Origin of the sequence: Microtetraspora fusca, assembly GCF_001570365.1 — a bacterium.
GTDB lineage: Bacteria > Actinomycetota > Actinomycetes > Streptosporangiales > Streptosporangiaceae > Microtetraspora > Microtetraspora fusca.
Genome location: NZ_BBYK01000050.1, coordinates 149724 through 204789 on the forward strand (window position 1 = coordinate 149724; position 55066 = coordinate 204789).

The following is a 55066-nucleotide window of genomic DNA, read 5'->3' on the forward strand; positions in this document are numbered from 1 at the left end:
CCAGCGCCCCGCACTCCGCAGACACTTCGTCCAGCGGGCATACGTCGAACACCCGCGGATGCGACGCGCATACGTCGAGCGCGTGACGTACGTCCAGCGGCCGGTGCTCCGCAGACACTTCGTAGAGCGTGCATACGTGTCGTGCCGGTAGTTCGCGGTTCACAACGGCTGGCACCGCCTACGTTCTGATCGCCCTGCGTTGCGGACGGGGACCGGTCATGTCGGTCTACTCCCTGGGCTCCGTGAGCTACCTTGCCCCTCTCCGTAGCTGTAGGAGTTTCGGGCCGAGGAGGGACCGAAGCCCGTCCTCTTCGCGGCAATAGCACCTCTGACCGTAGGCACGGGTTCGAGTCCCGCCGGAAGTGCGGACGCCCGCTCACCCTCGCAGGAGGGTGAGCGGGCGTTTCCGCGTTCATTCAGTACGGCAGCGACTGCGGGGCAGCCGCAGGTCCTCGTGGCCGATCCGGACCCGCAGCTCGCTCGCGACCCGCCTCGCTTCCCAGCGCACAGATCCTGGAACCGAGCGACCACGGGGATACGTGGCTCCGAATGGGACAAGCTCCAGACGGTTGACCATTGGCGGCGGTAACTCGCGAAGCCGGGCTCCTGCCCGCGGTACGTCCTCGGCCAGGACTCGGACAAGGATGGAGTGCGACGTGAACAGCGTCCGAATCGACATCTACGACGACCGCAACAAGCACCTCGGCGTCGAGGACAAGAAGACCGCGCATGAGCGTGGACTCTGGCACCGGACATTCTCCTGCCTGGCCATCAACCCCGTCACCGGCACGGTGCTGCTACAGAAGAAGGCGCCCGGCCGGTATGTCTTCACTCGGCCGGACTACGCCGACTTCACTGTCGGCGGCCACTACGAAGCCGGAGAGCGGATCCCGGACGGCGTCCGGGAGATCCGGGAGGAGCTCGGCCTCGACATCACCTACGGGGAACTACAGCCGCTTGGGATCCGCCAGACTGCGGTTACGCCGGCCCCTGCCTGGGTTGAGCGGGAGTTCCAGTACTGGCACCTCCTCCCCCTGGATGTCGAACTTGAGGAGATCCCGCTCGACGACGCCGAGGTGTGCGGAATCGTCCAGGTCGGCCTGGACGACGCGATCGGCCTCGCCGCCGGCGACCATACCGAGGTTGCCGCCCGCTACTTCATCGACACCGGAGACGGTCGCGAGTATCTGAACGGGACATTGAGCCGCGACGAACTCGTACCGGGCTACCTCGACACAGATAGCGACCAGCTGTACCTGCGCCTGTTCGTCGCTGCTCGCCGTTATCTACGGGGCGAGCGAAAATACCTGTTCTGGTGACCCCGGTATCGATCGCACTTGAAAGTGACTTCGTGAAGTGGTCCGACACCAAGGCCAAAATCCGTGAGATCGACCCCGCATGGGACTCCCCCCAACGGATCGCTGCCCGGGAAGCCCTCCGTGAACATCTGCGGGCAGAGCTGCGCGGCGCCCAACTTGCCGAGATGCGCAAGCCTTCTGGCAGAAGGATGGCGTATTTACCCAGCTCAGCGGCCTGCTACGGCGATCAGTCCGCACACCGAAGGCCGCGATCTCGAGCCGACGGCCTGCGTGATCGACTCCCAGAGCGTCAAGACCTCGGCCAACGCCCCCGCCACCAGGGGATTCACCCCGCTACCCCACCGCTGGACCGTGGAACGCACCCTCGGCCAGCTGATGTTCCACCGCCGTCTGGCCCGCGACTACGAAGCCCTGCCCGCCCGTTCCGGGGCTATGATCCACCTCGCCATGATCGATCTCATGGCCCGCCGACTCACCGGCGAATCCATCCCCACCTGGCGAGGCGCATAATCCGAAGCAAACGGAACCTATGGAATCAAACACCTCTCAGAACGCGATTTGAAGCGTCAGGGCCAACGCTCACACCATTCAACGACACTTACTCCGGAGCAAAGATTATGGTATATGAACAAGCGCAGGATTATCCTGACGTGTTCGAGCATTTCGCCATCGCGAAAGGCGACCGACCAAATGAGTCGTGTTATCTCTACGCTCCGGTCTTTCCCATTCGAACAGGCGGGATGAAGGCCGTTGTCAAACGGACGACAGGCCCCGCGACCGCTGCCGCCGCGATCTCCCGCTGGCTCCACGCCCTTGTCGCGCAGGACGTGCAAGCGGTGACCCCACTTTCGCTCTCCATGGAGAATCCGGCGGAGATCGGCGACCGGGTGTGGGTGGCCTATCCGTGGGTCGAAGGCCGGCCCTACGAGGGATCAACGGCCGAGATCACTGCGGCCGGCGACCTCCTCGGCCGTATTCACGCAGCTCAGGTGCCCGACGAGGACATGCCGCGATTTCGCTGGCCTGACCACGACGCGGCCTCGGTCGAGGAGGACGTGACCGGCCTGCAGCGCGTGCTGGGCAAGTACGCGCCCGAACTCCTCGAGGTGGTGTTGTCCAGGATGTCCCCGTGGCTTGCGTCCTTCATGACCGAGACGCTGCCGCTGGTGCGCGACGCGGACCTTCCCAGAGCCGTGGTCTCCAAGGACTTCAAGGCGAACAATCTCGTGTATGCCGAGGACAGGCCCGTTCTGATCGACCCCGACAATGCCGAATATGCGCCGAGATTGCTGGATCTGGCGCTGTCCGCGCTGCTGTTCCACTATGAGTCGGCCGGCTCTCCGCCTCGGCTGTTCACCAGCAGTGAATGGGCGGTGTTCCTGGCGGCATACCGTCGCCATGTCGAGCTCACCGATGACGAGATCGCATTGTGGCCTACGGCGCTTCGCTACATGCTCCTCGAATGGGGTACGTGGACTATCATTGACGCCGCCGAGTGGGACGATTGGGACGATCCGCACAAGCAGGCGTTCCTCATCGACCTCGCCACGGTTGACCTGGCCAGGTTTCCTCTCGAATAGACAATTAACCGATAGTTCAATGGTGGCCGAATGACACGTGGCATGGTCGTCTTTTGGAACGACGTCGAAGGCTGGGGAGTCTTGCGATCACCAGACATCCCTTCCGACGTCTTCGCCCACTTTTCCATGATCTCCCAACCGGGAGGAGGATACCGCGCGCTATCGCCGGGCGAATCTGTACTTTTCACTTGGGAAGCCCGCCGTCAGGACGACTACAGCTTCTGCGCTATCGAAATCTTCCGGGAAGGAGCCGTCACGATATCCGGCCCGGAGCGATCGGATGTCTCACAGCCCGATTCCCGTTCGGCCTACTCATCCGAAATCCAGATCGAGCGCGACAGCGATCACTGATCAGCCTGGTTTGGTGCCGCCTCACGACTCCAGGAGTTGATCAAAAGCCCCAGCGCGATCACGATGGCGCCCCTGCCGACCCGCCGGCCCACCCATCCCCGAATCCGGGACCGACCTTGCGGTCACCGGTGGTGGGCAGTGGCGCGGTGAGCAGCCGTGCAACCCGGCCGCGCGCCCCGCCGACCGCGGACTCACTTGGGCATGTTTTGAAGATCGCCCGGGTGAGGCGACGGGCGAGCCGTACAGGCTGGATCCGGAGGCCAACGGCCCCCTTCGGCGTTCCCGCACTTTGCGTCAGAAGTAGGGCCGGGCGCTCTCACGAGCCGATGGGCCCAGCGGTGAGCCGAGAATGTCGGCCCCTGCCCATACCGTTGACCGCAGCGGGAGGCCCGGCCTTCCCGTCCTCGTCCGCCCGGGACGGCCACGCCGCCCTGGGCCGACAAGGACGAGAGGTGTTCCGCACCCAGACGATCAACCAGCCGTCTCCACGAATTGAGGCAAGATCTTGAGCACAGTCACCTCGCAGGATGGCACGGTCATCGACTATGACCTCTACGGTGACGGGCCTGCCATCATCTTCATCGGCGGGGCAACGCAGCACCGCGCCATCGACAAGAACACCGGGCAGGTCGCGCAGCGGCTCGCGGCCGAGGGCTTCACGGCGATCGACTACGACCGGCGTGGACGCGGACGATCCGGCGACACCGCACCGTGGGCACTGGAGCGAGAAGTGGAGGACCTCGCTTCGCTGGTCAAGGCGGCCGGAGGGGCCGCGACCCTCTACAGCAGCTCGTCAGGAGCGACCGTGGCTCTGGCAGCCGCAGACGCCGGCATCGGTGTCACCGCGCTGGCGCTCTATGAGCCACCCCTGTTCGCCGGTGTCGACCATGCCGAGCACCTGGCCGCGCTGCGCTCCTTGTTGGCCGCCGGCAAGAACGACGAGGCGATGCGCTACAACCTGACGGCGGTGATCGGGATGCCGTCCGATGCCGTCGATGGCGTGGCTCACGCACCCGGATGGGCCGAATTGGTGGCAGTCGCCCCAACGCTCGTCTACGATCTCGCAGCCGTCCACGAGATCAACATCGATCCCGACTGGGCCGGCCGTTGGCCCTCGATCACCGTGCCCACGATCGTGTACTCGGGAGACCAGACGTTCCCCGGCATGCCCGAGGCCGCCGACGCGGTGGCGGCAGCCCTTCCCAACGCGACCCGTCGCACCCTGGCCGGCCAGGGCCACGGGCCCACGCCCGACGCCATAGTGCCGGTGCTCCTGGAGTTCCTCCGTTGAGCCGACTGCCGTGGTGACCCGCCGAGCGGGATCTTCAGGAAGCCGTCGTTTCTTGAAGATCCCGCTTTCGCCCCTCTCCGGCGTCGGCGAGGGTCTGGCCGTCGCACGCCGGCGACGGTGTCAGTGGTCCTCGATGAACTCCCACTCTTCGTCTGTCAGTTGGACTCGCGTCACCCAGGACGGCCTATCGGATGAGGCTTCGCCACACGGGCGAATCCTGCAGGTTGATCACAATCCGATACGCGCCCTAGTGGGATACCTCCGCCCTGCCGATCAGGTCGGAGACGTCGACGGAGTCCAGTGGGATCGGTGAGAACATCGGCGGCTCCTCCTCCGGCGTCAGTGCCGTGGGGCCATAGATCCACTCGGTGAAGGAGTAGTCGTAGGTGTCGCGGGCCCGCAGGAGCGTGTTGCGCTGGAGGCGGGCGACGCCGTCCAGGTGCCACAGCTCGCCCCAGGCGCGGGCCGTGGTCAGGACGCGTCGGCAGTGCTCAGGGCGGACGGCTTCGTAGGCTGCGAGGGCGCCCTGCCAGTCGATCGCGCCGTCCTCGGCGCGGCGTGCGGCGACGTGTTTGGCGAGCACCCAGCCGTCCTCGATGGCCATGATCGCGCCCTGCGCCATGTACTGCAGCGGCGGGTGCGCGGCGTCGCCGAGCAGCGCGATATTGCCCTCGACCCAGGTCATGATCGGGTCGCGGTCGAACATCCGCCACCAGCGGTCGCGCCACATCAGCGGGATGCCGGCCCGAACCTCGGGGCAGGTCGCGGCGAAGGCGACGTCCAGTTCGTCGGGCGTGCCCCAGTCCTCCTCACCCGCGAGGGCCTTGGGGGACTCGAAGACCGCGACCTGGTTGAGCATCTCGCCGCCGCGCAGCCCGTAGTGGACGAAGTGGCAGCGCGGGCCGACGTGGACCGAGACCTCGCTGAGGTCGACGTCCCGGCCGACCTGCTCGATGGGCACCGCGGCACGATAGGCGACGTAGGAGGAGTTGATCGGCTCGTCCTCGACCAGAAGCCGGCGCGCGACCGAGTGCAGGCCGTCGGCGGCGATGACGATCCGGGCCTCGTCGGCGCGGCCGTCCGCCAGCAGCACCCGGGCGCCGGGCGCGGTGTTCTCATAGCCGCTGACGCGGGCGTCCGTGACCAGGTCGACTCCTACGCGCCGGCAGGCATGAAGGAAGATGCGGTGCAGGTCGCTGCGGTGGATGACCATGTACGGGAAACCGTACGCGCGTTCCAGGTCGACCAGGTCCAGGCGGGTCAGCTCGCTGCCGTCGACGGCGTCGCGCATCACCATGCTCTTCGGCAGCACGCCGAGGCTCTTGGCCTCCTCCAGCAGGCCGTAGTCGTGCAGGATCCGGGTGCAGTTGGGCGCGATCTGGAGGCCGGCGCCGACCTCGCCGAACTCGGGGGCCTGCTCCAGCACGCGCACCCGCAGGCCCTCGCGCGCCAGGGCGAACGCCGCGCTCAGGCCGCCGATGCCGCCCCCGACGATCAGGACCTCGACGGGGTTCGCGGATGTGGCGGACGTCGTCACGCTGTTCTCCTCGAAGGCCGGGACGTTCACAGCCACGCCGGCAGGGTCGGTGCGAGGAAGCCGTCGCGGGTGGTCAGGGCGTGCGGGCGCCCGGCGAGGTACGCCGCGACGTCGGCGAGCGGGCCCTTGACGGTGGCGGCCTCCCCCTCGCCGGGCAGCTCCCAGCGGTCGCCGGTATCGGTGGCGGCCAGGACGATCGCGGGACCTGCGGCGCCGCCGCGCTTGGCGACGATGTCGTCGGCGAGGGCGATCAGGAATCCGGCGGGCAGGTCGGTGAAGGCGATGCCGGAGGCCAGGTCGACGGCGTGGACGCAGACCTCGCGGGAGCGCAGCCACGGGATCTCGGTCGCGGGGACGGTACGGCCCTGGGCGGTGACGACCTCGGCCTTCCACTGGTCGTCGTTGAGTCCGGCGATGCCCGCGGCGAGCCGTCCGGCGGACGAGCTCAGCCAGGCGGCCAGCTCGGCGGCCGGCTTGCGGGAGCCGGCCTCGATGTCGGCGTTGCGCTGCTGCGGCGAGGAGTACATCGGGGTCTTCTCGCCGGTGGCGGCCCAGCGCACCAGGTTGCTCAGTGCGTCGGCGTTCGCCGCCACGTGGGCCACCAGGTGCTTGCGGGTCCAACCGGGGAGTCCGGAGGGGGCGAGGTACTGCTCCTCGCCCCACCCGGCGGCGGTGTCGAGGAGCAGCCTGGTGCCCGTCCCGCTCCAGCTCAGGGTGTCGTCGAAGGTGCGGCGCATCAGGCCTCCCCGTCCTTGGCCACGGTGTTCTCGAGCCGGCCGATGCCCTGGATCTCGGTGACGACGCGCTCGCCGCCGGTCAGGTAGCGCTTGGGGGTGCGCGCGTGGCCGACGCCGCCGGGGGTGCCGGTGGCGATGATGTCGCCGGGGTTGAGGCGCACGATGGTCGAGACGTACTCGACCAGTGCGACCGGGTCGAAGAGCAGGTCGCCGGTGTTGTCGTGTTGCATGACCTCGCCGTCGACGCTGAGGGTGACCTCGAGCTCGGGGCGTACGCCGCCGGGCAGTTCGTCGGGGGTGACGAGGTAGGGGCCGACGGGGGTGGAGGAGTCCCACATCTTGCCCTGCAGCCACTCCCGGGTGCGGAACTGCCAGTCGCGGCAGGTGATGTCGTTGAGGACGGTGAACCCGGCGATCGCGGCCTCGGCCTCGGCGCCCTTGGCCCGGCGGACCGGCTTTCCGATCACGACGGCGAGCTCGACCTCCCAGTCGAACTCCGCGGTCTCCTCGGGACGGGCGATGTCGTCGGCCGCGCCGAGGAGACAGTCGGCGAACTTGGCGAACAGGGTGGGGTACTGCGGCAGGTCGCGGCCCATCTCCTGGATGTGGTTCTTGTAGTTCAGGCCCACGCACACGACCTTCGAAGGCCGCGGGACGACCGGGGCGAAGTCGGCGCTCTCGACGGGGTAGGTCGTGGCCGCGCCCGCGTCGACGGCGGCGGCGTCGGCGGCCCAGTCGTCCTGGGAGAGGAGCTCGCCGAGGTCGGGGGCGCCGAGGTCGATCAGCCGGTCGCCGTCGAGCCGTACGGCGCGGGTCGAGCCGTTGACGCGGAGGGTGGCGAGCTTCATCGGGTGGTCCCTTCGATACGGGCGTCATGCCGGGTGCGGTCGAGCTGGAGAGCCTCGAAGATGGGGGAATCGCTGAACCGGAACAGGTCCAGCGCGCCGGAGTCTGAGTCGGTGGAGCCGGCCTCCGACCGGGCCGAGAAGGGCTGCCAGGACGGGACGGCGAACAGGTCGCCGCGGGTGACCGTCCACGTCTTGTCTCCCACGGTCACGGTGCCGGAGCCGTCGAAGACCTGGTAGACCGACGAGCCGGTCTCGCGGACCGGGGCGGTCTCCGTGCCGCGCGCGATGCGGTGCATCTCGGCCCGGAGCGTGGGGAGCACGTCGGCGCCGGTGGCGGGGTTGGTGTAGCGGACGGCGGCGTGGCCGGGCTCGACTGTGCCGCCGAAGCCCTCGGCCTCCAGGGCGAGCTGGTCGGCCAGGGCGCGGTCGGTGAACTCCCACTTGTAGGACAGCAGCGGGGTGCCCGGGGTGAGCTCGCCGACCGACAGCGGGCGCAGGCCGGGATGGCCCCACAGCCGCTCCGAGCGGGACCGCTCGGGGGTGATCCGCTCGGCGTCGCTGATCTTGTCGCGGCCGAGTTCGAAGAACTGCGTCTCGGTGACGTACTGGAAGGGGATGTCCAGGCCGTCGATCCAGGCCATCGGCTCGCCGGCCGCGTTGTGGTGGGCGTGCCAGTTCCAGCCGGCCTGCGGGAGGAAGTCACCGCGGCGCATCGGGACCGCGTCGCCGCCGACGACCGTCCACACGCCCTCGCCCTCGACGACGAAGCGGAAGGCGTGCTGGGTGTGGCGGTGCTCGGGAGCGTCCTCCCCCGGCATCAGGTACTGGATCGCGGCCCACAGCGTGGGCGTCGCGAAGGGCCGCCCGCCCAGCGCGGGATTGGCCAGCGCGATCGCCCGCCGCTCTCCGCCGCGGCCGACCGGGACCAGGTCGCCGGCCTGCTCGGCGAGCCGCCGCAGGTTCTCCCAGCGCCACAGGTGCGGCACCGCGCGCGAACGGGGATGCGCCGGCATCAGATCGCCGATCTCCGTCCACAGCGGCACGAGCAGCTCCCGCTCAAATCCGCGGTAGAGGTCTTCGAGTGCGGGGCTGACGTCGGGCTGGTCCGGCGCGTCGATCGCACGGAGCCGCACCGGGGACTCTGGCGTGCTCACAGGAGTGCTCATACGGCTAATGTTGCTGCCGTAACACTATGAAGAAAGACTAATTCTGCTCTGCAGAATCGAGGGGCCGTGGGCAAGCCGCTGAAGAATCCGCCGACCTACATGATCAACAGTGTGGACCACGCGCTGCGGATCGCCGCGATGCTCCAACTGGAGGGCGAGCTGACCGTCTCGGAGGTCGCGGACCGGCTGGGCGTGGCCCGCTCAACCGCGCACCGGCTGCTCGCGATGCTGGTTTACCGGGACTTCGCGGTCCAGGACGAGCGGCGCCTCTACCGGGCCGGCCCGGTCCTGGAGCTCGCGGCCCACTCGCCCTCGGCCGCGTCTCGTCTGCGGGCGGCGGCCCTGCCGCACCTGCACCGGCTGGTCGGCGCGCTCGACGAGTCCGCCAACCTGGCGGTGCGCACCGGGGACACGGTCCGGTTCATCGCCAGCGTCGAGTGCTTCCAGAGTCTGCGGGTGGGCTCCCGCGAGGGCATGGTGTTTCCCGCCCACCACACCACGGCGGGGCTGCTGCTGCTGGCAGAGCTGACCGACGAGGAACTCGAGGCGGTCTATCCGGCCGAGCGGTACGCCGACCGGCCCGCTGAGCGGCCCGACCTGGACCGGATGCGGACCGAGCTGGCCCGGGTGCGGCGCAACGGTTTCGCGCTCAACCAGGGCCGCTCGGAGCGCGGCGTGGTCGCGCTCGGTGTGCCGGTCCGGGCCCCGGACGGGAGCGCCCTCGCCGGCCTGTCGGTGTCGATGCCGAGCGGACGCTACGACCGGCACCGGCTGCCGTCACTGGTCGACACCCTTTCCCGTACCGCAGGCGCCGTCGAGGCCGATCTCGCCCGCTCCGCCTGACGCCGGCCGGTTCCGGGTTCACGCGCTCGTAGCGGTCCACGGCACCGAACGGCCGGTCAGCCATTCCGCGACGCCCAGGCGCGGCACTTGAGTCCTGCCTGTTCAGCGGAGGACACCATGGCGCCCTTCCCCAGGATTCGAGAAGATCCCGCATCTTCACGATGCGATACCGCTTCCGTACGTGGACGGCGAGCTGTACTACAGCTTGATTTCGTGATGGTGGAGCCGGCGTTTCCAGTGGTGGCCACCTCGGGCGAGGGCTTGGTGATGTCGTCGGCGTTGGGACCAGGCGAGGGCGTTGCTGAGCGGGCGGCTGATCGCACACCTGAAGGTCGCCCACGATCAGCTCATCCGAAATGATCCAGAACTGCCGGCCGTAAACTAGGAATTCAGCTTCACTCAGGCAGGCCGCTGACGCACCTCCTGAAAGGAAATCGCCGTGAAGCTCAACAAAATCCTTCCCGGACGCATCGGATACGGTGCGGCGCCGCTGGGGAACATGTTCCGTGCCGTTCCGGACGACGAGGCGACCGCTACGCTGAACGCCGCCTGGGATCAGGGCATCCGCTACTACGACACGGCCCCGCTTTACGGTGCCGGCCTCTCCGAGATCCGGCTCGGTGGACTGCTGTCCCGGAAGCCGCGGGACACGTTCGTGCTCTCCACCAAGGTTGGCCGCGTCATCCTGGACGAGGTCGAAAGCGAGTCCCGCGATCTCGGAGAGAAGGGCAGCCTGTTCGAGCACGGACGCCCCAACAAGATCGTCCACGAGTGGACGGCCGAAGCCACAGAACGCTCCATCGAGGGCAGTCTCGAGCGGCTGGGGGTCGACCGTTTGGACATTCTGTGGGTGCATGACATCGCCCAGGACTTTCACGGCGATGCCTGGCTGCAGAAGTTCGAGGAGGCCCGCACGGGCGCCTTCCGGGTGCTGTCCAGGCTGCGTGACGAAGGGGTCATCAAGGCCTGGGGGCTGGGCGTCAATCGAACCGAGCCGATCGAGCTCACACTCGCGCTGGACGAGCCGCAGCCCGACGGGTTCCTGCTGGCCGGCCGATACTCGTTGCTCGACCACGAGCACGCCCTGCAGCGGCTGCTGCCCATGGCCGAAGAGCAGGACGTCGGCATGGTCGTCGGCGGTCCCTACAGCTCCGGGATCCTCGCCGGCGGTACCCACTTCGAGTACCAGGACGCGCCGCCGGAGATCGTGGAGAAGGTCCGACGTCTCAAGCAGCTCACCGACGAGTACGGCGTGAGCATCAAGGCCGCGGCTCTCCAGTTCTCGCTCGCCCACCCCGTCTCCAAGGCGGTCGTCGCGGGCGCCACCAAGCCCAGCCGCATCGCCGAAGACCTCGCCGCTCTCCACGAGGAGATCCCAGCCGACTTCTGGACCGCCCTGCGCGCCTGCGGCCTGGTCAGCCCACTGGCGCCTCTGCCAGGCGGAGCGTAAGCCCCGCCGCCCGTGAACCACAGCCCGACGACGAGTCCCGGAGGACCGTCATGGCATCGACATCGGTGAGCCGGGTGGTTCCGGCCTCGCCCGCACGCGTGTGGCAGCTGATCGGCGGGTTCGGATCGCTGCCCGACTGGCTGCCGTACATCACTGAAAGCACGCTCTCCGAAGGCGGCCGGGTACGGCACCTGAAAAACCTCGGCGGCGACACCATTGTGGAGCGCCTGATGGAGTTCAACGAAGAACAGCGCTTCTACAGCTACCGGATCCTGCAAGCGCCCTTCCCGATCGTCGACTACCTGTCGACCCTGCGAGTGCATGAGGTCAGCGGCAACGACAATGTCGCCGAGGTCCAGTGGTCGGGCCGTTTCGTGCCCCAGGGAGCCGGCGACGACGAGGTCGTCGCCCTGTTCACCGGCATCTACCGCGACGGCCTCGAGGCGCTGCACACGTCTCTCGGTTAGGGAGAAGCATGCGGCCGGCCTGTGATCCGGCTCGATCATCGGCTGCATCGATCGCGCCCACGCCTCACCCTCCGGTCGGCGCCTCGTCGTAGGGAACTGTTTTCCGCAGGTCAGCGGCCCATCGGCGCCTGACAAGACGGCATCCGGCTCCGCGATCGAGGCACTCCAGCCCGGTCCGGTCTGTTGCCCCAGATGAAGCGGATCCCGTGGCCCTCACAACACCCTCCACCTCCATGCCGACCAGCGCATTTGACCTCAACCGTGGTTGAGCTGATGGGCTGTTCGCCAGAACCTGAGGGCCCAGAGAAAGCGAGCAGAATGGACACCACTACAGATACGTCCCAGCCCCCGCCCACAGTGGATCAGCCGTCTCCGCTGACGCTCCCGGTGGTCCTGGTCGGCGTCGTCCTCGTAGCGATGTCCATCTCCGGGACCGCGGTCGCGCTGCCGAACATCGGCCGCGATCTCGATACCTCTGGGGCCCCGCTGAACTGGGTCGTCGCCGGATACAACCTGGCCTTCGCGGCCATGACGCTCATCGCGGGATCGGCCGCCGACCGGATCGGCCGGCGGCGGGTGTTCATCGTCGCGGCGCTGGTCTTCGCGGCCGGATTTCTCGCGACGGCGCTGAGCCCGTCGATCATCGTCATGGACATCGCCCGCATCGTCTCCGGCGCCGGCGGTGCTGGGATCATGGCCGCGGGTGGCGCCATTCTCGCCTCCAGCTACGACGGCGCGGCCCGCAACCGGGCCTTCGCCCTGATGGGCACCATGGCCGGAATCGGCATCGCCATCGGCCCCACCCTGTCGGGGCTGCTGATCGACACCACGGGATGGCGGGGCGGTTTCACGGTCTTCACCGTCGTCAGCCTGCTGGTCGCCCTGGGCGCCACCCGTGCCCGCGAGTCCCGGGCGAACGTCAGCGGCCCGGTCGACTGGGCGGGCAGCGCCTTGTTCGTCGCCGCGCTGTCCCTGCTCATGTTCGCGCTCCTGGAGGCGCCCGCGCTCGGCTGGCTCCACCCGGGCGCCCTGATCACCGGGATCACCGGCCTGGCCGCCCTGGTCCTCTTCGGCGTCGTCCAGCGGCGCAGCCCCGCTCCGGTGCTGGCCCCGGCCTTGGTCGCCAACCGGGGCTTCATGGGCTGGAGCCTCGCGACCCTGACCACCTCGATCGGATTCCTCGGCGTTCTGGTCTTCCTGCCCACCTACCTGCAAGCGGCGGCGGGACTGTCCCCCTCGGCGGCAGGGGTGGCGATGCTGCTGCTGACCGCGCCTGTACTGGTCGTACCCATGGTCGCCGTGACCCTGGTGAACAAGGGCGTGTCGGCCCGCCTGCTGATCACGATCGCTCTGGTCCTCGTCGTGGCCGGGAACCTGTGGCTGATGGCGCTGAACGCCGACCACGCGGTCACGGCCGTCGCGGCTCCGCTGATGATGATCGGCATCGGCATGGGAGCCTCCTTCGGCATCACCGACGGCCAGGCCATGGCCCTGGTTCCGGCCGATGCCGTAGGCATGGCGGCCGGATTCCTCAACACCCTGCGGGGCGCGGCCGAGGCTCTCGTGATCGCCGCGTTCAGCGCCTCACTCGTCGGCCTCCTCGCCGCGAAGCTCGGCGACACGAGCCGCGCCGCCGCGGTCGGCGCCGGACGCCTCACCAGCGGGGCCGAGGCTGAGGAACTCAACGCGTTCACCTGGTCCTGGCACCTGACGCAGCTCGGTGTCGGGCTACTCTGCCTCGTACTGTCGGTCGTCGTGGTCACCCTGATCCGTGGCCGCGCCGAGACGTCCCGAAGCACCGCCTGACCACCACCGCTGTCTCGATCACGACAAAGGAGAGATGCCGTGCGTGCCAGTCCGGACGACCATCTCACGATCGGTGAGATCATCCGCCGGACCGGCGTGCCCGCCTCCGCTCTGCACTTCTACGAGCGTAAGGGCCTGATCTTCAGTGAGCGCGGCAGCGGCAACCAGCGGATCTTCTCCCGGCACATGCTCCGCCGGATCTCCTTGATCATCGTGGCCAAGCGCCTCAACATCCCGCTGTCGGACGTCGCCGAGGTCTTCACCACCCTGCCCACCGATCAGGCCCCCACCCACAAGGACTGGCAGAGGGTCTCCCGCATCTGGAAGAAGCAGCTTGAGGAACGCCGCCGAGCCATCGAGAACCTCGAACAGGAGCTCACCGGCTGCATCGGCTGCGGCTGTCTGTCGATGAAGGCCTGCCTGCTCCTCAACCCCGACGACGCCCTCGGGGGCCGGGGCCCCGGTCCGGTACGGCTCCAGGAGCCCACCGCCCCCCTTCCGGACGGACCGTCCACACGACGTACCACCTGATCAGAGGCGGGTTCGCGATAACAGACCTCAACACCCTTCTCACCGCGCTTCCGGCCGATCGCGAAAGCAGCGCGCCTGCCCGTGATCAAACTGCATGAGACGCGGCACACGGCGGCGACGCCGGGACTTGAAGCGGGGCTGAATATGAAGATCGTCTCCGCACAGTTCGCCCACTCGACAACCACCACTACGCGGACCGACGAGCCCGGCGTGACCTTACGGGTCGGCACGCCCGGCCCCTGAATTCACGCTTCGCCATCGGTGACGACTGTGGCTTCGGCGGTGATTTTGGTCCGGAAACGAAGCGGTTTCCGGTTGGTCGCGAGGCGACCGATGCACCATTCAGATGGACGCACAGCCGGAAATCGATGGACGATACAGACGTGAATGCCCCACGTCGAAACCGGCGCACCAAACGGCGCATCAAAGTGGACAAAGTCACCGCCGCTATTGTGACTATTGTGACGGCTCTCATCGGTGGAATCGCGACCGTGGTCGCGGCGATCGTCGCTCGCGACGACGACCCCGCGCCTGAGCCGAGCCCCGCGAATACCCCTGTCGCCAGCGGCTATCCACTCCTCGGCGACAGCTCGGACATCCTCCGTGACGTGACCTATCCGGACGGGGCCCAGGTGCCGCGCGGGCAGCAGCTGGACAAGAAGTGGGAGCTCAGGAATTCGGGAAACGTGGCCTGGTCGGGACGATTTCTCGCCCCGGCCAACAGTGCGCTGGACGAGGGACCGTGCTATCCCAGGAACAAGCGCTACGAGATTCCGTACACGGCGCCGCAGCAGAAGGTCGTCATCAGCGCCGAGGCGGTGACCGAGCCCCGGCCCGGACATTGCCATCTCACCTGGAAAATGATCGACGAGGCGGGACACTTTTTCTTTCCGAACGGCAAGGGCGTGGAACTCGACGTGACCGTCAACTGACCCTTCACAATCACCCGCCGCGCCGTCTACTCTCCCCGGCTGATGGCTTTGTGCGGATAGTGCAGGTCGAAGGCGGGCCTTTCGGAGCGGATGCGCGGAATGCTGACGAAGTTGTGTCGCGGCGGTGGGCAGGACGTGGTCCATTCCAGGGAGTTGCTGAAGCCCCAGGGGTCGTCCACGGTGACCCGTGTGGCGTGGCGTGCGGTGTGCCAGACGTTGTACAGGAACGGCAGGGTGGACAGGCCGAGCAGGAAGGCACCGGCCGACGAGACCAGGTTGAGGTCGGTGAAGCCGTCCACCGGCGAGTAGTCGGCGTAGCGCCTCGGGAAGCCGATCACGCCGAGCCAGTGCTGGACCAGGAAGGTGGTGTGGAAGCCGATGAAGAGCATCCAGAAGTGGACCAGGCCGAGGGTCTTGTTGAGCATCCTGCCGGTCATCTTGGGCCACCAGAAGTAGAACCCGGCGAACATGGCGAACACGACGGTGCCGAACACCACATAGTGGAAGTGGGCCACCACGAAGTAAGTGTCAGTGATGTGGAAGTCGAGCGGCGGCGAGGCCAGGATGACGCCGGTCAGCCCGCCGAGCAGGAACGTCACCAGGAACCCGATGGCGAACAGCATCGGCGCTTCGAAGCTCAGGTGGCCCCGCCACATGGTGCCGACCCAGTTGAAGAACTTCACGCCGGTCGGAACCGCGATGAGGAACGTCATGAACGAGAAGAACGGCAGGAGCACCTGTCCGGTGGCGAACATGTGGTGGGCCCACACGGTCATCGACAGGCCGGCGATGGCGATGGTGGCGCCGACCAGGCCGATGTAGCCGAAGACCGGCTTGCGACTGAACACCGGGATGACCTCGGTGATGATGCCGAAGAACGGCAGCGCGATGATGTAGACCTCGGGATGGCCGAAGAACCAGAACAGGTGCTGCCACAGCATCGGGCCACCGGTCGCCGGGTCGTAGATGTGGGCGCCGAGCTTGCGGTCGGCCGCCAGCGCCAGCAGCGCGGCGGCGAGCACGGGGAAGGCCAGCAGGACGAGCAGGCTGGTGAGCAGGACGTTCCAGGTGAAGATCGACATCCGGAACATCGTCATGCCGGGCGCCCGCATGCAGATGATGGTGGTGATGAAGTTGACGGCGCCGAGGATCGTGCCGAGGCCGGACATCGTCAGCCCCATGATCCACAGGTCGCCCCCCATGAAGGGCGTGAAGTGCTGCGATGACAGCGGCGTGTAGGCAAACCAGCCGAAGTCGGGTGTGCTCCCACTGAAAAAGCTACTCACGGTGATCAGTCCGCCGAACAGGAACAGCCAGAAGCTCGCCGCGTTCAGCCGGGGGAAGGCGACGTCGGGCGCGCCGATCTGCAACGGCATGACGACGTTGGCGAATCCGGCGAACAGCGGAGTCGCGAATAACAGCATCATGATGGTGCCGTGCATGGTGAAGAGCTCGTTGTACACGCGGTTGCCGACGATTTGAAGGCCGGGCTGGGCCAGTTCGGCACGGATGACCAGCGCCAGAATCCCGGCGAAGACGAAGAAGGCGAACGAGGCGATCAGATACATGTAGCCGATCACCTTGTGGTCGGTGGATGAGAGCCAGTTCGCGATCACGGCCCCCTTGCGGAAGGCGCGCGCGGGGGCCAGCGGTGATGCCAGCGGCTCCTCGCCGCGGTCGAAGGTGGTCACGTGCCCTCCGCCTCCCCTTGGAACAGGACCTGAGCGCACCGCGCCGGTCCGACTGCTGGATCGCTACCAGACCGACGTACGCCCGACGGGCCGCCGCCGGAAAGGCCGAGCCGCCCGGCGACCCGGCGCCTCCGGTCTCGTGCCGTCACTCGGCGACAGGGTCCTCTGATCGGGGGCCGATCCGGAGCGGCACGATGCTCTGCGGCAGGTAGATGCGCTGATCGGGTACGGACGCGCAGGAACCGGTGAGGCGTAGGAACTGGAGAAGCCACGCCTCAACGCCGATCGGATCCGGTGCCGTGAAGGCGACGTCGGCCATGTGATTCCCCCGACTGCTTTGTTGCGGAGATCCCCGCCGTAGGAGCGGGTCCGCATGATGTGTCCCGGAGTGGATGTCTGTTTGAGCGCGACGACATCGGAGAGACTGCGGACAGTAATTGCCCGTCCGAGGAGTGGCGAAACGAATGATCAGGGCGGTTGTCGTCATCATGGCGATCGGCGCGGTCGCCGCGCTACTCGCCTTCGGTTTCACGTCGGGCGCGCGCAGGGCATCGCTGGAGGGGAGACGCACGCCGGCCGGTCTCGGCGCTGTCGGTCAGCCTTCGCCTGCTTGAGACGGAGACGGGCGCCCCGGCATCGACCGGATCGCGGGAGCGGCGCCTCAGACGTCATCACGATCTCCTTGCCCGACCGCCGTTCGCTCCAATTGGGGCATTCAACGACCGCGATCATGCGGGACCTCTCCCAGCATGTGCGCCAGGCGGTTCTGGACGATGCAGCGGAGCGTGTTGGTGCGCTCGCTCCCGAACCGGGATGACGCAGCACGAACAAGATCGTGACGCGATGTTCCCCATCCACGGCTGGGAAGGCCGACACCGCCGGATCCAAGAGATCCCGCACTGGTCATACTCGGGACGCCGCCGTCAAGCCATCGCCGGCCGATGCCACTACCAGCGCAGATCACAGCCATGATCTCAATGTGTCACTGGAGTACTAGGCTCGAAATCAGTCGCGCACGCACCCCCACACCACGCCCCCATCCGCTGCGCGCACCGACGAAGACCGAACACCGCAGGGGACAACCGTGAACCTCGAGGCACAACGCGCTCACATCCTCACCGGGCAGATGTACAACGACCTGACGGACGAACTGGTCGCCGCTCGCCAGCGCGCCGTGCTGCTCACCAGCGCCTACAACGACAGCTTCGGCGCTCCCCAGGCCCACCGTGAGGCACTCCTGCGCGACCTGCTCGACCACGTCGGCCCCGGCGCCCACTTCGAGCCCACCTTCCGGTGCGAATTCGGCTACAACATCAGCGTCGGCGCCAACTTCTACGCGAACTTCGACGCCGTCATGCTCGACGGCGCACGAATCACGATCGGCGACAACGTCCTGCTCGGACCGCGCGTGGGCATCTACACCTCCAACCACGCCATCGATCCTGACGAACGCGTCGCCGGGGCCTGCTACGCCAAGCCCGTGACCATCGGCGACAGCGTGTGGATCGGGGGCGGGGTCATCATCAACCCCGGCGTGACCATCGGGGACGGCGCGATCATCGGCTCCGGGTCCGTTGTCACCCGAGACGTCCCCGCACGCGTCATCGCCGCAGGCAACCCCGCCCGGGTTCTCCGCGAGATCACCGCGCAGGACGCCACCGGCTGGCACCCCGACGCCCTGTAGGCACGCCCCACATCCCCATGGGCACGTCGACGTGGCGACGCTCCCCGAGGGGCACGTCGGGGTCCGCGACAGCAAAGACCAGGGCGGCCCCGTCCTGGTCTTCACGCCACGCGAGTGGGGCGCCTTCATCGGCGGCGTCAAGGACGGCGAGTTCGACCTCTAACCCGCCATGGCGAAGGCAAGACGGCACATCTCTCCTGGCTCGGGCCACCAGCACGCCGTCGCGCGGCCAGCGTCAGCTGAGTCGATCTTTGCGCGCCGGTGCTCGCGGGCGACGGACCGAGCTGTCCGCTCGGGGTGTACGCCACGGCCACTGACCTGACCTGACCTGACCTGACCTGACCTGACCAGCAGTAATGCCCCTGTTTGACATTAGGCAGGCAGTTACCTGCATAATGCAAGGGTGAGCCTGGAAGCCAGAACTATGGACGTAGCCTTCAAAGCGCTGGCCGACCCCACCCGGCGCCTGCTGCTCGACCGGCTGCGTGAGCGCAACGGCCAGACGCTGGGCGAGCTGTGCGAACGCCTGGAGATGGCGCGCCAGTCGGTGACGCAGCATCTCGACGTCCTTGTCGACGCCAACCTCGTGACCGTGGTGCGGCGCGGACGGCAACGGCTGCACTACCTCAACCCGGCACCGATCCACGAGATCGAACAGCGCTGGATCGCGGAGTTCGACAGGCCACGACTGCAGATGCTCAGCGCCATCCGGAGCCAAGCCGAGGAGTACGCCATGACCGAGACATCCGTCGCCGTGCCGACCTACGTCTACGTCACCTACATCCGTGCGAGCACCGAGCAGGTGTGGCGTGCTCTGACGGACGCCGACCTGACCTCGCGCTACTGGGGGCACGCCAACGTCTCCGACTGGCAGCCGGGTTCCTCCTGGGAGCACCGGCGGGCCGATGGATCAGAGACCGTTGACGTCGTCGGCCGGGTACTCGCCGCGGAGCCTCCGACCCGTCTTGTGATCACCTTCGAGGACAAGCCCGACGCCGCATCGCTGCGGGACCCGTCGGTGGTCACGTTCCTCATCGAGCCGCACGAAGACATCGTCCGCCTGACCGTGACCCACGAGAACCTCGCCAACCAGGAGATGCTCAACGGGATCTCGCACGGCTGGCCCGCCGTCCTGGCCAACCTCAAGTCCCTGCTCGAGACCGGCGAGGTCCTCCCCCAGGCACCCTGGGACATGCCCCGTCCGCACGCCTGAACCGGCCCTCGCCCCCCACGCAGTGTCCTGGACGCGGTCTTCGGCCCGGCGGGACCGGCCGTGGCGAGACCGCCTATGCGGAGCAAAGCGACCCGGGGGGCGCCTGAAGCCCGGTCGAGGCCGGGCGGAGCTACGGTGTCCCGCCCGGCCTTGGGGTTGATTTGTTCAGGTGGGTTGGGTTATGGGCAGTTGCCGATATCGCTTTCGGAGGAGGCCAGGACGACGTTGGTCTTGGCCAGGCCGATGGCGTCGACGGTGATATGGACGGCGTTTACGGTCAGGCCCTTGTCGGGGGTGGTGAACGGGGTCTGCTCGTTGAGGACGAGCTTGACGACGCCGACGTTGACGGTGGTGTTGGGTTGGACATTGGTGGGTTCTGCGATGACCACCGTGTTGCCGACCTTGAGGAAGGCGATCGTGGTGGTTCCGGTGGATCCGGCGCAGGTGGTGGTGGAGCTGGAGTTGATGGTCTTGACGGTGATCACTGGGATGCCGGTGATCCCGATGGTGGTGTCGTCGATGGAGGCGGTGGCCACGGACTTGCCGGGGAATTCGGTGGTGGCGACCTTGGCGCACAGGGTGTGCGCGATGATCAGCCCGCTGAGGGTGGCGGTGCAGGGCACCGAGGTGGCACTGGTCGAGGTGGTGGAGATGTGGCCGGTGTCGGGGAGGGGTGCGATGTTGACCAGTTGGATGCCGGCCAGGGAGGCGTCGGCGGTCAGGCCGTAGGCCCGGCCGGTCAGCCGCTGCGGCGTGACGGTGACTTGTTCGGCGCTGCACGGTGAGGTGACGGAGTTGTTGTGGGCGTCGCCGCTGTACGTGGCGGCCCACCGGTAGGTGCCGGCCGCGCCGATGGTCACGTTGCCGGATGCGGCGGTGCCGCTGCCGGACACCGTCCCGGTACGAGTCGCGATGGGCGTCGCACAGCTGGTGTCACCAGGCCCGAACAGCTGGAACGTGACGGTGCCCGTCGGGTGGTACCCGCCGGACAGGGTCGCTGTGTCAGAGACGTTCCCGCCCGCGGGCACCGGGCCCGATGGCGTCGTGGCGATCGACGGGGTCGCCTTTGGGACGTGTTCGGTGATCGTTTCAGTGAAGCCTGGTGACAGGACGCCGTTGAGCAGGAAGTCCACCTTGCAGGTAAGGGTGCTTCCCGGTACGGCTCCGGCGCCGACGGAGACGGTCTCAGTGAAGGTGGCATCGTCGCCATTGGTCACCGTCCGACTGCCCGGGGCCAAGGACACCGACAGGTTCGGGTCGCAGTCGCGCAGTTGGTGGGTGACCGTGACCGGCAGGTTGTGCAGGGCCGCCAGGATGGTGTCGCTGACCTCCGAGGAGTTGATGCCGGAGAACAGCCGTCCACCCGTGGCGTTGGTGATCGCGGTCGCTTGCCCGGTCGAATCCAGGCCGTACGGGTCGGACAGGTCGAACGCGAGCACGGTGATGTCGGCTGCCTGCAGGGCGCTGATCGCATCGGCCAGCGTATGGCCGTTGCTGGGGTCATGGCTGGGGGCGTCCCCGATCAGCAACACGATCCGAGAGCTGTTCGGCCGAAAGTGGACCGCCCCGGACGCGACCTGGAACAGACCGTTGATGCCGTCCTCGGGGAAGTCGCCGCCACCCGTCGCGACCAGCGAGTTGAGACCGTTGGTGACGTCGGTCTGGTTGGCGGTGAGGTTCTGCGCCACCCGGAACGACGTCGCGTCCCACGACACGTCCCTGTACTCGGCAACCGCGAACTGCGCGTCCGGCTGCGCCGAAGCGACGTTGGACAAGATGGTGTTCGCATTGGCCTGCACGTTCGAGATGACTTCGCCCATGCTCCCTGTTGTGTCGATAAGGAACGTGATATCCGGCTTGGGCGGGATCGCCGGAGTGGACACGGTCTTGGCGATCGTCGTCGATCCGCCCGGGTCCAGGTTCAGCGTCACGTCCGCCGGGGTGACCCCAGGCGCGGCGGACGCCGTCCCTACCCCGGCCACCAGCATTGCACCGGCCACCACCACGCACACGGCGGCCCGTAATCTTCGCGTCATTCTCACGGTGTCATTCCTTCTGATGTGGCGCCATGCCACAACGGATTTGGATCGCTGGCCGTGCAGAATTTCTATGATTGCGCTACCCGGGACATCCTCTCCTCACGTGTTGGGCGCGAGCGGATACCAAATCGCATTGCTCGACAACCTCGGCGACCTTTTCAGCGTCAGCCGCTGATCAACGAGGCGGGGTGTGGCCACGGCCATATGGTGACCGGTCGGTGAATAGATGTAAATAGGCCACTTACGGCAAGTTCCCGACTGGCCACAGTCGGCCACTCCGCGCCGATGAGAGGCGCCCGCGAGAAGCGATCTTTGCCGAGATCTATTTCAGGTAGGCCCGATGAAATCAGTGATCCGCAGTTTGCCACTTGAAAAAGAGCGGCCGTTTCCAGTCCTCCGGACGGCCTGAATTGCGGTTGTGAGCATCGCCGCAGAGTCGACCGACGGCCTCACACGCCCATTCGGTATCGGTCAGATCCGACGGATACGACGGCTTCCGGTCATGACTCCGGCACCCCGGCGAGGCACAACCGCTCGCGTCCAAAGCAGCGGGCGTGTAAACAGACACCACGGGCTCCTGGCTGCCGAGTTGCGTAGACAACACCTCAGCTCCCAGGAGCCCGCTCCCGTCCGTGGGTGATCACTCAAAGACGACCTCAACCAGAGCATCCCCGGCCCCGGATCCAGTGCCCAAACGCCTTATCAGCAGGCTCTAGGTACGAGACCGCGCTCAGCAAGATCGTGCAGTGACCCGAGGAACGCCGAAGCGGCCCCTGATCACGGGGCCGCTCCTGCTATAGATCAGCTGGCCGGCAGCCCGGCCGCACGTCGGTCCGATCCGCAGGTGACGATCACTAGGGTGGGCGAGTTAACACGACGGGAACGACGCATAGTGTGCCCCCTGCTCGTCCCCCATCAGGTGACACGCCCAGCGCTACACCCATCCGGGAGACACGATGACCAACCCGAAGGCCACCATCGACGTAGTGGTCCTCACCATGAACGACCGCCCCGAGCCGTTCAAACGGGCGATGGAGTCGCTCCTCTCCCAGCAGGACGTCGAGCTTCGTGTGGTCATCGTCGGCAACGGCGTCGAACCCGACTACGTTCCGGACGGGGTCCGTACCGTGGTCTTGCCCGTGAACGAGGGCATCCCCGCCGGCCGAAACGCCGGCGCCGATGCCCTCGCCGAGCCGGACGCCGCCGAGTTCGTCTTCTTCCTCGACAACGACGCCGTCCTGCCCACCCCCGACACCCTCGCCCAGCTCGTGGCCGTCGCGCGCTGCCATCCCCAAGCGGCCTACATTCAACCGCGCATCGCCGACCCCGACACCGGCGTGACCATGCGCCGCTGGGTTCCACGCTTGCGCACCACCGATGCCACCCGTCCAGGCACGGTCACCGTCATGGCCGAGGGAGTGGTCCTCATACGCCGCGCCGACTACGAACAGGCGGGCGGCTGGCCCGGCCACTTCTTCCTTTTCCACGAAGGCATCGACCTGAGCTGGCGACTGTGGGACCTCGGACGTACCGGCTACTACGCACCGGAGATCGTCATCCACCACCCCGCCACCACCCCCTCCCGGCACGCGGACTTCTATCGTCTGGTCGCCCGCAACCGGGTGTGGCTGGCCTATCGCCGACTGCCTGCCGCCTTGGTCCCCGTCTACCTGATGACCTGGACGGTGCTCAGCATCGCCCGGATCCGGTCCCGCACGAGTCTCGCTGTCTGGTTCGCTGGGCTGATGGAGGGACTCAAGGGCGGGCACGGGCAGCGGCGACCGATGACCTGGGGCACGGTCCTGCGGCTGGCCCGTGCTGGCCGTCCTCCGATTGTTTGAGCCCTCACGCGTTCGCGCTGGCAATCACAACGCCATGCGGCCCGCATCCGGCCGACCACGCTGAGGCCGACAACATCCGGGCGGCTGGCGATCGTGTTCACCGGCGCCACCCGCAACTCCCTGGTCGTGCTGCCGCTGGCGCCGGCGCTGCCCGACGCGCTGGCCATCGCCGCAGCGGTCGTGGTCACCCAGACCCTGGTGGGGGTGGTGGGCATGGTCATCTACGTCCGTGTGCTGCCGCCCAGGCTGCTGCCCCTCCGTTAGCTGCTCAGCGAGCGGCTGTGGTCGGAAGCGTCGATGCCAGTAACCAGCAGGACTCTGCTCCATGGCCCATTTCTGCCGTATTCTCGGCCGCCCCTTCGGGGCGCTCCGGTAAGGAGACCGGGAGTAGACGGCGAGCCTGGGGGATGATGCTCGTGTGCTGATCCGTATCGAGGCATCCGACCTGCCAGGGCGGGAATGCGGCCAGACGCCCGGTTTCCCGGGCTATCGCAACATCCATGTCGGCGTGCAGCGGCGGGACTGCCGTAACGAGCTTCTCGACCTGCACCCGGGAGATGCCCCCTCTGCGGTCTGGGAGCTGGAGGTGACCGCGACCTGTGGGGAGACCGGCTGGGATCTCCGGGGCCCGTTTGTGCAGGGCAGGCCGGGCGGCCGGTTTGTGTACCTGTCGTGGGGCGCGGTCGATGACGCCGGGATGTTTGCGATGTTCCGGCGGGCGAAGCTGTGGTTCGACTGCATCCCTGTGGCCGTGCTGGACGCTGCGGTGAACAATGGCCTACTGGTAGCCCATCTAGGGCTGACGGATTCGCGCGGTCAACCGTTGTGCGCGGCGGTCCGTCCGCCGCTGGTGAAGTGGTCCGCTCCCACAGTCTGATGCCCGCTGGAGGACGTCAAGCGCCGGCCGCCGGTTCGGCGAGGATGCTGCACACCTCGCCGCTCGCGCATTGCGCGGGATTGGTGGCGGCTGCGCGGCGTTGCAGGCGCCGCAGGACGTCTCGGGCCTGCGCGAGCTCGGTCAGGCGCTGCTCGATCTGGGCCAGGTGCTGGTCGATCAGGTCGGTGACGTGTCGGCAGGGGGCCTGGCCACCATCGCGGATCGCCAGGACGCCGCGGATCTCGGCGAGGGTGAGGCCCGCGGCCTGGGCAGCGCGGATGAACCCCAATCGGGCAACGGCCTCGTCAGAGCCTACGCTTGACCTTCCAGCGCACTGGAAGGTCTACGGTCCATGGTGAGCGACCACACATCTGCCCAGGACCAGGAGGCCGCCATGCTGGAGCTGGCAGTGCTGACAGTGCCGGACTGCCCGAACGAGGCTGTCGTGCGCGAGCGGCTCGCCCAGGCCCTCACCGGACACCCGGACGTGTCGATCACCCACCAAGTGATCGACAACGAGGCGGACGCGGCCCGGCTGGGGATGCACGGCTCTCCAACCCTGCTGATCAACGGGGTCGACGTCTTCACCGCGCCGAATACCCCGGCCAGCCTCTCCTGCCGCCTCTACCACGACGAGAGCGGCCCGACCGGCGGCGCCCCATCGGTGGCAGCACTGCGCGAGGCGCTCCGGTACGACGCCGGATGACATTGCCGACAACGAAACAAAGGACGAGCCAACCATTCACCGGATCGGACGGGGCGTTGTAGGACAGGACGCGGCGCCCGGCCACGGCCTGGAGGAGCTCGGGGACGACGTCCTGCCACGGCGGTGCGTCCTTGAGTTCGGCGGTATCAGCCGAACCAGCCGGGGACGTCGAGACGGAACACGTCCTGCGGGGTGACCGCGCGCAGGTCGGCCTCCAGCGCGCGGAGCCGCTCCTCCCCCAGTTTCGCGGCCCAGCCCGCCCGCAGTTCCTCGAAGATCCGCGCCGACCTGGTCAGCGCGTCCAGGCCGCGCGGCGTCAGCCGTACGATCTTACGTCGCGTGTCGTACGGGTCGCGGACGCGCTCGACGTAGCCGAGGCGTTCCAGCGTGTCGACGGTCTTTCCGGCGGCCTGCTTGGAGACCCCGAGCGTCCGGCCCAGCTCGACCGCGGTCGTGCCGCGCATGCCGATCGCCTGCATGACGAACCCGTGCATCGGCCGCATCTCCGGATGCCCCTGCCGGGCGAGCTCGGCGTGCAGCGCGTCGATGAGGGTGCGAAATCCCAGGAAGAGCCGCAGGGGCAGCTCGAAGCCGGGAGGGTCGTTTGACACGATAGACAACCTGGTTCACTATTTAGACAACGTAGTTGCCTAGTTTAGGAGACGCAGACCATGCCTGTCATCCGCGCCGACCAAGCCCGCCGGTCCGAGACCCCCGGCGGCGTCATGACCACCTTCGCCTCGCCCACCCAGGGCGGTACGGCGGCAGCACTGTGGCGCGTGGACGCGAACCCCGACACGGCGGGCCCGCCGCACGACTTCGACACCGAGCAGGTGTGGGCCTTCACGGCCGGCGCCGCGACGGTCGAGCTGGGCGGCGAGACCTTCGAGGTCGCCCCGGGCGACACGGTCGTCATGCCCCCTTCGACCCCGCGTCGGGTCACCGCCGGCCCCGAGGGCTACTCCGCCGTGGTGACCGCCGCCGCCGGAGCGACGGCCCTGCTCGCCGACGGCACCGTGCACGGCGTGCCGCCGTGGATCGCCTGACCCGCACACCCCCGTCACCACATCGAGAACCGGTTTGCCCCGACCACTGAGGAGATCCCGAATGCCCGTCATCCGTTCCGGCGACGCCCGCAGGACCACCACGCCCAACGGCGTCATGACCACGCTCGCCTCGCCCACCCAGGGCGGCGCGGAGCGGGCCGTGTGGCGCGTGGACATGCCGGCCGGCACCGCAGGCCCGCTGCACGCCTTCGACACCGAACAGATCTGGACCCTGCTCACGGGTGGTTGCACCGTCGAGATCGACGGCGAGCGGCTCCGTGTCGCTCCCGGTGACACCATGGTGCTGCCCGCCGACGTGACCCGCCAGATCTTCGCCGACCCTCACGACGGCTTCGCCGCCGTCGTGACCGCGCCGGCGGGCGCCCGGGTCTACAACCCCGGCGGCGTCTCGGCCGCCGACGCGTGCGACCTCGCCCCCAAGGGCACCGACCGGATCGTGCCGCCCTGGGTCGCCTGACGTACGGCGGCGCCGTCGCTCGGCGGGCGCGGGCTCCGGCGATGCGAGCGTGCCTCCGCTGAGATCACGGCCGCTCGTACGCCGCCGGACGGGACTGGGCCTCACGCAGCCGGGCCACGTCGAGCTTGCGGGAGCGGTCGAACCGGTAGACGCCGTTCTGCTCCTGGAAGGTGTCGGTGAGCTGCGTGTAGCAGTAGCCGAACATCTCGGGGTTGTCGAGCAGCGCACCCACGAGCCCGGCGAAGCGGGACTGCAGTTCTTCCTCGTTCGCCGGGCGTGCGCCGTATCCCCAGGACACGGCGTTGTCGTCGCCTCCGGCCGAGGCCGCCGCGTCCGGGTCCCACCAGATCCCGCCGAACTCGCTGCAGAAGTACGGCTGCCCGCGATATGGCAGGGACATGGCGACGTCGGCGCCGAACACGTTGGTGTACGGCCGGCCGTCCGCCAGCCCGGACAGTTGCTCGGCGAACAACTTCGGGTCCTGCTCGTACAGATGGGAGTCGTAGACGTCGCTCTCGGTCACACGGTGGGAGTAGCCGGACGCGTCGAGGACCGGCCGCGTGGTGTCGGCCGCCTTGGTGGCGAGGAACATCGCCCGCGTCACGTCGTCGAGCGTGGTGACGCGGTCGTGGATGACCTGGTGGGTCTCGTTGAGGGGACACCAGCCGACGATCGAGGGGTGGCTGTAGTCGCGCTCCACCGCCTCCAGCCACTGGGTGACGAACGAGGCGGTCGGCTGCTGGTTGTCCTCCCAGCCCGCGCCGGCCGAGGCGCCCCAGTCGCCGAACTCGCCCCACACCAGGTAGCCGAGCCGGTCGGCGTGGTAGAGGAAACGCTCCTCGAACACCTTCTGGTGCAGCCGGGCGCCGTTGAACCCCGCCTCGCGGGCGAGTTTGATGTCGGCCACCAGCGCCGCGTCGCTCGGCGCCGTCATCAGGCCGTCGGGCCAGTACCCCTGGTCGAGGACGAGCCGCTGGAACACCGGCCGGCCGTTGAGGCGCAGCGCCCGCCCGTCGATCGACACCGAACGCAGGCCCGCGTAGCTGTCCACGCCGTCGACGACGCCGCCTTCGGCGTCGAGCAGTTCCAGGCGCAGGCCGTACAGGTGCGGATCGCCGGGACACCACAGGCGTACCCGGTCGGTGGGCACCCGCAGGACCACCCGGGGCGCGAGATCCAGATCGGCGCGTACCTCCGCGCGCGCGACCTCTCCCGCGATCTCGCCCGCCGCCTGTCCGGTCGTCTCCCCCGCGACACCCTCCGCGGGCGTACCCGCGTCCTCACCCGGGTCGCCGCAGCGTGGGGCGTCGGTGAGTACGGCGCGGACCGTCCATCCGGGCCTGTTCGCGGTGAGCGGCACCTCGAGGTGGAACGCCGATCCCGCCACGTCGGGGGTGATCCGGGGGCGCCGCAGCCGGACCTCCGGCACCGCCTCCAGCCAGACGGTCTGCCAGATGCCCGTGGTCCTGGTGTAGTGCACGCCGCTGTTGGCGTAGGTCGTGGACTGCTTCCCCCGAGCCTGTACGGCATGGCGCGGGTCGCGGGCCCGGACGACGACGGTCATCTCCTCACCGGGCTCGACCACCCCGCCCAGGTCGGCGGTGAACGGCGTGAAGCCGCCGCGGTGCCGGGCCACCTCGACGCCGTTCACCCAGACGGTCGTGTCGTGATCGACGGCCTGGAAGTGCAGCAGGACCCGCCGCCCCACCCACCCGGCGGGGAGGGTGACCGTCCTGCGGTACCACACGGCCTCCAGGAAGTCAGTGATCCCGATCCCCGACAGGGTCGACTCAGGAGCGAACGGCACGATGATGCGGCCGTTCAGGGCGCGGTCGCGCAACCCGCGTTCGAGACCGGAGTCGGCCTGGTCGATCTCGAACTCCCACTCGCCGTTGAGTGACATCCACTCCTCGCGGACGAACTGCGGGCGTGGGTGCTCCGGGCGCGGCGTCTCCATCGGTACGGCCAGGGCGTGGGGCGACGGCATGTGATGCTCCCGGGGGGAAGGAGGTCGTGACCTGCGAGCGAAGCGTATTACAACGTGGGAATCTGGCAACAGAAACCTACTGCGCCTGCCTTGAACCGCTTCAGGGAGAATGCTGGCCCTCTTGGTCCCGGGGCGGACCATGGAGAGCGCGAAGACCGGTGTCGAGGTCGGCGCCGGTGAAGGTGTAGCGGTCGAGGAAGCCGATGTGGTCGCAGCAGATGGGCGAGAGGCGGGCTTGCACGGCAGGGTCGGTGACGGGGAAGCCGTCGGCGCGAAGCTTCTTCACGGCGACCTGACCGGCGAGGACGGGGAACACGCCGTGACCTCGACCTGGAGAGACCTCTCGCCGGGGATCACGAGAGGCGCTCGATCGTCACGGGAATCAGCCCCTGGTAGCGCGTGATCGTCATCAACTCCCGCAGCAGAGCCCCGACGGCGTCACCCGCCCGGCGGAGCGCCCAGACAGGCGGTCAGGTCGATGCTCGAGGCCACGCCCGGGCCGATCCGGCGAAGATCCCAGGTGAACACGTCTCCGGCCACGCGCCGACGAGCTGTGCCGAGCACGCGAGCCTGCGGGCCGGCGACGTCGTCGGCGAGCGTCATCCCCCAGACCTGCCGCAGGTGGGCCACCTGGTCCTCGCGCGGCGCGTCGGCGAACAGGATCCGGTAGACGCGCTTCTCGTGGAATCCCTCGGGGACCTCGGGAGGAGCGAACCGCAGCGGGGGCGAGCCGGGCAAGGCCGCGTGGTCGTGGAAGCGGGTCCGCAACGTCGTCTCATCAGGCAGCGCACCTGCCCCCAGCCGTCGGTAGACCGTCTCGGCGTCACCCCTTCGGACCGGGACGATCCGGACGCGGAGCCTCGGATCCGCGCGGATCGCGCGACTGAAGGCCGCCGAACCCCACCAGTCACCGTCCGCTGCCGTCCACACGGCGTTGGCCAGGCCGGTCGCCGTGTGATCGTCCGCGAGCATGAACTCCTCGACGGCGACTCCGTCCGGCTGTGCCGACGGGTCGCCGTCCCACGCCTCGGGGAAGATCAAGTAGTAGTCCAACGCCGGGTGTGCCGTGCGTCCGGCGACCGGCGTCGCCTCCTCGACTCGGCGCATCTCTCCGTTCAAATGCGGCGTCCTCTCATTCCGTGCCGTGTCGCGGCCAGGTGCTTTCACGGACGACGAGCCGGTGCGGGACGACATACGTGACGGGCGGCGAGGTGTCGCCGTCGATCCGCCGCAGCAGCGCCTCGAGGGCCAAGCGCGCCAGCTCCTTCTTGTCCGGGGCGACGGTTGTCAGTGCGGGATGGGAGAAGGCGCCCTCCGGGGTGTCGTCCCAGCCGAGGACGGCGACGTCCTCGGGGACGCGGATCCCCGCGCGGCGCAGCGCGCGCATGGCGCCGATCGCGAGCAGGTCGTTGGCACAGACCAGCGCGTCGAGCCCGAGCGCATGCCGAGCAGGCGCGTCCCGAGGAGGAATGTCGAGCACGGGTGCGTCCTGGCCGGATACGTGCTGATCTGGCGTGTCCCGGCCGGGGAGCCGCGCCAGGAACTCGGCCACCCGGGCGTCGCCCTCCTCTCGGGAGTACGCGGCCGCCGGGAGGACCAGCGCGCGATCCAGTGGGAGCCCGGCCGCGGCAAGCGCCTGCTCGTACCCTTGGAGCCGCAGGTCGCCGGTGCCGCGCGGCCGCCAGGCCTGGTGCCCGAGGAAGCCGATCCGCTCGCGTCCGGTCTCCAGCAGGTGCCGCGTCGCCTCCGCGGCCGAGGCGACGTTGTCGATCGCCACGTGGTCCAGGCCGGACTCCTCGGAAGTGACGTGCTCCCCGATCAGGACGATGGGCGTGCGGTCCCTGCGGGCGGCGAGTTGCGGGCCGGTCATCTCCAGCGGGCTGAAGATGATGCCGTCGATGACCCTGACCCGGAAGCCTTCGGCGACCACACCCTCACGACCGGCCTCACCGTGCGTCTCGTCGATGAGCACCGTGTACCCCGACTGCGCCGCGCCTTCGATCATGACGTGCGCCAGCTCGCTGAAGTACGGGTTGCCGATCGCGGGCACGGCCAGGGCGAGCAGGTTGGCGCGGCCCATGCGCAGCTGCCTGCCCGCGACGCTGGGCCGGTAGTCGAGCTCCTCGATCGCGGCGAGCACCCGTGCCCTGGTCTCCGGGCGGACGTTGGCCCGCTCGTGCAGCACGTTGGACACCGTCTTCCACGAGACGCCCGCGCGCTGCGCGACGTCCTGAATCCGGGCGGGCCTCATCCTCGCGCCTCCCCAACCGGGTGCTCCGGGGCGACAGCCTAGTGCCGCCCCCGCGCCGCGCGACGCCCCGCAGGACGACCGATCGGGTGGCGGATCACGCACACGCCGACCTGGAGGACCGCCGCAGGCGGACAAGATCGTTCTTATCCCTTGGCGTGGCCCGCTTCGCGAACATGAGCAGGCCGGCGGAACGTGGCGCGGTAGTCCCGCGGCCGCTGGCCCGTGTGCCGGGCGAAGATGGCGCTGAAGGTGCTCGTGTCCGCGTACCCGAGGTCGGCGGCGATGCGCGCGACTGTCCGGTCGGTCGTCTCCAGCAGATGACGAGCCCGGCGGACCCGAGCGGATTGCAGGTACGCCAGCGGGGTCTGACCGGCCTCCTCACCGAAGCGGCGGAGCATGGTTCGCGTGCTCACGTGAAACGCTTCGGCGAGGACGGACAGGTCGTAGCGCGCCCCGAGATTCTGGTCGAGCCACCGCTTCACCGCGAGTGAGAACTCACGGCCGACGGCGGGCATCAGCGCCAGGTCGACGTAGGGAGCCTGGGTGGCGCGTGCATCGTCGACGAGCGCGATGCGTGCGGTGCTGCGGGCGACGCGGGGGCCGTCGTGCTCACGGATCAGCTGGAGCGCGAAGTCGTACATGGCACTGAAGGCGGCGGTCGTCGTCACACCGCGATCGGTGACCACGAGGTGCTCGGGGCGCACCTTCACGTCGGCGTATCGACGGGCGAGCTGGTCCGCGAACAGCCAGGACGTCGTCGCCTCGCGGCCGTCGAGCAGGCCGGCCTCGGCGACGAGGAAGGCGCCGACACAGATCGACACGACGGCGATGCCGGAGGCGGCCTGCGACCGGATCGACGCCACTTCTGGCCTCAGGTTCGCGAGCGTCGCGTCGAGATCGAGCCTGGGCGAAAGCTCGAAACCCGGCACGATCAGGACGTCGACGGGGCGCAGGGCCGTGGCCTCGATGGTCCGGCCGCCGGACGCGACCACCCGCCGCCGGGGCGAGACGACGGACACCTCGTGCGGCGGTCGATCCGACCCTTGCGCCGCCGCGATGTGATCGGCCATGGACAGCAGGTCGGGGATCCCGAACACCTCCGAGGCGAAGCAGCCGGGATACGCCAGCACGCCCAGGCGCAGCGGTTTCATGGTTCCTCCAGCCCCCACGGGGTGGCGATATTGCCGCTCTATATGGCGATATCGCCACTTCTCGTGGGGACAGTGTCCCAGCACACTCTCGATCATGACAACCATGCGAACGCGGCGTGACGACCCCTTGGATGACTTCTCCCGGAGAGTCGTCAGCGTCGATGACGTCAGCAAGATCGTGTACACCGCCGGGACAGGACCCGGCGTCATCCTGATGCCCGAGATGCCGGGCATCAGCCCCGACGTCGCACGGTTGGCACGCTGGGTACGCGATGCCGGCTTCTCCGTGTACCTGCCCTCTCTCTTCGGCGTCGACGGCGCCTACCCGACCACCGAGGCAGGCGAGGCGGTCGTCCGGCGCGCATGCGTCAGCGCCGAGTTCCGCGCGTTCGCCGGGGGCGGCACCAGCCCCGTCGCGGCGTGGCTGCGCGGCCTCGCGCGCATCGCGCATGCGGAGTGCGGTGGGCCGGGTGTCGGCGCGGTCGGACTGTGTTTCACGGGTAACTTCGCGCTGACCATGGCGCTCGAACCGGCCGTCATCGCCCCGGTCGTCAACCATCCCTCGCTGCCGCTCGACGACCCCGGGGGGCTGGAGATCGGAGACGAAGACGCGGCCGCCCTGGCCGAACGTGTCGAACGAGACGGGTTGAAGGTGCTGGCCTACCGCTTCGACAACGACAGGTGGTGCACGGGCCGGCGGTTCGCGGCCTACCGAAAGCTACTCGGAGAAGCGTTCGACGGCCGTGTGCTTCCCGCCGACGTGGCGAACACGAACCCTCCCCCCTTCTTCCGCGACGTCGTCGGGTGCGCCCACAGCGTCACTACGGCACATCTCGTGGACGAGCAGGGTCACCCGACGGTGCGCGCCCGTGATGAGATCATCGCCTTCCTCAAGGAGCGGCTCAGAGGGTGACGCGCGTCCGGCCTCCAACTGGTCCAGGCCGGCCAGTTCGGCTGCGCATCGAGTTGATCACAGGGCGCACCCACGGCCGGCTCCGCTGGTCTCAACGATCAGGAGCGGGTAAGGAAGTCGGCCAGCCTGCCGCGGCTGCGTTGGAGGCCGTCGATGCGCTCGTCCATGGCCGCGAGTTCTCCGTTCAGGATGTCCCACAGTTCCGCGCACCATTCGAAGTCCGGGCGCTCGCCCCGCGCACAGGGCAGCACCGAACGGATCACCTCGGTCGACAGGCCCGCTTTCAGCAGCCCACGCACCTGCCGCACGGTGACGACTGCGTCCTCCTCGTAGTAGCGGTAGCCGTTCGAACCGCGCTTGGTATCAAGCAGGCCCTGCGCCTCGTAATAACGCAGCAGCCGCCGGCTGACCCCGGTACGCCGGGACAACTCCCCGATCAGCATGTGACTCACTCCGTCTGAGGTTGACCCTGCCACCGATGTCACCCCCTAACGTCACCTCGTCAGCGGGCATTCCGTCCGCGCAATGACCAGGGATCTGTACCGCTGGAGCGAGACATGCAGTCTTTTGTCGTACAACGAAACGGCCAGGCAGCGAGCGCTGCGGAGTTGGCGCCGCTCGCCTTCGCGGGCTACGCCCACTTCACCGCGATGCAGGTGCGCGGTAGCCGGATCCGGGGACTGGACCTCCATCTGGACCGGCTGCGCTCGGCCTCCATGGAGCTGTTCGGGCGCGCGTTGCCCGACGACCGAGTTCGGACCTTCCTACGGAAAGCTCTGCAGGTCGGCCCCGCCGACCTCTCGCTGACGGCCACGGTGTACCCGTCGGAAGGCGAGTTCACCGCAGCGGGGGCTGACGTGGAACCCGAGCTGCTGGTGCGCACTGGACCGGCTGCAGACGGTCCCCAAGGCCCGCTCGCGCTGGCGGTGGTCGAGCACGAACGGGTGCTCCCGGCGGTGAAGCACGTCGGAGAGGTGGCCAAGACCTATTTCCTTCGTCAGGCCGTCGGCCAGGGCTTTGATGACGCCGCTTTCGTCGACCGCCGGGGCCGGTTCAGCGAAGGGACGATCTGGAATCTGGCCTTTTGGGACGGCACGGCGGTGGTGTGGCCGGAGGCCGAGATACTGATCGGGACCACAATGGCCGTCGTTCGCCGCCAACTGGATCGCCTCGGCGTACCCCAGCGTGTCCAGGAGGTAAGGCCTCCCGACCTGCCGAGGCTGGCCGGGGCCGTGGTGATGAACTCATGGACGCCGGGTGTGCCGGTACACCGGATCGGCTCCGTGCCCATGCCCGCAGCACCGTCGTTCCACGAAGTGCTGCACCGGGCCTGGCACGCCGAACCACGCACCGCGCCCTGAGGCTCCAATCCGTTTCGCGTCGGTTTCCAGGATGGTGCGGCGATCACGACGCCCTGTGAGGGCCAGGACTGGGTAGGCGGATTCCAGCCACCAGCTACGGCAGTTGGCGCGTCCGGGAGCCCCTCCAACCTTGACGTGGGCAAGCGAGGTCGCTTAGGACATCCACCATGTGCCGCCGGTCGTCAGGAAATCCGCTCGACAGGGCCGGAAGCGGCGTGAGGAGGAAGACCGGTGACCATCGGACAGCAACGATCGGTCCTCGACCGTGCCCTGCGGATCCTCGAGGCGTTCCAGCACGGTCCCGACAGGATGACGCTCTCCGAGATCAGCCGCCACACCGAGATCCCGCTCACCACGACACACCGCATCGTCAACGAGCTCGCCGAGTGGGGCGCGCTGGAGCGCGAGCCGTCGGGGAAGTACCGGGTCGGCCTCCGGCTGTGGGAGGTCGCCGCGCACGCGCCGCGCTCGGTCGGCCTGCAGCGGATCGCCATGCCGTTCATGCAGGGCCTCTACGAGAACACCCACCGCAGTGTCCACCTGGCCGTGCGCGAGAAGGACGAGGTGGTCTTCGTCGAGCGGCTCACCAGCCCCGACCGGCCGCGCGAGCGGCCACGCGTCGGCGGCAGGTACGCCATGCATGCGACGGCGGTCGGGCTCGTCCTGCTCGCCTACGCGCCGGACGACGTGCAGGAGGAGGTCATCTCGGGGCCGCTGCGCGCCTTCACCTCCAGGACCTACTCGAACGAGCGCGAGCTACGGCAGGTCCTCGCGGACATCCGGCGGAACGGGTACGCGGTGAGCGACCGCCAGATCGACCCGGAGTACATGTCGGTCGCCGCCCCCATCCACGGCGCCGACAACACCGTCGTCGCCGCTCTGTCGCTGATCGTGCCACCGACGGACGCGCACGGCGTACGGCTGGCGCGTCTGGTGCAGGCGACGGCTCGCGGCATCTCCCGGGCACTCGGCGCGTCGGTCGGACCTGCCGCCGTCCGGCCAGGGAAACCCTGAGAGAGATGCGGTCGCGGCACCGGCCCACATGATCCCGTTCCGGTACCCCTGAGCACTTTCGCCCTATAAGTCTTCCGATATCCGGAAATATCAATTGTCGACACACGCGCCGTGAGGCGACCCTCATGTGCGTCGCGGCCACCTTTCATCGGCCCGCGACGTGGAAAAGGAGACTCACGGTGCGTCCAATCACCCCCAGGCCGTCAGTTGCCACCCCGAGCCTCGATCGCCGTTCCTTCCTCCGGAGGTCCGCCTTCGCCGTCGCGGCGGCGGCCGCCGGCCCCACGCTGCTGTCGGCGTGCGGATCCGACTCCGCCGCCGGAGCGGGCTCGGGGTCCGGCTCGGGATCACGCGGCATCACGTTTCTGAGCTACCTCCCGCTCGAGACGCTGTCACTGGCGCCGGAGCTCCTCGCCGTAGCCGGCGGACATTTCACGAAGCACGGCCTCGACGTGAAGCTGCAGCCCGTCAAGGGCTCGCCGCAGGCGATGCAGACCCTGTTGGCCGGCTCCGGGCTGGTCACCCGGGTCGGGCAGATCGACCTCGTGACCGCCGTCGGCAAGACCGAGCAGCCGATGGTCAACGTCGGCAGCCTCACGCGGGCCTCCACCGTACGCATCCTGTACAGCAAGAAGAACCCGCTGAACCGGCCGGAGGACCTCGCCGGGAAGACGATGGGCGTCCCGTCGGAGGGCGGCACGAGCGACAAGCTCGTCAGCCTGGTCATGAGCAACAGCGGGCTCGACGCCGCGAGCGTCAAGCGGCAGGTCGTCGGCCTGACGCCCGGGACCTTCAACCTCGTGCAGCAGGGCCGGATCGCCGGCTACGTCGTCAGCCTGGACACCGCCAACATCGTGGTCTCGCAGAACAGCGACGCGGCGATCTTCGACCCCGGCGAGTACGTGAACGCGGACACCCAGGTGTACGTGTCGACGAGGGACAACGTGAAGAACAAGGCCGCCGACCTCAAGGCGTTCCTGGCCGGGATCAACGACGCAGTCGCCGCGATGGTCGCGGACGAGTCGCTCGACGAGACCCTGAAGGTCCTGCGCGGCGCGTACTCCTTCGCGACCCTGAACGACGACGACATCGCCAAGGCGAGCCTCCGGCAGAGCCGCGACGCCTGGACCGGCGGCAGGCCCGGCGACCCGTTCCTCGTCACCGACGAGAAGGGGTGGTCGACCGGCTACGACGAGCTGGTCAAGGCCGGGATGGTCCCGTCCGGCCTCGACCCGAAGGTCTGGCTCGACAACAGCCTCCTGTCCGCCTAGCCGAGAGCCGTCAAGGAGAAGCCGTGGCGAAGGACGCCAAGACGATGACCGCGCCCGTGGCGGGGCGGCCGACGGAGCCGACGGAGCCGACGGCGCCCTCGGCGCCGAAGCTCCAGCTGGTCGGGATCACCAAGGAGTTCCACACCAAGCGGGGCACCACGCGGGCGCTGTCCGACATCAACCTGACCATCAACGACAAGGAGTTCGTCTCCCTGATCGGCCGTTCCGGCTGCGGCAAGACGACGTTGCTGCGTACGCTCGCCGGGCTGGTGAACCCGACCGCCGGCGAGGTCCTCATCGAGGGCAGGTCGCTGTGGCAGGGATCGCACGTCGACCCCACCGTGGTCGACCAGCTCGGGGTGGTCTTCCAAGAAGCCAACCTCTTCCCCTGGTACTCGGTCGTCGACAACATCGCGCTTCCCCTGCGGCTACGCGGCGTGAAGCGGAAGGAGCGGCTCGAGCGGGCGTGCGAGCTCGCCGAGCTGGTCGGGCTGAAGGGGTTCGAGAAGTCCTACCCTCGCGAGCTCTCGGGCGGCATGCGGCAACGGGTCGCGATCGCCAGGGCGCTGAGCATCACGCCCAAGCTGCTCCTCATGGACGAGCCGTTCGGCGCGCTCGACGCCCTCACCCGGGAGCGGATGAACATCGAGCTCCAGCGGATCGCCGCCGCGACGGAGGCCACCGTCGTGTTCGTCACCCACGACATCACCGAAGCGGTCTTTCTCGGTGACCGCATCGTCCATCTGACACCCCGTCCCGGACGGATCCGGCAGGTCAGGTCGGTGGAGTTCACCCGGCCGCGCGGGATCGACGTCCAGACGGAGCCGGAGTTCGGCGCCATCGTGCGCGACCTCCGCCACGCGCTCGACGAGGAGGAATAGGCCATGACCCGTGGAAGATCGATGCGGCTGCTGCCGTGGATCACCACCCCTCTGCTGCTGATCGCCTTCTTCGTCGCCTGGGACGTGTTCGTCCGCGCGTTCGAGGTCAACGAGCTCGTCCTGCCGCGGCCGGGCGCGGTGTTCGAGAGCCTGGGCGAGGTCGTCCGGAACCCCGCCACCTGGGATCATGCGCGTGTCACCGTCCTGGAGACCACGTCCGGCTTCCTGGCCGCGCTGGTGTTCGGCGTCGTCGCGGGCGTCGTGCTCGGGAAGGTGCCGTGGATCGAGCGGAGCCTGCGCCCGATGATCGTGGCGTCGCAGGTGGTGCCGAAGGTCGCGCTCATCCCGCTGTTCGTCATCTGGTTCGGGTTCGGCATCACCTCGAAGGTCATCATGGCCGCGATGCTCGCCTTCTTCCCCATCATGCTGAACGTGCAGCTCGGGGTGCGGTCGGTCGAGGCCGGGCAGCGCGAGGTGATGCGGAGCCTGAATGCCGGCCGCTGGCAGACGTTCGTGCACCTCGAACTCAGGAGCACCATGCCGTACGTCCTGGCCGGCATGGAGGTGGGCATCGTCTTCGCGATCATCGGCACGATCGTCGGCGAGTACCTCGGCGGCAGCGAGGGGCTCGGCTACCTCGTGGTGGTGACGCTCAACGCGCTCGACGCGCCGCAGCTCTTCGCGGTCATCATCCTGTTGTCGGTGATCGGCCTCGCCATGTACTTCGTGGTGAACACGCTCAAGCGGGTGCTCATCCCCTGGCACGAGTCCGTCTACGGCCAGAACGGGGTGTGAGCGGCATGGAACCGCGCAGCAACCACCCCGTCGGCAGCCCCCGCTGGGCCACCACCCGCACCCAGTGGCGGGCGCTCGGTCTCGACGACGAGGACATCAGGAAGCCCAAGATCGCGATCGTGAACTCGTCGTCCGGGCTCTCCCCGTGTTTCAGCCACCTCGACCCCATCGCGGCCGAGGTACGGCGGTCGATCAGGGACGCGGGAGGCGTGGGGTTCGAGATCAGGACGGTCGCCCCCACGGACTTCATCATGAGCGCGGGCGGCCGCGGCGGGTATGTCCTCTCCTCACGCGATCTGATCGCGAACGACATCGAGGCCGTCGTCGAGGGCGCACGGCTCGACGGGATGGTCTGCCTCGCGTCCTGCGACAAGACGACCCCCGGACAGCTGATGGCCGCCGCGCGGATCAACATCCCGACGCTGATCGTCTCGTGCGGCTACCAGAGCTGCGGAACGCTGGACGACGGCGAGCGGGTGGACATCGAAGAGGTGTTCATCAAGGCCGGCCATCTCGCGTCGGGGCGGATCTCGTTCGAGGGTCTCTGCGACATGAGCGCGCGGGCCATCACGAGCCCCGGCGTCTGCACGGGCATGGGAACCGCCAACACCATGCACATCGTGGCCGAGGCGCTGGGCATGACGATCGCGGGCTCCACCCCGGTGCGTGCCGACAGCGACCGCATGTGGGCGACCGTGCGGGAGTCCGGGCGCGTCATCATGGAGGCCGTCGAGCACGCCCGGCTCCCCCGCGACATCATGACCGCCGAGGCGTTCGCCAACGCGGTGTCGGCGACCCTCGCGGTCAGCGGGTCCATCAACGCCGTCAAGCACCTCCAGGCGATCGCGCGCGAGGCGGGGTCCGACGTCGACGTCTACCGGCTGTTCGAGCGCCAGGCGGAGTCCGTACGGCCTCTCTCGGCGGTGCGGCCCAACGGCGAGGACAGCATCGAGGAGTTCGAGGACGCCGGCGGGGCGCTCGCCGTGCTCGCGCAACTCGGCGACCACCTGCACGGGGCGGCGCGCACGGTCACCGGCGAGACCATGGCGGCGCGCACCGCCTCCGCCGTGGTGCGCGACGAAAGGATCATCAGGCCCGCCGTCGACCCGCGCGGGCAGGAGGCGACGATCATCGTGGTGCGGGGCTCGCTCGCGCCCGACTCCGCGATCGTGAAGCTCTCCGTCTCGGAGCGGCGGACGAAGACGTTCCGCGGTCCCGCCCGGGTGTTCGGCGACGCCCTCTCATGCGTCGAGGCCATCGAGCGGGGCGTCGTACGCGCCGGCGACGTGCTCGTGCTGCGAGGTCTCGGGCCGGTCGGCACCCCCGGCATGGGCATGGCGTCCCAGCCCGTGTTCGCGCTCGACGGCGCCGGCCTGACCGAGAGCGTCGCGGTCGTCACCGACGGGCAGCTGTCCGGACTGGTCAACAAGGGCATCGTCGTCGGCGAGGTCAGCCCGGAGGGCGCGGTCAAGGGGCCGCTGGCCATCGTCGAGGACGGCGACCCGATCGCGATCGACCTGCCCCGAAGGACCGTCGACCTCCTGATAGAGCCCGACGAGGCCGATCGCCGGCTGGCCCGGTGGACCGCCGATGATCCGCCGGCCGACGCGTCCGGATGGCTGTCGATCTACGCCCGCAACGTCGAACCGCTGCACCGGGGTGCGACGCTCCGCGGCGACCGCAGCCGTTGACCCCGACACTCCTGACAGGAGGACCATGCCTCACCCCCTGACCGAACTGAAGATCAACACGGTGACCAAGCCCTCGGGGCGTACCGTCGAACGGGTCGACGCGGACATCTGCGTCGTGGGCGCCGGGATCGCCGGCCTCTCCGCCGCCATCGAGGCGCGCCGGATCGGCCGCACCGTCGCGCTCGTCGACGCGCTGCCCGTCCTCGGCGGCCAGTGCGTGAACTCGCTCATCGGGCTCTTCTGCGGGATCTTCGGCAACGGTCCGGAGTACCGCCAGCTCACGCACGGTGTCTTCGACGAGATGTTCGCCGACCTGGGCAAGACGGACGACATCTACTTCAACAAGTCGCACACCATCACGGTCAGCTACGACGAGATCGTGCTCGGCCGCTGGTTCGAGAACCTCGTCCAACGGCTCGGCATCCAGGTCGTCCTCGGCGCGTCCGTGCACGCGGTCGACGTCGCCGACGGCCACGTCCGTTCGGTCGACTTCGCCACCCGACACGGCGACGTACGGGTCACCGCCGGAGGGTTCGTCGACGCGACCGGGGACGCCGCGCTCACGTGGGAGGCGGGGCTGCCCTGCCGCCTCCCGGAGCGGACGGTGTGGGGATCGCAGCAGATCCGGTTGGAGAACCTGGACGAGACCCGCCGGCCGGACCCGGCCGAGCTCGTGGCACGCGTGGACGAGAAGGCGGAGCAGTACGGCCTGGTGCGCCGGGACGGGCTCGCGTTCTTCTTCCCCGGCCGCAACACGGCGGTCATGAACATGACCCACGTCGAGGCGCCGCTGGAGGCCGTACGGGCGGCGCAGGCACAGCTCGAAGGGCGCGCCCAGGCCGACCGGGTGGTCGAGTTCCTGCGCAGCGAGTTCCCCGGCGCCTTCGGGGACGCCAAGGTACGCAGCTACGGCTTCCCCGGGCGACGCCAGACCCGGTGGATCGCGGCGGTGCACCAGCTCGGCGTCGAGGAGGTCCGGCAGGGCACCTTCTTCGAGGACGCCGTCGCGCGTACGGCCTGGCCGATCGAGTTGCACGACCGCGTGGAGGGCTACGTGTGGGAGACGTTCGGCCCGGACCACGTGCACTATGTGCCGCTGCGCAGCCTGATCCCCGTCGGCGCGCACAACCTCGTCGCCGCCGGCCGCTGCGTCGACGGCGACGCGGCGGCGCTGTCGAGCGTACGCGTGATGGGCCCGTGCGCCGCCATGGGAGTCGGGGCGGCGCACGCGCTCGACCTGGCCGGGGGCGGCAGCATCCAGGAGGTCAAACCCGCCGACCTTCGCGAGCGGGTGCACGACAACGTCGAGGGATGAGGCGAGCGTCATGAGACTGACCGATGAGGAGAAGGCGATGCTCGACGGGGCGGAGGGCCCCGCGGTCGCCGCGGCGATGGACCTGCTCGTGCGCTACGGCGACGCGCTGGGCGCGGAACGCCTCTGCGAGACCCGCAACGTCGCGGGGACGATGACACAACCCTCGCCGGTCAAGGCGAAGCTGGTGCGTGAGGGCGGCTGGAACAAGTCGTTCGCGGTGATCAACCTCGACTGCGACGACGACATCGAGATCCCGCCGATGCGCGTCCCGACCTGCCAGCTGCAGCACGGATTCAGCGACGACGCGCTCGGCATCGCCCCGTATCCCCCGAATATGGTGGAGTTGCAGGGCGACGCCGAGTCGTTCTTCGGAGGCCGCGGGGTGAACATCCTCGCGACCTGCACGCCGTACCAGGTGGGCAACCTTCCCGTGCGCGGCGAGCACTGCGCGTGGATGGAGTCGTCCGCCGTGGTGTACTGCAACTCCGTGCTGGGTGCCCGTACGAACTGTGAGGGCACCGCGTCGACGGGGGCGGCGAGCCTGACCGGCAGGATCCCCTACTGGGGCAACCACCTGCCCGAGAACCGCCACGGCACCCACCTGATCGAGTCGCGGGTGCCCGTCGACGGCTTCCTCGACTGGGGCATGTTCGGCTATTTCGTCGGCGACCTCGTCCAGGAGGCGCGGCCCGTGATCAGCGGGGATCTGCGCCGCCCCGACCTGAACGACCTGAAGCACTTCGGTGCCGCCGCGGCGTCCTCGGGCGGGGTCGAGATCTACCACCTACCCGGCACCACCCCCGAGGCCCCGACACTCGCGGCCGCGTTCGGCGGCGGGCGCCTCCCCGAACCCGTCGTGTACGGCGAGCGCGAACGCCGGCAGGTCTACGAGACCCTGAACAACCAGGGCACGAGCACCGACGTCGACTTCGTCCTCCTCGGCTGCCCCCACGCGTCACTGGACCAGATCGCGCGCGCGGCCCGCGCGCTGGAGGGCAGGAAGCTCAACCCAGGCACGGAGCTTTGGGTGATGACTCCGCGCGCGCTCCGGAGCGTGGCCGACCGCAACGGCTACACGCGGGTGATCGAGGAGGCGGGCGGCAAGGTCCTCACCGACTCCTGTCCGGCGATGTCCCGGTCGGCCCCCGTGGGCACCCGGGTCTTCGCGACCGACTCCGCGAAACAGGCGCACTATCTGCCCGCCATCCTCGGCATCGAGGCGTGGTTCGGGACCCTGGAGGAGTGCGTCGACGCCGCCGTCACCGGCAAATGGCGCGGTGACCTCCGGGCCGTGGAGGGCGCGCGATGACGATCGAGATCAGGGGGAGGTGCGTCGTCCCCGGATACGCCGAGGGCGAGGCCCTCGTGTCCCACGAGACGATCTCGGGCTGGGGCGGCATCGATCCGGCCACCGGGACGATCATCGAGCGCCGCCACGAGCTCTTCGGCGTCTGCTTCACGGGGAAGGTGCTGGTGTTCCCCGGCGCCAAGGGATCGTCCGGCTGGTCGGGGTTCTTCCAGAGCACCCGGCTGCTCGGGACCGCGCCGCTGGCGATGGTGTTCACCACGATGACGACCAAGGCCGCGCTGGGCGCGGTCGTCACCCGCGTCCCCGCCATGTCCGAGTTCGACCACGACCCGACAGAAGTGGTCAACACCGGGGACTGGGTGGTCGTCGCCGCGGATCAGGGCCTTCTCACCGTGACGCCCTCCCGAGGTTCCGCGCGGAGGTGACGGCGGTCGCGTGGCGACGCGGCGGGCCCCGGCGCCAGACGGCCGGGGCCCGCTTCCTGTCCCTTCGTTACGGATCGTTCTAGTCGCTCTCGATGGTGGCACGCAGCCACTCGGCGACGGCGGTGGTGTGCACGCCGCTGCCGTCGCTCATCGCGCCTGGATCGGCACATCAGAAATCGGATACACATCGGAATCTCTCATGTACTCTTCGTGTCCGATCTGTTGGTCTCTCAGGAGGGCGCAATGCGCAGGATCATCCGACTCTTCGCCACGTCCGCGGTCGTCACCGCAGGCACAATCGCGGCTACCGCGGCCGCTGCCAGCGCCGACACCGGCTGGGCGTACACCGCCCCCCAGGTAATTGGCGACACCGGCGCGACTATCCAGTGGATACCTCTCGGCACCCTTCTCTTCAGCGACCGGAACATCAAACGCGACATCGTCACCGTGCAGTGGGACCGCTGATCTTGAACCTGTCGAGGCTCATGCGGCTGCGCAATCGACACCACCGGCCGGCTGCGCAGCCGCTCCATGACCATCGAGACGACGCTTCACCCCAAGCAGGCGCCGGCGCTGTCAACGGCTACGAGATCCTCGCCAAGGTCGCCGAACTACCCATCAGCACATGGCGGTACGAGTGGGAGCCCGATGGGGTGCGGCATCTGGGGCCGATGGCGCAGGACTGGAAGGCCGCGTTCGACTTCGGCCAGCCGGACACCCGCATCCCAGCGGTCGACGCCAACGGGGTAACGCTCGTCGCCGTCCAGGCCCTGTACCGGCTCGTTGTCGACCTCCAGCAGCAAGTCGACCAGCTCCGCGGTACCGCCTCGCAATCCGGCCAGGAGAAGCCGTCGAGGAGCGGCTGACCAGGCCGAGCATCGGCCCGCCCACTGCTCTACCGGCCGCCGAGGCGGCGAGTGTAGCAGCCGGCCGCGCCCCGCCCGATCGGCGGCCGCTGCCGGTCGGCTGCTGCGGCAGCGGCGATCGGCTCGGCCCCCCAGCGGCTTCCCGCGGATGAGCCGCAGCAGCTCCCCCGACACCAGCGCACCTTCGGCCGGTTGGGGTCGCCCTGGCCGAGCGCGTGCCAGTCCCGCAGCGCGACCGTGACCAGGGGCGGGAAACCCGCCTGACGTGATCACCCACGCCGGCCCCGTCGGCGGCGTGGGACGCGCCGCCGACGGCCTGGCTCGGCTCCTCTAAGCGCTCATCCGTCCTCTCCGGTGGAAGGGCCTTGCCGATCAGAACGGGGGGCGATGCGGGCGGCCGCATCGAAGAGCAGCCGTTCCTCTCCGGCCCGGCAGAGGAACTGCAGCCCGGTGGGGAGGCCGTCGACCGTCCCGGCCGGGACCGTGAGCGCGGGCAGGCCCAGCAGGTTCCACAGGCTGGTGAACGCGAGCAGGGCATCCCGTACGCGCACGGACGTGCCGTCCAGTTCGGTCTCCCGCTGGCCGAGGAAGGGCGCGGTGAGCGGCACGGTCGGCAGCGCGAGGACGTCGTGGCGCTCGAACAACCCATCGACGGCCTCGGCGAGCAGAGGGCGTCTGCGCAGCGCCCGGACGTACCGCCAGGCCGGCACGGCGGCGGCTCCCCGGAGGCGTTCGAGGACTTCAGGGTCGAACAGGTCGGGCGTCTCCGCCATGCGACCCGCGTGCACGGCCGCCGCCTCGCCGCTCTGGATGGCGGTGAACGCCTCACGGAGGTCCTGCACGACGCGCGGGGGGATGGAGAGTTCGCCGACCGGGTTGATCCCGGCCTCCAGCGCCGCGCGGACCGAGCTCAGAACGCGGGGGTCGCAGGGGGACAGGGCGCCGGTGTCGAGCCAGGCGACCCGAGGCTCCCGCCCAGCCGGTCGCAGGCCGTCCGGAACGAGGACCTGGTACGCGATCCGGCAGTCCTCCGCGTCCCGGGCGAGCAGGCCGACGTGGTCCAGCGTCTCTGACAGGGGGAAGACGCCGTCGGCCGGGATCCTGCCGTACGCGGGCTTGAAACCCGCGATCCCGCACAGCGCGGCCGGTATCCGGACGGAACCTCCGGTGTCGGTGCCGAGAGCGAGGGGAACCATGCCCGCCGCCACCGCGGCGGCGCTTCCGGCGCTGGACCCGCCCGTCATCCGCTCGGGGTCGTGCGGGTTGCGGGAGGGTCCGTTGGCCGAACGATCCCCCGTAGGTCCGTAGGCGAACTCGTGGGTGGTGGTCTGGCCGACCACGATCGCGCCCGCCGTCCGAAGGTGCCGCACACACGCGGCGTCGGAGGCGGGCACATGGTCGGCGAAGTGCCGTGATCCCATGGTCACGGACCGGCCCGCGACCATGATGAGGTCCTTGACGGCGACCGGGATACCGTGCAGCGGGCCCCGGTCGACGCCGTCGGCGAGTTCCCGGTCCGCCTCCCGGGCCGCGGCCAGCGACTGGTCGGCGGCCACGGTCACGAACGCGTTCACGAGCGGATCAAGCCGGGTGACGGCGTCGAGCGCGTCACGAACGAGGTCTGTCGCGGTGGTCCGGCCCGTCCGCAGATCCGCGGCGAGGTCGCTGATCGACCGGTCGGCGAAGGGGCCGAGGGGGGTGGTGATCGGTGTGGAAGGGGGCAAGGATGCCATCCTGTCGGTCGGTGAGCTCGCTGGCCGCCGTCATGCGTTCCGGAAGCCGGGGAGCAGGTCGAGCAGAGGGGTGATCATCACGGTACACACCGCCGTGACTCCGCCGCTCCCTGAAGGGAGCGGCTTCTCGCTGAGTAGCTTCCGCAGCCTTGCGAAGGGCAAGCCCTGCCCTGAGGATGTTGATCGCCGCGTTCACGTCGGCGTGCGCGGTATGCCCGCACGCCCTACAGGCGAACTCGGCCTGGGCGACGCGGTTCTCCATCGCGCAGCGGGCGCACGTGTGAGAAGTGTTGGCGGGATCGACTGCGATCAGCTCGCGACCGGCGCTTTCAGCCTTGTGCGCGAGGACCGTCAGGAACACCCCCAACCCGCCCTTGGGAGTGTCGGAACGGAAATCAGCGGTAGGACGCTGCGGGTCACCGTCGTACTGATGTGCCCCTCTTCGGCTGTCGGGGGATTGTGTCGCGGTTGAGGTGGCCATAGACGGTCGAGCGGGGGCGTCGTAGCGACCAATGGCTGATCGTCTGTCGGCAGACCCCGGAGATGATCCGGTTCCCGGCGCCACAGAGGGCGAGCCGGCCAAGCTCGCCGGCGCCGTCATCGGCTGAAGGGTAGGTCCCGCCGCCGCCTTCGAGTATCAGGCCTGGATAGATCTCCAGGACTCCACAGTCGCTTCGGCGATGGTCTCGATGCGGTGCCCGTATGTCAGATGACCATCGGACACGAAGCTGCCGTCTCTGAACGGCAACCCGCAGAACGTAGCGCGGAAGTGCCGGGGAGGTCCGCCCGGCGGGAGCGGTTCGTATGCCGCCAACGGCATCATGTCGTAGCTCGACCGTGCCCTGTGCTTGTTCCGCGCGATCTGATGAGCGGCTACGCGAAGCAGCGCGTCAAGACCCTTGTCCAGGTAGAGCTGTAGCTGGCGGAACTGACCGTCAAGGTACTTCTCGTGAGCTCTGGCAGGATGCTGCAGGAGATATGCACAGACCACAGGCGCGTGCCACCTGTACATCCGAGGATCGGCCTGCTCTTCCGAGAGGATTGCATGGTAATAGTCCGCGCATACGCCCAGCGGGCCGGCAACTGCACCGCAGTCGCACTGAGCCACAACGGGGTTATCTGCCATGATCTTCAACATAGGTGGCCGGCAACAGCCTTGTCGACGGGATTTCGACACCGTCTGATGTCCTACCGGCTATGGCCCGAAGCGCATCCCGGCGAACGCGCGAGCAATGATCGAAACCTGTGGATCGCCGGGAAGGGGGGTACCTTCCCGGATCACCCGACGATGGTCTCGAGCCTCCAGCAGACCCGGAGCGGTTCACGCAGCGCGCGGTGACACAAACCCGGCCCTGAGACGAAGCCAAGGCTGCTGTCGACGCTCCGAAACCGGATCCGGCGCTCAGAGCACAATCGCTCCGTAGCGCCGGATTTTGGTCCCCGGGCCCTCCCTCCGACATGTGGACACCTTGAGTGCCAGATCATGGAGATCTGGAGATCAAGGAGTTCCTGATGGTCATGAAGGTCTACCCGCCTGAGTTCAAAGCCGACGCCGTCGCGCTCTACCTGTCAGACCCGGCCCGCACGATCACATCCGCTTTTGTATTTCCTGGTAGCGGAGGCGGACGGGAATCGAACCCGCCAGGCCGAGATCCTCGACCTCGCCGGTTTTGAAGACCGCTCCGGTCGAATTGGTAGCCGTCGGCTGTGATTGGCCAGGTGCAGTTGCGCAGATCAGAAGGAAAATCACCCGTTTGCCGTCGTTGGCTGGATACGGCCTTGTTCGGACCTTGTGCTACCCGCGTGCCACCCAAGGGCGCGGATCGGCCTCATAATCGAGCCATCCCCTCGCTGACTCCCACACGTGCTGCTCTGAACTGACGGCATTCAGCTCGCGCTGGGCCTCCCGCGCGCGGGCTGGCCGTTGTACCGTCCTTGAGGCCGCCCGGCCGATCACCGCCCGGTCGTCGGCCGCTGCACCGGGCGGCTCCTGACCGAACGCGGGAGGACGAAGCATCGATGTCGATTCGGCTGATCGGCGCCAACCCCGGCCTGACGGTGTCCGACGGAGGGCGGCGCGTGGCGTTCGCCTCCGTCTGGCGCGCCGACTGGTCGCAGGCCGGGAGCGGCAGGGCGGTCGTGCTGTGGCACGAGGGCCGCACCAGGGCGCTGGGCCCCGACCCGGCGCTGGCCCGCTGGCTGGCCGAGGAATTCACCCGGCACTTCCCCGAGGTGGCGGGCCTGCCCTGGCCCGAACCCGAGGTCACCGTCGCGCCGGTGGACATGGAACTGGACCTCACCACCGGCCTGCGGGCGTCGGCGGCCGACGTGACCATGACCATCGACGGCCCCCCGCTGGAGCGGCGCTCCTGCCGGGTCGAGGACTTCAACCTCGGCGGGGTCGCGCATCTGCTGACCAACGTCTACATGCCCTGCCCGGCGGGCACACTGGCTGTCGGCGGCGTCCCGGTGACGGGGGACACGACGCACGCGTTCCTCGCCGACGCCGAGGTCTGGAGCGGCCCGGCCTCCAGGTGACCGTCCCGGTTCAGGGGTGCCGCCGAGAAGCGCCGCGGTCACGCAGCAACACCTCGATCGCGGCGAGCCGCTCCTCCAACCGGCGGACGCCGGCCCGGGTGGCGCTCATCTCGACCCGGCGGCCAAGGGCGAGTGGAGCCAGGTGCGGGCGCGAACCCGGACGGGAGCCCCGTGTCGCCGGAGCGGGTGACCGAAGAGTTCAAGCGGCTCGCCCGCGCGGCCGGCCTTCCCGTGATCAAACTTCACGAGGCGCGGCACACCGCGGCGACGCTCGCGCCCGAGTCCGGCCCCAACGTGAAGACCGTCTCTACCCAGCTCGGTCACGCGGACGAGCATCCACCTACGACACGTACTCGAACGTTCGGCAGGCGATCCATGACGCGGCCGCCGAGACGGCGTGGAACTTCGTGAAGGGCCGGGCCGCCAACGGCCGTTCATAATCGTTGGCAGGGTGTTCCATCAGGGCCGGTCAGGGGCCTCGGAGGAGATCACCGAATATTCGGTTGCCCGCTGGCAACCCCGCAACATACTGGGGGCGCACCACCGCAGCCGCCAATACCTGTGGCGGTGTTCTCCCAAGAACAACGAACACGATCCCGACCCGGGATCAACTCCGACAGGTCTGCCAGGCGTCCGACCCGAGTAGTTCACCCACCCGTCGCCCATCACGCCCGCTGTGGGTCTTGCTCGAAGACGGGCACGGCCACAGCGGGATCACCGGTGGACTTCCAGCTCGCTGGTCCTGCTACTTCGCGGCAACCGCCGCAGAGGAACACGCTGGCCAAGGCGCTGACCGAGCAGGGCCGGCTCGATCCGGCGCACGCAATGAATCTCGAAGAGGAACAGGTCAGGCGGGATGGCTCCGCGCCTCCGGCTCGCCGTCCCCGGCCGCCGTACGGCGTAGCGCGATCAGGATGTGGCCGGTCTCCTCATCCACCCGCCGTCCGAACTCTTCGAAGCCCATGTGACTGTAGAAGCCGCGGCCGCGGCTGTTGCCCTCGTACACCTCCAGCGTCACCGTGCCGTGCAACGCCGCTGCGTGCTCTACCAGGGCACGGCCGACACCTCGCCCCTGCGCCTCGGGAGCGACGAACAGGCCGCCGATCTCCGATCCGAGCAACCCGAGCAGGCCGACGACGCCTTGCGGCGCCTCAGCGGCTTCTCCCTGACACTCGGCGACCCAGTTGTCCGCCTTGATCAAGTACTCCTCGCGCAGCCGCCGCGCCCGCTCGCCTTCCCCCTCACCCTCGACGAAAGGGTGGGCGAGTTTCGCGGCGCGTGACCACAGATCGACGACCACGGCCTCGTCGGTAGGCCGATATCGGCGAATGATCAACTTTTCGTCCATCCGGCGATGCTAGGTAACGCATCCGCCGTGGGCAATCGATTTCCGGGCCGGTTCCTGTCGGCCGCGAGCGATCCCGATCGTGCGTGCTTCGACCGGGACCGCCCCATCGGGAGACCTCCAACGTCCGATGAGGGCGAGGGCGGCGTCGGTCCTGGTCCGGCGCATCGCTACCGTCGCCGGCATCGGGAGCGCGGCCGCGGGTGAGGTCCTGGACGACCTCGACCGGCGCGGCGGGGGGAGCCCGCATGTCGGCCTGGTGCTGCTGCTCGCCGCGGATCTGCTTGGCGAGCCGGCCCGCCGGGCTGTCGAAGCCACCGACGGCCGCGCGCTCGAGGAACCCGAAACGCGCACCGCGAAGGCTGCGCTGGCGCAGCAGCTCGCGCCGTACGTGGCCCAGGCCGTCATGGCGGAGGCCGCCGCCCGCCACAAGTGATCTCCAAGGGGACGGGTCCACGCTGTGCTCATGCACACCAAGACGATCGCCCGGTCCGGGGCTCTGCTCGCTCTGGCTGCGTTTTTCACTATCTCCGCGGGTGGACTGGTCGGCGTAGGTGCCGCCCGCGCTGCCACCGCGTCGGTCAGCCTCGCGCCCACCGCGACAGCGGGTAACCCTAGCCCTACCCCCAGCACAAACAACCCCACACCCACACCCGCCGCCACACCCGGCAACCCCAGCCCCACCCCCAGCACAAACAACCCCACACCCACACCCGGCAACCCCAGCCCGACACCGAGCGCTCCGCCGGTTAGCCCGACGCCGAAGGTGAGCTTCGATCCCAAGCCGACCGGAGAGCCCCAGGCGTAACCGTGACGATCTCGTCGTCAACGGTGACGGCTGTGATCGGGCTCGTTCACACCTTCAGCCAGCCTCCCGGCGCATCCGCAAACCAGCACGGACGGCTCAGCCCGGACCGGCGATCACCTAGATCCGGCTCACCGGACGGCCCCGCGAAGGATCTCCACGGCCGGGGGTGACATCTCCAGCTTCGTCATCTCCCGCACGCGGTGCTCGTGCGGAAACGAACGACCAGGCGGTGACAGCCTTGCCCCTCATGGAGCTGTAGTCGGGCCGGGCGTGTTCACTCATGACTTGATCTTCGCGCACCGGCCGGGCGGGAGGGTTCGTTACCGGCCGCCGATTCGGCGGGTGTAGCTCGCGGCCGCGCCCCCTCCCGCTGGCCGGCCTCCGCCGGATGGCTGCTGCGGCAGCGGCGCGTGCATGACCGCGTTCCCTGCTCGGCGCGAGCGGCACTCCGTGATCGAGCCGGCCCAGGAAAGATGAAGAGCGCGGCATGACGAAGCCGGGCCGGTGCCCGCAGTAAAGCGGGTGCCGTCCTCCCTTAGGCCGGAGACGAGTCCTCCCTTAGGCCGCGGAGGATCATCCTCTGAGAGGAGTCCGGATCGATGTCACTGGCCAACAATCGGCAGTGCGGCGTCGGAGATTATCGGGGCATCCGGTGGCCGCCACAGATGCAGGACCCGCACCTCGCGTACGCCGCGACCTCACCGCAGGAGTCCATGTGACCCGTCTTCGTCCCGCATTCACCGTCGCGCTGTTGGCCGCGGCTTTCGTGGGGGCACTGTCCCTGCCGGCCCAGGCGACCGAAGGCGGCTCGTGCACCACCGGCCCGAACGGTCCCGCGTGCCATTCGGGCGGCTGGGGAACCAAGTAATAGGAAGGATCATCATGCGTCACGCACGTCGCCTCGTCATCGCCTCGATACTGGCCGCCGCGTGGATAGTCCCCGCTACCGTTCCCGCCCAGGCTGCCGCCCAGGCCGAGTGCTATCAGATCTACAACAACAACTACAACCAGCTCCGCAGTCAGGGCTGGAGCCACGAGAAGGCGGCCGCTGAGGCGCTCGCCGTCTATGAGGAGTGCCAGCGCCTCAACGAGAACCCCGCGACGGACCACCCGACGGACTGATACAACGGCGAACCGCCCTGCGGCTGCTTCTACGGACAGGAGAGCGTGCGTAGAAGCAGCCTCTCCCGCAGTCCTTCTACCGGCCACCGATACGGCGGGTGTAGCTCGCGGCCGCTCCCCCTCCCCCTGGCCGGCCGCTGCCGGAGGGTTGCTGCGGCAGCGGCGCGTGCATGACCGCGCTCGCGCCCGGCACGGGCATCAGCCCGTACACGAGGTAGACGGACGCGTCGATCCGGCCGGGGCTGAACGGGTCGGTCGGCATTCACATCGCCCACTCGCGTTCCAGGTCGGTGAACATCCCCCGCAGCCGGACCCGGACGAGGATCATCTGCTGCGCGATCGGCTCCGCCCGCAGCAGCTTCCCCTGCTTCACCCGCACGGACTTCACGAGCGGCGGCAGCTTCTTCTCCGAGATCTCGCCTTCCTTCTGGAGCGCCTCCCACGCGGTGCGGATCGCGAGCTCGCACATGTCGCCGCCGTAGTTCGTCTCCACGAAGATGACGGCGGCGTCGGTCTCGTACGCGAGCCGGCACGCGGCGGTCGACCACTCCGTCGACGACATGACGCCGGACCGGTCGTGGTGATCCACACCCGGTTGTCGTCGCCGAGGAAGCCGCCGATGACGCCGGCGGTGTCGCGGCCGCCGCCGGACGGGTCGATCGCGACCGCGGTCTTCTGCGGCACGATGCCGTCGCCCAGGTCGCGGATGAGCCGCAGCAGTTCCTCCGACACCAGCGCACCCTCCGCGGTTGGGGGTCGCCCTGGCCGAGCGCGTGCCAGTCCCGCACGATCGACGTGCGTTTCATGTCGTCCCACCACGCGAGCAGTGCCGTTCGGTCCTTCGTCGGGATCTTCGGGTGCGGCAGCGGGTCACCAGGGGCACGGCCGAGCGGGCCGGGCCCGAACTTGGGGTCGGCGATCGCGGGCAGGTGCACGACCTTCCACCGGCCGCCCTCCTCCAGGCGGCCCACCACGAGTGAGGGTTACCCCCTCTGCGGCAGGCTGATGCTGCGGAATAGCACCGTTCCGGATGGCCTTGTGCAGGCTCTCGGCGACTCCTGCCATCTCGGGGACGAACACAGGAGGTTGGACATCCGCGACCGCAGATCCTCCTCCTGCTTGGTCGCCCCTGTGATGCCGACCATGAGGGATCCTCCGCACTCGATGTGCGAAGAGATCCAGATAATATGGCTCACAGGTTATTTTATCTAAGATTGATATCGCTGGAGTGTTATGTATCTGGAGGCATGATGGAGTTGAACTCGCTCAGGCAGTTCCTGGTGGTGGCGCGGCTGGAACACCTCAGCGGCGCGGCCGAGGAGCTTCGCGTCGCCCAGCCGTCACTGAGCCGCACCATCGCCCGGCTGGAGAGCGAGCTGCGCACACCGCTGTTCGACCGGAGCGGCCGGCTGCGGCTGAATGACGCGGGCAAGCTCTTCCGCGATTACGTCGAACGCTCCCTGGGCGAGCTGGATGCGGGGCGGCGCGCCGTCGCCGAGGCCGTCAGCGAGGGTGTGGGCACCGTACGGCTGGCATCGGAGACCTTCCTCACGCTCACCGGGCCGCTGGCGGCCTTCAAGCGAGCTCACCCGACCATTGAGGTCGAACTCCGCTGGATGGCGGCCGAGGACATGGGCCGTCACCTGCGGGCCCAGGACGTCGACCTGTGCGTCGCGTCCCAGCCGATCTCCGCTGAGGGCCTGGAGGCGGTCCAACTGCTTGATGAGGCGGTCGGTGTGGCCACGCCGCTCGACCATCCGCTGGCGAGCCGTACGTCGGTGACCATCGACGAGCTCACCGGCCAGCCCTTCGTCAGCGCCCGCAAAGGGCACTGGCAACGCCGCCTCCTGGACCGGCTCTTCGCCGCACGAGACCGTACCCCGAAGATCGTCTGCGAGGTCGACGAGCTCAGCGCCATCGCGGCCCTGATCAGCGTGGGGCTCGGCATCGGTCTCGTCCCCTCCTTCGCCCGGACCAGCTCCACGCGGGTCCCCGCCGCCTGGGTCCCCGTCGACAGCCCTGACTGCCGACGCGCGGTCACCCTGTACTGGGGCGCCGGCAGCCACCTATCCACCGCCGCCCGCCTGCTGCGCACCACGATCGCCAACTGGGACTGGATCACCGGCGAACCGCAGGAGAAGCGCTGAGGACGCTCTTCATGATCGTCACGTTCTCGGTGTCCTGCCGGCGACGTCAACGATGTGAGGCGTGATCCGCTCACCACTTCGATCGGGTGGTGCGCGGTGGCGACCAGTCCGCCGCCGTCGGTAGCCGCTGACGGGCTCGCAGCCGAGAGAGCAGCCTCCAGCTCCAGCCTGTCACGTAGGTTCACAGCAGACACCGGCGGAGGTCGTGGCAGCGTGCGGCGTCCGCAGCGCTCCTCACGGACGTTGCAGCCGTGCTGGGTGAGGTCATGGCATCGTGGCATGTTGGCCGCGGAAATGCCGTCACCAGGGCGATGCGCCCATGGTGGTCGGCCTGAGTGCGGGGGCGGAGAAGTACAAGGCCGGCCAGGCCATGCACCAGCGCGTTGAGGCGCACGGCGACGGCGAGCTCGTCATTGCCCACCGTCGTCCCCAGCCCTCAACGAACTCGGGGAGGCGAGTCGACGGGTCGAGGTCGGCAGAGTGAGGGCGGCGAGCTCAAGGGCCCTCAGCGGCAGGTCCGTCGGAGCGGAGCTCGGAGCTCAGGGTTGACCACCGGTGCCGCGCCGAGTGTGATCAGCGCGGCCATCGCCTGGTCCACGGTGACCTCAGGAGCATCTCGGTCGGGATGAGGTCGGAGACTCCCGTGGCGACCGTCAGGCGGGTGGCACAGCCGCGGGCGTGCACATGATCGACACGCCTGCCGTGCCCCGCCTCAAGCGTTGGCTGGCCGGGGCGCGTGAGTGGTGCTCGCGCTGCCCTGGCCCGGGTTTGGCCTCCTTGGCCTGCCGTACGAAATGGCCTCACAAGGTACGGCTCGGCGCGTCGGCAGGAGGTCCAGCAAGGGTGTGTCGGGGTCGGCGAGTTGTTGCGGGTCGACGGGGTGCGCGGTGGCGATGAGGGTGCGCAGGTGATCGGCGGCGCCCCGGTTGTCGATGGTCAGTGCGGCCACGGGGATGCCGCGGTCCAGCCAGATGGCGGTGAATCCCGGAGTGGTTTGCTCGCCGCGGGTGATGATGCGGTCCCAGGTGGTGGGGAGTCCGAGGTATTCGAGGGTGGAGCCGTACTGGGTGGAGAAGAAGTAGGGGACGTGGTCGATGGTCGTGGGCTTGCCGAGCAGGGTGGCCGCGGCGGCGGTGCCGTGGATGACGGCGTTGTCCCAATGTTCGATCCGTACGGGGTTCAGGTAGCGCGGGTGATGGTGGCGGGCGACGTCGCCGGCTGCCACGGCGACCGGGTGTGAGGTGCGCAGGTGCCCGTCGGTGAGGATGCCGCCGTCGACGCATAGCCCGGCCGCCTGGGCGAGTTCGGTGTTGGGGGTGGCGCCGACGCCGACGATGACGAGGTCGGCGGGGATCGTCCGTCCGGTGATGGTCTGGACGGCTTCGACCGAGCGTGTCCCGAGGATGGCCTCAACACCGTCGCCGAGGAGCAGGTTCACGCCGTGGTCGTGGTGGCGGCGGGCGATGAGGCCGCCGATCCCATCGCCCAGCACGTGGTAGAGCGGTGTGGGCAGGGGGTCGATGACGGTGGTGTGGTTGCCGAAAGTACGACTGGCGGCCGCGAGTTCTGAGCCGAGCCAGCCGGCGCCGATGACGACGACATTGCCGGCCGCGCGTAGGGCCGTGGCCAGGTGTTCGCTGTCGTCGCGGTTGCGCAGGTAGCGGACGCCGTCGAGATCGGCGCCCGGCACCTGGAGGCGGCGCGGGCGGG

60 protein-coding genes and 1 tRNA gene (1 of these 61 running past the window's edge) are annotated in these 55066 nt (G+C 68.7%); 38 read left to right on the plus strand and 23 right to left on the minus strand.

Annotated elements, in window-relative coordinates; genetic code table 11:
* Nucleotides 1–656: 656 nt before the first annotated feature.
* The 5 genes from AWQ68_RS20620 to AWQ68_RS20635 all read left to right on the plus strand — a co-directional run bounded on the left by AWQ68_RS20620 (nt 657) and on the right by AWQ68_RS20635 (nt 4541).
* Complete coding sequence (locus AWQ68_RS20620) at nt 657–1319, plus strand: NUDIX hydrolase (protein WP_218006948.1); 663 nt, start codon at nt 657–659, stop codon at nt 1317–1319.
* A 270-nt stretch (nt 1320–1589) separates the two neighbouring features.
* Nucleotides 1590–1829 carry a transposase gene (locus tag AWQ68_RS46210; RefSeq protein ID WP_066942575.1) on the plus strand — a complete coding sequence of 80 codons (240 nt, stop codon included), beginning with the start codon at nt 1590–1592 and terminating at the stop codon, nt 1827–1829.
* A 140-nt stretch (nt 1830–1969) separates the two neighbouring features.
* Nucleotides 1970–2899, plus strand: coding sequence for a phosphotransferase (locus tag AWQ68_RS20630; protein WP_157545525.1), 930 nt, complete (start codon nt 1970–1972; stop codon nt 2897–2899).
* A 30-nt stretch (nt 2900–2929) separates the two neighbouring features.
* Complete coding sequence (locus AWQ68_RS41090; RefSeq protein ID WP_084464223.1) at nt 2930–3250, plus strand: cold-shock protein; 321 nt, start codon at nt 2930–2932, stop codon at nt 3248–3250.
* Between the two features lie 505 nt (nt 3251–3755).
* Nucleotides 3756–4541, plus strand: a complete 786-nt coding sequence (locus AWQ68_RS20635; protein ID WP_066942579.1) for an alpha/beta fold hydrolase — start codon at nt 3756–3758, stop codon at nt 4539–4541.
* 247 nt (nt 4542–4788) lie between these two features.
* Here the strand turns inward: AWQ68_RS20635 and AWQ68_RS20640 are convergent, their stop codons facing one another.
* Genes AWQ68_RS20640 through AWQ68_RS20655 form a run of 4 tightly spaced genes read right to left on the minus strand, consistent with a single transcriptional unit; the run spans nt 4789 to nt 8829 of the window.
* Nucleotides 4789–6114, minus strand: a complete 1326-nt coding sequence (locus AWQ68_RS20640; protein ID WP_245656011.1) for an FAD-dependent oxidoreductase — start codon at nt 6112–6114, stop codon at nt 4789–4791.
* Complete coding sequence (locus AWQ68_RS20645; RefSeq protein WP_066942581.1) at nt 6105–6815, minus strand: maleylpyruvate isomerase family mycothiol-dependent enzyme; 711 nt, start codon at nt 6813–6815, stop codon at nt 6105–6107. Before AWQ68_RS20645 ends, AWQ68_RS20640 begins: the two co-directional genes overlap by 10 nt.
* Nucleotides 6815–7663 (minus strand): fumarylacetoacetate hydrolase family protein, encoded by an 849-nt coding sequence (locus AWQ68_RS20650; RefSeq protein WP_066942590.1) that lies wholly within the window; start codon nt 7661–7663, stop codon nt 6815–6817. Before AWQ68_RS20650 ends, AWQ68_RS20645 begins: the two co-directional genes overlap by 1 nt.
* On the minus strand, nt 7660–8829 hold the full coding sequence (locus tag AWQ68_RS20655; protein WP_066942591.1) for a cupin domain-containing protein: 1170 nt from the start codon (nt 8827–8829) through the stop codon (nt 7660–7662). Before AWQ68_RS20655 ends, AWQ68_RS20650 begins: the two co-directional genes overlap by 4 nt.
* 66 nt (nt 8830–8895) lie before the next feature.
* Here AWQ68_RS20655 and AWQ68_RS20660 point away from each other — a divergent pair, with 66 nt between their 5' ends.
* The 6 genes from AWQ68_RS20660 to AWQ68_RS20685 all read left to right on the plus strand — a co-directional run bounded on the left by AWQ68_RS20660 (nt 8896) and on the right by AWQ68_RS20685 (nt 14858).
* On the plus strand, nt 8896–9672 hold the full coding sequence (locus tag AWQ68_RS20660; RefSeq protein WP_066942592.1) for an IclR family transcriptional regulator: 777 nt from the start codon (nt 8896–8898) through the stop codon (nt 9670–9672).
* Nucleotides 9673–10111: 439 nt separating this feature from the next.
* Nucleotides 10112–11122, plus strand: a complete 1011-nt coding sequence (locus AWQ68_RS20665) for an aldo/keto reductase (RefSeq protein ID WP_066942593.1) — start codon at nt 10112–10114, stop codon at nt 11120–11122.
* A gap of 50 nt (nt 11123–11172) precedes the next feature.
* Nucleotides 11173–11589 carry an SRPBCC family protein gene (locus tag AWQ68_RS20670; RefSeq protein ID WP_066942595.1) on the plus strand — a complete coding sequence of 139 codons (417 nt, stop codon included), beginning with the start codon at nt 11173–11175 and terminating at the stop codon, nt 11587–11589.
* A 357-nt stretch (nt 11590–11946) separates the two neighbouring features.
* Complete coding sequence (locus AWQ68_RS20675) at nt 11947–13395, plus strand: MFS transporter (RefSeq protein ID WP_218006949.1); 1449 nt, start codon at nt 11947–11949, stop codon at nt 13393–13395.
* 39 nt (nt 13396–13434) lie between these two features.
* Nucleotides 13435–13926 (plus strand): redox-sensitive transcriptional activator SoxR, encoded by a 492-nt coding sequence (gene soxR / locus AWQ68_RS20680; protein WP_066942597.1) that lies wholly within the window; start codon nt 13435–13437, stop codon nt 13924–13926.
* Between the two features lie 368 nt (nt 13927–14294).
* Nucleotides 14295–14858 (plus strand): NBR1-Ig-like domain-containing protein, encoded by a 564-nt coding sequence (locus AWQ68_RS20685; protein WP_084464225.1) that lies wholly within the window; start codon nt 14295–14297, stop codon nt 14856–14858.
* A 26-nt stretch (nt 14859–14884) separates the two neighbouring features.
* On the opposite strand, the gene ctaD is transcribed toward AWQ68_RS20685, so the two are convergent.
* Together ctaD and AWQ68_RS42625 are read right to left on the minus strand one after the other, a co-directional pair.
* Nucleotides 14885–16519, minus strand: a complete 1635-nt coding sequence (gene ctaD, locus AWQ68_RS20690) for an aa3-type cytochrome oxidase subunit I (RefSeq protein WP_066942734.1) — start codon at nt 16517–16519, stop codon at nt 14885–14887.
* A 175-nt stretch (nt 16520–16694) separates the two neighbouring features.
* A complete protein-coding gene (locus tag AWQ68_RS42625) occupies nt 16695–16868 on the minus strand; it encodes a hypothetical protein (protein ID WP_157545527.1) in 174 nt (57 codons plus the stop codon).
* A 765-nt stretch (nt 16869–17633) separates the two neighbouring features.
* Here AWQ68_RS42625 and AWQ68_RS45745 point away from each other — a divergent pair.
* The 3 genes from AWQ68_RS45745 to AWQ68_RS20705 all read left to right on the plus strand — a co-directional run bounded on the left by AWQ68_RS45745 (nt 17634) and on the right by AWQ68_RS20705 (nt 19446).
* Nucleotides 17634–18233, plus strand: a complete 600-nt coding sequence (locus AWQ68_RS45745; protein WP_066942601.1) for a sugar O-acetyltransferase — start codon at nt 17634–17636, stop codon at nt 18231–18233.
* 31 nt (nt 18234–18264) lie between these two features.
* A complete protein-coding gene (locus AWQ68_RS45095; protein ID WP_169808955.1) occupies nt 18265–18396 on the plus strand; it encodes a DUF397 domain-containing protein in 132 nt (43 codons plus the stop codon).
* Nucleotides 18397–18657: 261 nt separating this feature from the next.
* Complete coding sequence (locus AWQ68_RS20705) at nt 18658–19446, plus strand: ArsR/SmtB family transcription factor (RefSeq protein WP_066942603.1); 789 nt, start codon at nt 18658–18660, stop codon at nt 19444–19446.
* A gap of 179 nt (nt 19447–19625) precedes the next feature.
* On the opposite strand, the gene AWQ68_RS45750 is transcribed toward AWQ68_RS20705, so the two are convergent.
* Nucleotides 19626–21482 (minus strand): vWA domain-containing protein, encoded by a 1857-nt coding sequence (locus tag AWQ68_RS45750; protein WP_084464228.1) that lies wholly within the window; start codon nt 21480–21482, stop codon nt 19626–19628.
* 959 nt (nt 21483–22441) lie between these two features.
* Between AWQ68_RS45750 and AWQ68_RS20720 the strand changes: the two genes are divergently transcribed.
* The 3 genes from AWQ68_RS20720 to AWQ68_RS20725 all read left to right on the plus strand — a co-directional run bounded on the left by AWQ68_RS20720 (nt 22442) and on the right by AWQ68_RS20725 (nt 24203).
* A complete protein-coding gene (locus tag AWQ68_RS20720) occupies nt 22442–23326 on the plus strand; it encodes a glycosyltransferase family 2 protein (protein WP_066942609.1) in 885 nt (294 codons plus the stop codon).
* A 93-nt stretch (nt 23327–23419) separates the two neighbouring features.
* Nucleotides 23420–23590 (plus strand): hypothetical protein, encoded by a 171-nt coding sequence (locus AWQ68_RS41100; RefSeq protein ID WP_218006950.1) that lies wholly within the window; start codon nt 23420–23422, stop codon nt 23588–23590.
* Between the two features lie 154 nt (nt 23591–23744).
* Nucleotides 23745–24203 (plus strand): DUF5990 family protein, encoded by a 459-nt coding sequence (locus AWQ68_RS20725; RefSeq protein ID WP_066942611.1) that lies wholly within the window; start codon nt 23745–23747, stop codon nt 24201–24203.
* Between the two features lie 16 nt (nt 24204–24219).
* Here the strand turns inward: AWQ68_RS20725 and AWQ68_RS20730 are convergent, their stop codons facing one another.
* Nucleotides 24220–24492 (minus strand): MerR family DNA-binding protein, encoded by a 273-nt coding sequence (locus AWQ68_RS20730; protein WP_084464229.1) that lies wholly within the window; start codon nt 24490–24492, stop codon nt 24220–24222.
* Between the two features lie 105 nt (nt 24493–24597).
* Here AWQ68_RS20730 and AWQ68_RS20735 point away from each other — a divergent pair, with 105 nt between their 5' ends.
* A complete protein-coding gene (locus tag AWQ68_RS20735; RefSeq protein ID WP_066942613.1) occupies nt 24598–24909 on the plus strand; it encodes a thioredoxin domain-containing protein in 312 nt (103 codons plus the stop codon).
* 146 nt (nt 24910–25055) lie between these two features.
* On the opposite strand, the gene AWQ68_RS20740 is transcribed toward AWQ68_RS20735, so the two are convergent.
* Entirely contained in the window at nt 25056–25520 is a 465-nt protein-coding gene (locus tag AWQ68_RS20740; protein WP_174554126.1) for a MarR family winged helix-turn-helix transcriptional regulator, read from the minus strand.
* Nucleotides 25521–25580: 60 nt separating this feature from the next.
* Between AWQ68_RS20740 and AWQ68_RS20745 the strand changes: the two genes are divergently transcribed.
* Together AWQ68_RS20745 and AWQ68_RS20750 are read left to right on the plus strand one after the other, a co-directional pair.
* Complete coding sequence (locus AWQ68_RS20745; protein WP_066942615.1) at nt 25581–25955, plus strand: cupin domain-containing protein; 375 nt, start codon at nt 25581–25583, stop codon at nt 25953–25955.
* 61 nt (nt 25956–26016) lie between these two features.
* Complete coding sequence (locus AWQ68_RS20750) at nt 26017–26433, plus strand: cupin domain-containing protein (protein WP_066942617.1); 417 nt, start codon at nt 26017–26019, stop codon at nt 26431–26433.
* A 64-nt stretch (nt 26434–26497) separates the two neighbouring features.
* Here the strand turns inward: AWQ68_RS20750 and AWQ68_RS20755 are convergent, their stop codons facing one another.
* From AWQ68_RS20755 to AWQ68_RS20775, 5 genes are all read right to left on the minus strand, one after another.
* Nucleotides 26498–28420 carry a glycoside hydrolase family 2 protein gene (locus tag AWQ68_RS20755; protein WP_084464230.1) on the minus strand — a complete coding sequence of 641 codons (1923 nt, stop codon included), beginning with the start codon at nt 28418–28420 and terminating at the stop codon, nt 26498–26500.
* A gap of 100 nt (nt 28421–28520) precedes the next feature.
* Complete coding sequence (locus AWQ68_RS20760) at nt 28521–28736, minus strand: hypothetical protein (RefSeq protein WP_066942619.1); 216 nt, start codon at nt 28734–28736, stop codon at nt 28521–28523.
* A 122-nt stretch (nt 28737–28858) separates the two neighbouring features.
* Nucleotides 28859–29527, minus strand: coding sequence for a hypothetical protein (locus AWQ68_RS20765; protein WP_084464231.1), 669 nt, complete (start codon nt 29525–29527; stop codon nt 28859–28861).
* A gap of 25 nt (nt 29528–29552) precedes the next feature.
* The gene (locus tag AWQ68_RS20770; protein WP_066942621.1) at nt 29553–30671 is read right to left on the minus strand and encodes a LacI family DNA-binding transcriptional regulator; all 1119 of its coding nucleotides are present in this window, start codon (nt 30669–30671) and stop codon (nt 29553–29555) included.
* Between the two features lie 143 nt (nt 30672–30814).
* Complete coding sequence (locus AWQ68_RS20775) at nt 30815–31822, minus strand: GlxA family transcriptional regulator (RefSeq protein ID WP_066942623.1); 1008 nt, start codon at nt 31820–31822, stop codon at nt 30815–30817.
* A 94-nt stretch (nt 31823–31916) separates the two neighbouring features.
* Between AWQ68_RS20775 and AWQ68_RS20780 the strand changes: the two genes are divergently transcribed.
* Entirely contained in the window at nt 31917–32735 is an 819-nt protein-coding gene (locus AWQ68_RS20780) for a dienelactone hydrolase family protein (RefSeq protein WP_245656012.1), read from the plus strand.
* Between the two features lie 98 nt (nt 32736–32833).
* Here the strand turns inward: AWQ68_RS20780 and AWQ68_RS20785 are convergent, their stop codons facing one another.
* Nucleotides 32834–33178, minus strand: coding sequence for a MerR family transcriptional regulator (locus AWQ68_RS20785; protein ID WP_066942627.1), 345 nt, complete (start codon nt 33176–33178; stop codon nt 32834–32836).
* Between the two features lie 114 nt (nt 33179–33292).
* On the opposite strand from AWQ68_RS20785, the gene AWQ68_RS20790 reads away from it, so the two are divergent.
* The 11 genes from AWQ68_RS20790 (at nt 33293) to AWQ68_RS20840 (ending at nt 43663) form a co-directional block, all read left to right on the plus strand.
* The gene (locus AWQ68_RS20790; protein ID WP_066942629.1) at nt 33293–34096 is read left to right on the plus strand and encodes an aminotransferase class IV family protein; all 804 of its coding nucleotides are present in this window, start codon (nt 33293–33295) and stop codon (nt 34094–34096) included.
* 231 nt (nt 34097–34327) lie between these two features.
* The gene (locus tag AWQ68_RS20795; RefSeq protein WP_066942631.1) at nt 34328–35110 is read left to right on the plus strand and encodes an IclR family transcriptional regulator; all 783 of its coding nucleotides are present in this window, start codon (nt 34328–34330) and stop codon (nt 35108–35110) included.
* A 179-nt stretch (nt 35111–35289) separates the two neighbouring features.
* Nucleotides 35290–36381, plus strand: coding sequence for an ABC transporter substrate-binding protein (locus tag AWQ68_RS20800; RefSeq protein ID WP_218006951.1), 1092 nt, complete (start codon nt 35290–35292; stop codon nt 36379–36381).
* A gap of 23 nt (nt 36382–36404) precedes the next feature.
* On the plus strand, nt 36405–37262 hold the full coding sequence (locus AWQ68_RS20805; protein ID WP_245656013.1) for an ABC transporter ATP-binding protein: 858 nt from the start codon (nt 36405–36407) through the stop codon (nt 37260–37262).
* 3 nt (nt 37263–37265) lie between these two features.
* On the plus strand, nt 37266–38057 hold the full coding sequence (locus AWQ68_RS20810) for an ABC transporter permease (RefSeq protein ID WP_066942633.1): 792 nt from the start codon (nt 37266–37268) through the stop codon (nt 38055–38057).
* A gap of 5 nt (nt 38058–38062) precedes the next feature.
* Complete coding sequence (gene ilvD, locus AWQ68_RS20815; protein ID WP_066942635.1) at nt 38063–39748, plus strand: dihydroxy-acid dehydratase; 1686 nt, start codon at nt 38063–38065, stop codon at nt 39746–39748.
* Between the two features lie 25 nt (nt 39749–39773).
* A complete protein-coding gene (locus tag AWQ68_RS20820; protein ID WP_066942637.1) occupies nt 39774–41063 on the plus strand; it encodes an FAD-dependent oxidoreductase in 1290 nt (429 codons plus the stop codon).
* A gap of 10 nt (nt 41064–41073) precedes the next feature.
* Complete coding sequence (locus AWQ68_RS20825) at nt 41074–42372, plus strand: aconitase X (RefSeq protein ID WP_066942640.1); 1299 nt, start codon at nt 41074–41076, stop codon at nt 42370–42372.
* Complete coding sequence (locus AWQ68_RS20830; RefSeq protein WP_066942642.1) at nt 42369–42797, plus strand: aconitase X swivel domain-containing protein; 429 nt, start codon at nt 42369–42371, stop codon at nt 42795–42797. The genes AWQ68_RS20825 and AWQ68_RS20830 overlap by 4 nt, the downstream gene beginning before the upstream one ends.
* A gap of 243 nt (nt 42798–43040) precedes the next feature.
* Nucleotides 43041–43262, plus strand: coding sequence for a hypothetical protein (locus AWQ68_RS20835; RefSeq protein WP_066942644.1), 222 nt, complete (start codon nt 43041–43043; stop codon nt 43260–43262).
* The gene (locus tag AWQ68_RS20840; protein WP_157545531.1) at nt 43250–43663 is read left to right on the plus strand and encodes a tail fiber domain-containing protein; all 414 of its coding nucleotides are present in this window, start codon (nt 43250–43252) and stop codon (nt 43661–43663) included. Before AWQ68_RS20835 ends, AWQ68_RS20840 begins: the two co-directional genes overlap by 13 nt.
* Nucleotides 43664–44001: 338 nt before the next feature.
* On the opposite strand, the gene AWQ68_RS20845 is transcribed toward AWQ68_RS20840, so the two are convergent.
* The 4 genes from AWQ68_RS20845 to AWQ68_RS42630 all read right to left on the minus strand — a co-directional run bounded on the left by AWQ68_RS20845 (nt 44002) and on the right by AWQ68_RS42630 (nt 47096).
* Entirely contained in the window at nt 44002–45387 is a 1386-nt protein-coding gene (locus AWQ68_RS20845) for an amidase (protein ID WP_245656014.1), read from the minus strand.
* Nucleotides 45272–45997: a zinc ribbon domain-containing protein gene (locus AWQ68_RS45985; RefSeq protein ID WP_306306811.1), complete on the minus strand. Its 726-nt coding sequence runs from the start codon at nt 45995–45997 to the stop codon at nt 45272–45274. The genes AWQ68_RS20845 and AWQ68_RS45985 overlap by 116 nt, the downstream gene beginning before the upstream one ends.
* 36 nt (nt 45998–46033) lie before the next feature.
* A complete protein-coding gene (locus tag AWQ68_RS20850) occupies nt 46034–46522 on the minus strand; it encodes a DUF5946 family protein (RefSeq protein ID WP_157545533.1) in 489 nt (162 codons plus the stop codon).
* 496 nt (nt 46523–47018) lie between these two features.
* Nucleotides 47019–47096: transfer RNA gene (locus AWQ68_RS42630), tRNA-Sec, on the minus strand.
* A gap of 319 nt (nt 47097–47415) precedes the next feature.
* On the opposite strand from AWQ68_RS42630, the gene AWQ68_RS20855 reads away from it, so the two are divergent.
* Together AWQ68_RS20855 and AWQ68_RS46215 are read left to right on the plus strand one after the other, a co-directional pair.
* Nucleotides 47416–47934, plus strand: coding sequence for a hypothetical protein (locus tag AWQ68_RS20855; protein WP_066942650.1), 519 nt, complete (start codon nt 47416–47418; stop codon nt 47932–47934).
* 171 nt (nt 47935–48105) lie between these two features.
* Nucleotides 48106–48345 (plus strand): tyrosine-type recombinase/integrase, encoded by a 240-nt coding sequence (locus AWQ68_RS46215; protein WP_169808956.1) that lies wholly within the window; start codon nt 48106–48108, stop codon nt 48343–48345.
* A gap of 436 nt (nt 48346–48781) precedes the next feature.
* Here the strand turns inward: AWQ68_RS46215 and AWQ68_RS20860 are convergent, their stop codons facing one another.
* Nucleotides 48782–49282, minus strand: a complete 501-nt coding sequence (locus tag AWQ68_RS20860; RefSeq protein ID WP_066942652.1) for a GNAT family N-acetyltransferase — start codon at nt 49280–49282, stop codon at nt 48782–48784.
* A 127-nt stretch (nt 49283–49409) separates the two neighbouring features.
* On the opposite strand from AWQ68_RS20860, the gene AWQ68_RS20865 reads away from it, so the two are divergent.
* Together AWQ68_RS20865 and AWQ68_RS20870 are read left to right on the plus strand one after the other, a co-directional pair.
* Nucleotides 49410–49715, plus strand: coding sequence for a hypothetical protein (locus AWQ68_RS20865; RefSeq protein ID WP_066942654.1), 306 nt, complete (start codon nt 49410–49412; stop codon nt 49713–49715).
* 1254 nt (nt 49716–50969) lie between these two features.
* Nucleotides 50970–51209, plus strand: coding sequence for a hypothetical protein (locus tag AWQ68_RS20870; protein WP_066942656.1), 240 nt, complete (start codon nt 50970–50972; stop codon nt 51207–51209).
* Between the two features lie 76 nt (nt 51210–51285).
* Here AWQ68_RS20870 and AWQ68_RS43990 read toward each other — a convergent pair whose 3' ends face one another.
* Both AWQ68_RS43990 and AWQ68_RS43995 read right to left on the minus strand, forming a co-directional pair.
* Nucleotides 51286–51471, minus strand: coding sequence for a hypothetical protein (locus AWQ68_RS43990; RefSeq protein WP_066942658.1), 186 nt, complete (start codon nt 51469–51471; stop codon nt 51286–51288).
* Complete coding sequence (locus tag AWQ68_RS43995) at nt 51472–51798, minus strand: hypothetical protein (RefSeq protein ID WP_066942660.1); 327 nt, start codon at nt 51796–51798, stop codon at nt 51472–51474.
* A 268-nt stretch (nt 51799–52066) separates the two neighbouring features.
* Between AWQ68_RS43995 and AWQ68_RS45755 the strand changes: the two genes are divergently transcribed.
* Nucleotides 52067–52189, plus strand: coding sequence for a hypothetical protein (locus tag AWQ68_RS45755; RefSeq protein WP_281217700.1), 123 nt, complete (start codon nt 52067–52069; stop codon nt 52187–52189).
* Nucleotides 52190–52456: 267 nt separating this feature from the next.
* Nucleotides 52457–53356: a LysR family transcriptional regulator gene (locus AWQ68_RS20890; protein WP_245656015.1), complete on the plus strand. Its 900-nt coding sequence runs from the start codon at nt 52457–52459 to the stop codon at nt 53354–53356.
* A 712-nt stretch (nt 53357–54068) separates the two neighbouring features.
* Here the strand turns inward: AWQ68_RS20890 and AWQ68_RS20895 are convergent.
* Nucleotides 54069–55066, minus strand: partial view of an NAD(P)/FAD-dependent oxidoreductase gene (locus AWQ68_RS20895; protein WP_066942664.1) — the 3' portion only. It continues 337 nt past the right edge of the window; only the last 998 of its 1335 coding nucleotides appear in the window; the start codon falls outside the window, past its right edge; the stop codon is at nt 54069–54071.

Coding starts and splice junctions, on each gene's coding strand:
- AWQ68_RS41090 (WP_084464223.1), top strand. CDS start 2,930: ATGACACGTGGCATGGTCGTCTTTTGGAACGACGTCGAAGGCTGGGGA.
- AWQ68_RS20645 (WP_066942581.1), bottom strand. CDS start 6,815: ATGCGCCGCACCTTCGACGACACCCTGAGCTGGAGCGGGACGGGCACC.
- AWQ68_RS20650 (WP_066942590.1), bottom strand. CDS start 7,663: ATGAAGCTCGCCACCCTCCGCGTCAACGGCTCGACCCGCGCCGTACGG.
- AWQ68_RS20655 (WP_066942591.1), bottom strand. CDS start 8,829: ATGAGCACTCCTGTGAGCACGCCAGAGTCCCCGGTGCGGCTCCGTGCG.
- AWQ68_RS20670 (WP_066942595.1), top strand. CDS start 11,173: ATGGCATCGACATCGGTGAGCCGGGTGGTTCCGGCCTCGCCCGCACGC.
- AWQ68_RS20685 (WP_084464225.1), top strand. CDS start 14,295: ATGGACGATACAGACGTGAATGCCCCACGTCGAAACCGGCGCACCAAA.
- AWQ68_RS42625 (WP_157545527.1), bottom strand. CDS start 16,868: ATGGCCGACGTCGCCTTCACGGCACCGGATCCGATCGGCGTTGAGGCG.
- AWQ68_RS20705 (WP_066942603.1), top strand. CDS start 18,658: ATGGACGTAGCCTTCAAAGCGCTGGCCGACCCCACCCGGCGCCTGCTG.
- AWQ68_RS45750 (WP_084464228.1), bottom strand. CDS start 21,482: ATGACGCGAAGATTACGGGCCGCCGTGTGCGTGGTGGTGGCCGGTGCA.
- AWQ68_RS20720 (WP_066942609.1), top strand. CDS start 22,442: ATGACCAACCCGAAGGCCACCATCGACGTAGTGGTCCTCACCATGAAC.
- AWQ68_RS20735 (WP_066942613.1), top strand. CDS start 24,598: ATGCTGGAGCTGGCAGTGCTGACAGTGCCGGACTGCCCGAACGAGGCT.
- AWQ68_RS20745 (WP_066942615.1), top strand. CDS start 25,581: ATGCCTGTCATCCGCGCCGACCAAGCCCGCCGGTCCGAGACCCCCGGC.
- AWQ68_RS20750 (WP_066942617.1), top strand. CDS start 26,017: ATGCCCGTCATCCGTTCCGGCGACGCCCGCAGGACCACCACGCCCAAC.
- AWQ68_RS20755 (WP_084464230.1), bottom strand. CDS start 28,420: ATGCCGTCGCCCCACGCCCTGGCCGTACCGATGGAGACGCCGCGCCCG.
- AWQ68_RS20765 (WP_084464231.1), bottom strand. CDS start 29,527: ATGCGCCGAGTCGAGGAGGCGACGCCGGTCGCCGGACGCACGGCACAC.
- AWQ68_RS20770 (WP_066942621.1), bottom strand. CDS start 30,671: ATGAGGCCCGCCCGGATTCAGGACGTCGCGCAGCGCGCGGGCGTCTCG.
- AWQ68_RS20775 (WP_066942623.1), bottom strand. CDS start 31,822: ATGAAACCGCTGCGCCTGGGCGTGCTGGCGTATCCCGGCTGCTTCGCC.
- AWQ68_RS20780 (WP_245656012.1), top strand. CDS start 31,917: ATGACAACCATGCGAACGCGGCGTGACGACCCCTTGGATGACTTCTCC.
- AWQ68_RS20785 (WP_066942627.1), bottom strand. CDS start 33,178: ATGCTGATCGGGGAGTTGTCCCGGCGTACCGGGGTCAGCCGGCGGCTG.
- AWQ68_RS20790 (WP_066942629.1), top strand. CDS start 33,293: ATGCAGTCTTTTGTCGTACAACGAAACGGCCAGGCAGCGAGCGCTGCG.
- AWQ68_RS20810 (WP_066942633.1), top strand. CDS start 37,266: ATGACCCGTGGAAGATCGATGCGGCTGCTGCCGTGGATCACCACCCCT.
- ilvD (WP_066942635.1), top strand. CDS start 38,063: ATGGAACCGCGCAGCAACCACCCCGTCGGCAGCCCCCGCTGGGCCACC.
- AWQ68_RS20820 (WP_066942637.1), top strand. CDS start 39,774: ATGCCTCACCCCCTGACCGAACTGAAGATCAACACGGTGACCAAGCCC.
- AWQ68_RS20825 (WP_066942640.1), top strand. CDS start 41,074: ATGAGACTGACCGATGAGGAGAAGGCGATGCTCGACGGGGCGGAGGGC.
- AWQ68_RS20830 (WP_066942642.1), top strand. CDS start 42,369: ATGACGATCGAGATCAGGGGGAGGTGCGTCGTCCCCGGATACGCCGAG.
- AWQ68_RS20835 (WP_066942644.1), top strand. CDS start 43,041: ATGCGCAGGATCATCCGACTCTTCGCCACGTCCGCGGTCGTCACCGCA.
- AWQ68_RS45985 (WP_306306811.1), bottom strand. CDS start 45,997: ATGACGGCGCCGGCGAGCTTGGCCGGCTCGCCCTCTGTGGCGCCGGGA.
- AWQ68_RS20850 (WP_157545533.1), bottom strand. CDS start 46,522: ATGGCAGATAACCCCGTTGTGGCTCAGTGCGACTGCGGTGCAGTTGCC.
- AWQ68_RS20855 (WP_066942650.1), top strand. CDS start 47,416: ATGTCGATTCGGCTGATCGGCGCCAACCCCGGCCTGACGGTGTCCGAC.
- AWQ68_RS20860 (WP_066942652.1), bottom strand. CDS start 49,282: ATGGACGAAAAGTTGATCATTCGCCGATATCGGCCTACCGACGAGGCC.
- AWQ68_RS20865 (WP_066942654.1), top strand. CDS start 49,410: ATGAGGGCGAGGGCGGCGTCGGTCCTGGTCCGGCGCATCGCTACCGTC.
- AWQ68_RS20870 (WP_066942656.1), top strand. CDS start 50,970: ATGCGTCACGCACGTCGCCTCGTCATCGCCTCGATACTGGCCGCCGCG.
- AWQ68_RS43990 (WP_066942658.1), bottom strand. CDS start 51,471: ATGCCGACCGACCCGTTCAGCCCCGGCCGGATCGACGCGTCCGTCTAC.
- AWQ68_RS20890 (WP_245656015.1), top strand. CDS start 52,457: ATGATGGAGTTGAACTCGCTCAGGCAGTTCCTGGTGGTGGCGCGGCTG.